The 57476-nt window shown below is 71.9% G+C and carries 50 protein-coding genes and 3 tRNA genes; 20 read left to right on the forward strand and 33 right to left on the reverse strand.

Annotated elements, in window-relative coordinates; genetic code table 11:
• Window positions 1–204 precede the first annotated feature (204 nt).
• Window positions 205–942 carry a lysophospholipid acyltransferase family protein gene (locus tag ACIBO1_RS21500; RefSeq protein WP_396749191.1) on the reverse strand — a complete coding sequence of 246 codons (738 nt, stop codon included), beginning with the start codon at window positions 940–942 and terminating at the stop codon, window positions 205–207.
• Window positions 943–1071: 129 nt separating this feature from the next.
• Between ACIBO1_RS21500 and cofC the strand changes: the two genes are divergently transcribed.
• Genes cofC through ACIBO1_RS21520 form a run of 4 tightly spaced genes read left to right on the forward strand, consistent with a single transcriptional unit; the run spans window position 1072 to window position 5208 of the window.
• Entirely contained in the window at window positions 1072–1701 is a 630-nt protein-coding gene (gene cofC, locus ACIBO1_RS21505; RefSeq protein ID WP_396749193.1) for a 2-phospho-L-lactate guanylyltransferase, read from the forward strand.
• A 28-nt stretch (window positions 1702–1729) separates the two neighbouring features.
• Complete coding sequence (locus ACIBO1_RS21510) at window positions 1730–1927, forward strand: cold-shock protein (protein WP_350693606.1); 198 nt, start codon at window positions 1730–1732, stop codon at window positions 1925–1927.
• Window positions 1928–1981: 54 nt separating this feature from the next.
• Window positions 1982–4276, forward strand: coding sequence for an RNA degradosome polyphosphate kinase (locus ACIBO1_RS21515; RefSeq protein WP_396749195.1), 2295 nt, complete (start codon window positions 1982–1984; stop codon window positions 4274–4276).
• A 53-nt stretch (window positions 4277–4329) separates the two neighbouring features.
• Complete coding sequence (locus ACIBO1_RS21520) at window positions 4330–5208, forward strand: NUDIX domain-containing protein (RefSeq protein ID WP_396749197.1); 879 nt, start codon at window positions 4330–4332, stop codon at window positions 5206–5208.
• Between the two features lie 7 nt (window positions 5209–5215).
• Here the strand turns inward: ACIBO1_RS21520 and ACIBO1_RS21525 are convergent, their stop codons facing one another.
• The 4 genes from ACIBO1_RS21525 to leuC all read right to left on the reverse strand — a co-directional run bounded on the left by ACIBO1_RS21525 (window position 5216) and on the right by leuC (window position 10198).
• Window positions 5216–7168, reverse strand: a complete 1953-nt coding sequence (locus ACIBO1_RS21525) for an endonuclease/exonuclease/phosphatase family protein (RefSeq protein WP_396749200.1) — start codon at window positions 7166–7168, stop codon at window positions 5216–5218.
• A 150-nt stretch (window positions 7169–7318) separates the two neighbouring features.
• Complete coding sequence (locus ACIBO1_RS21530; protein ID WP_396749424.1) at window positions 7319–7975, reverse strand: HU family DNA-binding protein; 657 nt, start codon at window positions 7973–7975, stop codon at window positions 7319–7321.
• A 173-nt stretch (window positions 7976–8148) separates the two neighbouring features.
• Window positions 8149–8736: a 3-isopropylmalate dehydratase small subunit gene (gene leuD / locus ACIBO1_RS21535; protein WP_396749203.1), complete on the reverse strand. Its 588-nt coding sequence runs from the start codon at window positions 8734–8736 to the stop codon at window positions 8149–8151.
• A gap of 16 nt (window positions 8737–8752) precedes the next feature.
• Window positions 8753–10198 carry a 3-isopropylmalate dehydratase large subunit gene (gene leuC / locus ACIBO1_RS21540; protein ID WP_396749205.1) on the reverse strand — a complete coding sequence of 482 codons (1446 nt, stop codon included), beginning with the start codon at window positions 10196–10198 and terminating at the stop codon, window positions 8753–8755.
• 49 nt (window positions 10199–10247) lie between these two features.
• Here leuC and ACIBO1_RS21545 point away from each other — a divergent pair, with 49 nt between their 5' ends.
• Window positions 10248–10934: an IclR family transcriptional regulator gene (locus ACIBO1_RS21545; RefSeq protein WP_091084913.1), complete on the forward strand. Its 687-nt coding sequence runs from the start codon at window positions 10248–10250 to the stop codon at window positions 10932–10934.
• A gap of 195 nt (window positions 10935–11129) precedes the next feature.
• On the opposite strand, the gene ACIBO1_RS21550 is transcribed toward ACIBO1_RS21545, so the two are convergent.
• The 4 genes from ACIBO1_RS21550 to ACIBO1_RS21565 form a co-directional block, all read right to left on the reverse strand.
• Window positions 11130–11205, reverse strand: a tRNA-Glu gene (locus ACIBO1_RS21550).
• 379 nt (window positions 11206–11584) lie between these two features.
• A tRNA-Glu gene (locus tag ACIBO1_RS21555) sits at window positions 11585–11657 on the reverse strand.
• Between the two features lie 135 nt (window positions 11658–11792).
• Window positions 11793–11864, reverse strand: a tRNA-Gln gene (locus tag ACIBO1_RS21560).
• A gap of 96 nt (window positions 11865–11960) precedes the next feature.
• Window positions 11961–12764, reverse strand: coding sequence for a fumarylacetoacetate hydrolase family protein (locus ACIBO1_RS21565; protein WP_350693595.1), 804 nt, complete (start codon window positions 12762–12764; stop codon window positions 11961–11963).
• Between the two features lie 238 nt (window positions 12765–13002).
• Between ACIBO1_RS21565 and ACIBO1_RS21570 the strand changes: the two genes are divergently transcribed.
• Entirely contained in the window at window positions 13003–14286 is a 1284-nt protein-coding gene (locus ACIBO1_RS21570; RefSeq protein ID WP_396749208.1) for a hypothetical protein, read from the forward strand.
• A gap of 33 nt (window positions 14287–14319) precedes the next feature.
• The gene (locus ACIBO1_RS21575; RefSeq protein ID WP_396749210.1) at window positions 14320–15186 is read left to right on the forward strand and encodes a 3-methyladenine DNA glycosylase; all 867 of its coding nucleotides are present in this window, start codon (window positions 14320–14322) and stop codon (window positions 15184–15186) included.
• Window positions 15187–15232: 46 nt separating this feature from the next.
• Here ACIBO1_RS21575 and ACIBO1_RS21580 read toward each other — a convergent pair whose 3' ends face one another.
• The 8 genes from ACIBO1_RS21580 to ACIBO1_RS21615 all read right to left on the reverse strand — a co-directional run bounded on the left by ACIBO1_RS21580 (window position 15233) and on the right by ACIBO1_RS21615 (window position 21970).
• Complete coding sequence (locus ACIBO1_RS21580; RefSeq protein WP_396749212.1) at window positions 15233–16369, reverse strand: cellulose binding domain-containing protein; 1137 nt, start codon at window positions 16367–16369, stop codon at window positions 15233–15235.
• Between the two features lie 122 nt (window positions 16370–16491).
• Window positions 16492–16917 (reverse strand): alternative ribosome rescue aminoacyl-tRNA hydrolase ArfB, encoded by a 426-nt coding sequence (gene arfB, locus ACIBO1_RS21585; protein ID WP_396749215.1) that lies wholly within the window; start codon window positions 16915–16917, stop codon window positions 16492–16494.
• Window positions 16918–16941: 24 nt separating this feature from the next.
• Complete coding sequence (locus ACIBO1_RS21590) at window positions 16942–17220, reverse strand: hypothetical protein (protein WP_350693586.1); 279 nt, start codon at window positions 17218–17220, stop codon at window positions 16942–16944.
• A gap of 110 nt (window positions 17221–17330) precedes the next feature.
• Entirely contained in the window at window positions 17331–18185 is an 855-nt protein-coding gene (locus ACIBO1_RS21595) for a S1C family serine protease (protein WP_396749217.1), read from the reverse strand.
• A gap of 53 nt (window positions 18186–18238) precedes the next feature.
• Window positions 18239–19198: a VWA domain-containing protein gene (locus ACIBO1_RS21600; RefSeq protein WP_396749220.1), complete on the reverse strand. Its 960-nt coding sequence runs from the start codon at window positions 19196–19198 to the stop codon at window positions 18239–18241.
• Window positions 19195–20211 (reverse strand): DUF58 domain-containing protein, encoded by a 1017-nt coding sequence (locus ACIBO1_RS21605; protein ID WP_396749222.1) that lies wholly within the window; start codon window positions 20209–20211, stop codon window positions 19195–19197. Before ACIBO1_RS21605 ends, ACIBO1_RS21600 begins: the two co-directional genes overlap by 4 nt.
• Window positions 20211–21263 carry an AAA family ATPase gene (locus ACIBO1_RS21610; RefSeq protein WP_396749225.1) on the reverse strand — a complete coding sequence of 351 codons (1053 nt, stop codon included), beginning with the start codon at window positions 21261–21263 and terminating at the stop codon, window positions 20211–20213. The genes ACIBO1_RS21605 and ACIBO1_RS21610 overlap by 1 nt, the downstream gene beginning before the upstream one ends.
• A 212-nt stretch (window positions 21264–21475) precedes the next feature.
• Entirely contained in the window at window positions 21476–21970 is a 495-nt protein-coding gene (locus tag ACIBO1_RS21615) for a hypothetical protein (protein WP_396749228.1), read from the reverse strand.
• Window positions 21971–22354: 384 nt separating this feature from the next.
• On the opposite strand from ACIBO1_RS21615, the gene ACIBO1_RS21620 reads away from it, so the two are divergent.
• Window positions 22355–23344 carry an endonuclease/exonuclease/phosphatase family protein gene (locus tag ACIBO1_RS21620; RefSeq protein ID WP_396749230.1) on the forward strand — a complete coding sequence of 330 codons (990 nt, stop codon included), beginning with the start codon at window positions 22355–22357 and terminating at the stop codon, window positions 23342–23344.
• 12 nt (window positions 23345–23356) lie between these two features.
• Here the strand turns inward: ACIBO1_RS21620 and cimA are convergent, their stop codons facing one another.
• Window positions 23357–24940, reverse strand: coding sequence for a citramalate synthase (gene cimA, locus ACIBO1_RS21625; protein WP_396749233.1), 1584 nt, complete (start codon window positions 24938–24940; stop codon window positions 23357–23359).
• Between the two features lie 310 nt (window positions 24941–25250).
• Between cimA and ACIBO1_RS21630 the strand changes: the two genes are divergently transcribed.
• Window positions 25251–25763 (forward strand): PRC-barrel domain-containing protein, encoded by a 513-nt coding sequence (locus tag ACIBO1_RS21630; RefSeq protein WP_396749236.1) that lies wholly within the window; start codon window positions 25251–25253, stop codon window positions 25761–25763.
• Between the two features lie 72 nt (window positions 25764–25835).
• Complete coding sequence (locus ACIBO1_RS21635) at window positions 25836–26573, forward strand: tyrosine-protein phosphatase (protein WP_396749238.1); 738 nt, start codon at window positions 25836–25838, stop codon at window positions 26571–26573.
• A gap of 128 nt (window positions 26574–26701) precedes the next feature.
• Here ACIBO1_RS21635 and ACIBO1_RS21640 read toward each other — a convergent pair whose 3' ends face one another.
• Both ACIBO1_RS21640 and ACIBO1_RS21645 read right to left on the reverse strand, forming a co-directional pair.
• Window positions 26702–27799 carry a branched-chain amino acid aminotransferase gene (locus tag ACIBO1_RS21640; RefSeq protein ID WP_396749240.1) on the reverse strand — a complete coding sequence of 366 codons (1098 nt, stop codon included), beginning with the start codon at window positions 27797–27799 and terminating at the stop codon, window positions 26702–26704.
• 241 nt (window positions 27800–28040) lie between these two features.
• Window positions 28041–29072 (reverse strand): 3-isopropylmalate dehydrogenase, encoded by a 1032-nt coding sequence (locus tag ACIBO1_RS21645; protein ID WP_396749242.1) that lies wholly within the window; start codon window positions 29070–29072, stop codon window positions 28041–28043.
• 216 nt (window positions 29073–29288) lie between these two features.
• Here ACIBO1_RS21645 and ACIBO1_RS21650 point away from each other — a divergent pair, with 216 nt between their 5' ends.
• Both ACIBO1_RS21650 and ACIBO1_RS21655 read left to right on the forward strand, forming a co-directional pair.
• Window positions 29289–30134: an FAD:protein FMN transferase gene (locus ACIBO1_RS21650; protein ID WP_396749426.1), complete on the forward strand. Its 846-nt coding sequence runs from the start codon at window positions 29289–29291 to the stop codon at window positions 30132–30134.
• A 347-nt stretch (window positions 30135–30481) separates the two neighbouring features.
• Window positions 30482–30841, forward strand: a complete 360-nt coding sequence (locus tag ACIBO1_RS21655) for a hypothetical protein (protein WP_350693568.1) — start codon at window positions 30482–30484, stop codon at window positions 30839–30841.
• 107 nt (window positions 30842–30948) lie between these two features.
• On the opposite strand, the gene serA is transcribed toward ACIBO1_RS21655, so the two are convergent.
• The 5 genes from serA to ACIBO1_RS21680 form a co-directional block, all read right to left on the reverse strand.
• Window positions 30949–32547: a phosphoglycerate dehydrogenase gene (gene serA, locus ACIBO1_RS21660; protein WP_350693566.1), complete on the reverse strand. Its 1599-nt coding sequence runs from the start codon at window positions 32545–32547 to the stop codon at window positions 30949–30951.
• Window positions 32548–32840: 293 nt separating this feature from the next.
• Window positions 32841–33854, reverse strand: a complete 1014-nt coding sequence (gene ilvC, locus ACIBO1_RS21665) for a ketol-acid reductoisomerase (RefSeq protein ID WP_396749245.1) — start codon at window positions 33852–33854, stop codon at window positions 32841–32843.
• Between the two features lie 120 nt (window positions 33855–33974).
• Entirely contained in the window at window positions 33975–34490 is a 516-nt protein-coding gene (ilvN, locus tag ACIBO1_RS21670) for an acetolactate synthase small subunit (RefSeq protein ID WP_350693563.1), read from the reverse strand.
• Window positions 34491–34569: 79 nt separating this feature from the next.
• Window positions 34570–36435, reverse strand: a complete 1866-nt coding sequence (locus ACIBO1_RS21675; RefSeq protein WP_396749247.1) for an acetolactate synthase large subunit — start codon at window positions 36433–36435, stop codon at window positions 34570–34572.
• A 233-nt stretch (window positions 36436–36668) separates the two neighbouring features.
• Complete coding sequence (locus ACIBO1_RS21680; protein ID WP_396749249.1) at window positions 36669–39029, reverse strand: putative bifunctional diguanylate cyclase/phosphodiesterase; 2361 nt, start codon at window positions 39027–39029, stop codon at window positions 36669–36671.
• Window positions 39030–39139: 110 nt separating this feature from the next.
• Here ACIBO1_RS21680 and ilvD point away from each other — a divergent pair, with 110 nt between their 5' ends.
• Window positions 39140–40987: a dihydroxy-acid dehydratase gene (gene ilvD, locus ACIBO1_RS21685; RefSeq protein ID WP_396749252.1), complete on the forward strand. Its 1848-nt coding sequence runs from the start codon at window positions 39140–39142 to the stop codon at window positions 40985–40987.
• 96 nt (window positions 40988–41083) lie between these two features.
• Here the strand turns inward: ilvD and ACIBO1_RS21690 are convergent, their stop codons facing one another.
• Complete coding sequence (locus tag ACIBO1_RS21690; protein WP_396749255.1) at window positions 41084–41503, reverse strand: VOC family protein; 420 nt, start codon at window positions 41501–41503, stop codon at window positions 41084–41086.
• Between the two features lie 35 nt (window positions 41504–41538).
• Window positions 41539–41943 (reverse strand): helix-turn-helix domain-containing protein, encoded by a 405-nt coding sequence (locus ACIBO1_RS21695; RefSeq protein WP_396749258.1) that lies wholly within the window; start codon window positions 41941–41943, stop codon window positions 41539–41541.
• Window positions 41944–42221: 278 nt separating this feature from the next.
• Here ACIBO1_RS21695 and ACIBO1_RS21700 point away from each other — a divergent pair, with 278 nt between their 5' ends.
• The 3 genes from ACIBO1_RS21700 (at window position 42222) to ACIBO1_RS21710 (ending at window position 43582) form a co-directional block, all read left to right on the forward strand.
• Window positions 42222–42806, forward strand: a complete 585-nt coding sequence (locus ACIBO1_RS21700) for a DUF5753 domain-containing protein (protein WP_396749428.1) — start codon at window positions 42222–42224, stop codon at window positions 42804–42806.
• Window positions 42799–42993: a DUF397 domain-containing protein gene (locus ACIBO1_RS21705; protein ID WP_131052029.1), complete on the forward strand. Its 195-nt coding sequence runs from the start codon at window positions 42799–42801 to the stop codon at window positions 42991–42993. Before ACIBO1_RS21700 ends, ACIBO1_RS21705 begins: the two co-directional genes overlap by 8 nt.
• Window positions 42994–43267: 274 nt before the next feature.
• Window positions 43268–43582, forward strand: coding sequence for a hypothetical protein (locus ACIBO1_RS21710; protein WP_396749262.1), 315 nt, complete (start codon window positions 43268–43270; stop codon window positions 43580–43582).
• Between the two features lie 27 nt (window positions 43583–43609).
• On the opposite strand, the gene ACIBO1_RS21715 is transcribed toward ACIBO1_RS21710, so the two are convergent.
• The 4 genes from ACIBO1_RS21715 to ACIBO1_RS21730 form a co-directional block, all read right to left on the reverse strand.
• Window positions 43610–46066: a glycoside hydrolase family 2 protein gene (locus ACIBO1_RS21715; RefSeq protein WP_396749265.1), complete on the reverse strand. Its 2457-nt coding sequence runs from the start codon at window positions 46064–46066 to the stop codon at window positions 43610–43612.
• Window positions 46063–46983 (reverse strand): carbohydrate ABC transporter permease, encoded by a 921-nt coding sequence (locus ACIBO1_RS21720; RefSeq protein WP_396749267.1) that lies wholly within the window; start codon window positions 46981–46983, stop codon window positions 46063–46065. The genes ACIBO1_RS21715 and ACIBO1_RS21720 overlap by 4 nt, the downstream gene beginning before the upstream one ends.
• Complete coding sequence (locus ACIBO1_RS21725; RefSeq protein ID WP_396749269.1) at window positions 46980–47966, reverse strand: carbohydrate ABC transporter permease; 987 nt, start codon at window positions 47964–47966, stop codon at window positions 46980–46982. Before ACIBO1_RS21725 ends, ACIBO1_RS21720 begins: the two co-directional genes overlap by 4 nt.
• A 76-nt stretch (window positions 47967–48042) precedes the next feature.
• The gene (locus tag ACIBO1_RS21730) at window positions 48043–49314 is read right to left on the reverse strand and encodes an extracellular solute-binding protein (protein WP_396749271.1); all 1272 of its coding nucleotides are present in this window, start codon (window positions 49312–49314) and stop codon (window positions 48043–48045) included.
• 292 nt (window positions 49315–49606) lie between these two features.
• Between ACIBO1_RS21730 and ACIBO1_RS21735 the strand changes: the two genes are divergently transcribed.
• Window positions 49607–50629, forward strand: coding sequence for a LacI family DNA-binding transcriptional regulator (locus ACIBO1_RS21735; protein WP_396749273.1), 1023 nt, complete (start codon window positions 49607–49609; stop codon window positions 50627–50629).
• 22 nt (window positions 50630–50651) lie between these two features.
• Here ACIBO1_RS21735 and ACIBO1_RS21740 read toward each other — a convergent pair whose 3' ends face one another.
• Entirely contained in the window at window positions 50652–52907 is a 2256-nt protein-coding gene (locus ACIBO1_RS21740; protein ID WP_396749276.1) for an EAL domain-containing protein, read from the reverse strand.
• Window positions 52908–53104: 197 nt separating this feature from the next.
• Between ACIBO1_RS21740 and ACIBO1_RS21745 the strand changes: the two genes are divergently transcribed.
• Window positions 53105–53482, forward strand: a complete 378-nt coding sequence (locus tag ACIBO1_RS21745; RefSeq protein ID WP_350693533.1) for a PH domain-containing protein — start codon at window positions 53105–53107, stop codon at window positions 53480–53482.
• Here ACIBO1_RS21745 and ACIBO1_RS21750 read toward each other — a convergent pair.
• Window positions 53476–54402 carry a 2-hydroxyacid dehydrogenase gene (locus tag ACIBO1_RS21750; protein WP_396749278.1) on the reverse strand — a complete coding sequence of 309 codons (927 nt, stop codon included), beginning with the start codon at window positions 54400–54402 and terminating at the stop codon, window positions 53476–53478. The genes ACIBO1_RS21745 and ACIBO1_RS21750 overlap by 7 nt on opposite strands.
• Before the next feature lie 94 nt (window positions 54403–54496).
• Here ACIBO1_RS21750 and ACIBO1_RS21755 point away from each other — a divergent pair, with 94 nt between their 5' ends.
• Entirely contained in the window at window positions 54497–55660 is a 1164-nt protein-coding gene (locus ACIBO1_RS21755) for a PQQ-dependent sugar dehydrogenase (protein ID WP_396749280.1), read from the forward strand.
• A 66-nt stretch (window positions 55661–55726) separates the two neighbouring features.
• Window positions 55727–57319, forward strand: a complete 1593-nt coding sequence (locus tag ACIBO1_RS21760) for a metallophosphoesterase (protein ID WP_396749282.1) — start codon at window positions 55727–55729, stop codon at window positions 57317–57319.
• The last annotated feature ends 157 nt before the right edge of the window (window positions 57320–57476 follow it).

Raw genomic sequence — 57476 nt, forward strand, 5'->3', positions numbered from 1 at the left:
CGACACTCCGCTTCGCTGCGTGCCGCCACGAGACACCACCACACCGCGCTGACGATTCACTCGCTCACGCTCGCTCATGACGACACTCCGCTTCGCTGCGTGCCGCCACGAGACACCACCACACCGCGCTGACGATTCACTCGCTCACGCTCGCTCATGACGACACTCCGCTTCGCCGTATGCCGCCACGAGGCTGACGCTCGCTCATGCGGTCGCCTCGGGGCGGTCGGCCTTGGCGTTGGCGCGTGAGGTGCGCTGCCACAGCGGCGGCGGTGTGCCGCCCCGGATCTCGGCGAGCAGGTCCCGCACCCGCAGCATGATCACGTCGGTCATCTCCTCCAGCACCGCCCGGCTCGGCGCGGCTCCGGCCCAGCGACTCAGGTCGACCGGCGGACCGGCCACCACGCTGACCGGGATGCGGGGGCGCGGGTTGAGCCGGGCCCGGCGCGGGTCGAAGATCTGCTCCGGGCCCCACATCGCCACCGGCACGACCGGGGCACCGGTGGTCAGCGCCAGCCGGGCCGCGCCGGTCTTGCCCTTCATCGGCCACAGGTCCGGCTCCCGGCTGGTGGTGCCCTCCGGATAGATGATCACCGCCGCGCCCTCTTTCAGCGCCTTGACCAGGGCTTCCAGCGACTTGGCCGCGTCGACTGAGCCGCGCTCCACCGGGATCTGGCGGCACCGTTGCAGGATCCAGCCGACCACCGGGACCTTGAACACGCTCGCCTTGCCGAGGAACTGCGGCCACCGGCCGGCGTCGTAGACGAAGTGCGCCGACACCAGCGGATCGGCGTGCGAGATGTGGTTCGCCACGATGATCACCGGACCGTCCTGCGGCAGGTGCTCCATGCCCCGCCAGGTACGCCGGGTCCAGACGGTCACCACCGGCTTGACCAGCACCACGGCGAACCTCCGCCAGAACCCCAGCCTGCGCCGACCCACCGTGCCTCCTCGTGCCCACCCCGACCCGCCCACCGGAGAGATCCGGTGACGCCCGCAGCCGAAATCATGCCTGTTCGCCCCTGGTACGGCCAGTGAGGGTACCGCCGACGGGCTGGCAGGATGACAGGTGTGAGTCAGCCCTGGAGCGTGGTGGTGCCGGTCAAACGCCTGGTCGCCGCCAAGTCGCGGCTGCGTGGCGGGCTGCCCGGCGTACCCCACGAGGAGCTGGCGCTGGCGCTCGTGGCCGACACCCTCGACGCGGTGCGGGCCTGTCCCGAGGTGGTCGAGGTGCTCGTGGTCACCGACGACGCCCGGGTCCGGGCCGAGGCCCTCGCGGCCGGGGCGCGGGTGCTGGCGGACGTCGCGGGCGCCGGACTCAACGGCGCGTTCCGGCACGGTGCGGCACAGGTGTCCGGGCCGGTGGCCGGGATCACCGCCGACCTTCCGGCGCTGCGTCCGGCCGAGCTGGCGGCGGCGCTGCGCGCGGCGCGGGACGCCCCGCCCGGCCTCCGCTGCTTCGTGGCCGACGCGCCGGGTACCGGCACCGTGCTGCTGACCGCGCCGGCCGGCGTGCCCCTCGGGCCGTGTTTCGGGCCCGGTTCGGCCGCGGCGCACGCGGCGAGCGGCGCCCGGCCGCTGGCCGGCGACTGGCCCAGCCTGCGCCGAGACGTGGACATTCCGGACGACCTGGCCGTCGCCGCCCGGCTCGGGCTCGGGCCGCGCACCGCACGACTGGCCGCCGGCTGCCTCACCGGCTGAGCCACCCCTGCGGTGTACGGTGCTGGACATGCAGGGCACGGTGGCGACCTTCGACGCGGCGACCCGCAGCGGGCTGCTGCTGCTCGACGACGGCACCGAGCTGTCCTTCCCGGCCCGCGCCTTCGACGCCTCCGGGCTGCGGCTGCTCCGGCTCGGCCAGCGGGTCCGCGTCGAGACCGACGCCGCCGGGGACGTGATCCGCGTGACCCTGCCGACGATGTCCTGACCTACCCAGCGGAAGTTCATTTTGCGTTAACCCGAGTCGGGTGATTATGAGCAGGTGAGCACCCCTCGCGAACGCAACGCCAGTCCCGCCGGCACCGACGACGACACCAGCCGCGACGCAGGTCGCTCCCGGGGATCAGACGGGCGCTTCCGCCGTACCCGGCCGACGACCGACCCGAACGGCACCGACCCGGCCGCCGCCTCCACCGGGCTGGAGGAGGTTATCGACCCGGTGTCCGGGCCGGGTGCCACGGCACCGTCCGGCGACGAGCCGCCGCCGGTCCGGCCGCTGCCGGAGGACCGGTTCCTCAACCGGGAGCTGTCCTGGCTCGACTTCAACGCCCGGGTCCTGGCGCTGGCCGAGGACCCGCACACCCCGCTGCTGGAGCGGGCGAAGTTCCTGGCCATCTTCGCCAGCAACCTCGACGAGTTCTACATGGTGCGGGTGGCCGGGCTCAAGCGCCGGCTCTCCGCCGGACTGCCGGTGCGCGGCGGCGACGGCATGCCGCTGCGTACCCAGTTGGCGCTCGTCGCCGAGAAGGCCGCCACCCTGGTCACCCGGCACGCCACCTGTTTCGTCGACGACGTGCTACCCAAGCTCGCCGACGAGGACATCCGGATCCTGCGCTGGTCCGACCTGGGTGACGCCGAGCGGGACCGGCTGCGCGCCTACTTCCGGGAGCAGATCTTCCCGGTGCTCACCCCGCTCGCGGTCGACCCGGCCCACCCGTTCCCGTACATCTCCGGTCGGTCGTTGAACCTGGCCGTGTCGGTGCGCGACCCGGACGGCGGGCCCGAGTTGTTCGCCCGGGTGAAGGTGCCGAACAACGTGCCCCGGTTCGTCCGCGTCGACCGGGACCAGCCCGGGGTGCGGATGGTGCCGGTCGAGGACGTCATCTCGGTACACCTCGGCCAACTCTTCTCCGGCATGCAGGTGGTGGAGTGCCACCTGTTCCGGGTCACCCGCAACGCCGAGGTGGAGGTGGACGAGGACCGCGACGAGGACCTGCTCCAGGCGCTGGAACGGGAGCTGGCCCGACGTCGCTTCGGCCCGCCGGTGCGGCTGGAGGTGGCCGCCTCCATCTCCGACCACATGCTGGAGCTGCTCGTCCGCGAACTGGACATGGACGCCCAGGACGTACTGCGGGTCCGGGGCCTGCTCGACCTCTCGGCGCTCTGGCAGTTGTACGGCGAGGCCGACCGGCCCGACCTCAAGGACCCGCCGTTCGTGCCGGCCACCCATCCCCGGCTCGCCGAGGGCGAGGTGCCGCGCAGCGTCTTCGCCACCCTGCGCGACGGGGACGTGCTGGTGCACCACCCGTACCACTCGTTCGCCACCAGCGTGCAGCGCTTCGTGGAGCAGGCCGCCGCCGATCCGCACGTGCTGGCCATCAAGCAGACGCTCTACCGCACCAGCGGCGACTCGCCGATCGTGGACGCGCTGGTCGACGCCGCCGAAGCGGGCAAGCAGGTGGTGGTGCTGGTGGAGTTGAAGGCGCGCTTCGACGAGGTGGCCAACATCGGGTGGGCGCGCACCCTGGAACGGGCCGGCTGTCACGTGGTCTACGGCCTGGTCGGGCTCAAGACACACTGCAAGACGGCGTTGGTGGTACGCCAGGAGGGCAACCAGATCCGGCGCTACTGCCACATCGGCACCGGCAACTACCACCCGAAGACGGCCCGGCTCTACGAGGACTTCGGCATGCTCACCGCCGACCCGGAGATCGGGGCCGACCTGACCGACCTGTTCAACGTGCTGACCGGTTACAGCCGGCAGACCGCGTACCGGCGGCTGCTGGTGGCGCCGCAGGGCATCCGCAGCGGCCTGATCGAACGCATCGAACGGGAGATCGCCCACGTCCGGCTGGGCATGCCGGGACTCGTGCAGTTCAAGGTGAACGCGCTGGTCGACGAGGAGATCACCGACGCGTTGTACCGGGCCTCCCAGGCCGGCGTCCACGTCGACCTCATCATCCGGGGCATGTGCACGTTGCGGCCCGGCGTACCGGGGCTGTCGGAGAACATCCGGGTCCGCTCGATCCTCGGCCGGTTCCTGGAACACTCCCGCGTCTTCCGGTTCGGCAACAACGGCGACGCCGAGTTCTGGATCGGCTCCGCCGACCTGATGCACCGCAACCTGGACCGGCGGGTCGAGGCGCTGGTCCAGGTCAGCGACCCGGTGGCCCGGGCCGAACTGGACCAGGTGTTCGGTGCCGCGATGAGCCCCGACATCGACGCGTTCGAGTTGGCCGCCGACGGGAGTTGGACCCGGCGTAACGGCACGACCGACGCGCCACCGGCCCACCTGCAGGGGATGCTGCTGCGTCGGGTCGGCAGCACCGCCGGGTGAGCGACGGCGGAATAGGCTGAGCGGATGATCGAGGAGGAACGGCGACGGACCGGATGACCGACGTGATCGAGATCCGGGCGGCCGGCGGCGTGGTGTGGCGGCCCGGACCGTACGACGACGTCCAGGTCTGTCTGGTGCACCGCCCCCGGTACGGCGACTGGACCCTGCCCAAGGGCAAGCTGGAGCCGGGCGAGCATCCGTTGGCGGCAGCCGTCCGGGAGGTCGCCGAGGAGGCCGACGCGCAGGCCGCGCCCGAGGTGCGCCTGCCCTCGGTGCGGTACCGCAGCGAGGGCAGTCTCAAGGAGGTCGACTACTGGTCGATGCGGGCGATGGGCACCGGCGGCTTCCAGCCGGGCACCGAGGTCGACGCGGTGCGCTGGCTCGACGTGGACGACGCGGTGGCGCTGGCCAGCTACCCGCACGACGCGGAGATCCTGGCCGCGTTCGCCGCCCTGCCCCGGGTCACCGCCACCATGGTGCTGGTCCGGCACGGGCACGCCGGCAAGCGGTTGACCTGGTCCGGCCCGGACACGGCCCGGCCGTTGGACGACCGGGGCTGGGCGCAGGCGCGGGCGTTGGCGCCGCTGATCGCGCTGACCCGGCCGAGCCGGCTGTTGTCGGCGTCACCGCGCCGCTGCGTACAGACCCTGGACCCGGCCGCCGAGACGCTGGACCTGCCGATCGAGATCAGCGGCGACCTGGACGAGCCCCTCGCCGGCCAGCAACCCGACGAACGCGTCCTCGCCGCGGCGGCGCGGATGGCCGCGCTGGCCGCCTCCGGCGAGCGTACGGCGGTGTGCAGCCAGGGCAAGGTGATCCCGGGCGCGCTGGAACGCCTCGCCGGGCAGGACGGCGACTACGACACCGACAAGGGCACGGGCTGGCTGCTCGCCTTCAGCGACGACCGTCTCGTTGCCGCCGACCGGCTCTGATCCGACGTCAGCCGGCACCGCCGGGCAGGGTGAGGGTGACCGCGACCGGCAGGTGGTCGCTGGCGGTGCCGGGTGTCGCGACGGCGTCGGAGGCGACCAGGTCGGGTGAGACGAAGACGTGGTCGATCTGGTCACGCGGGTCGTCGGCCGGGCTGGTCGGCACCGGGCGGGCAGCGGCGAACGCGTCGACCAGACCGGCGCCGGTGAGCGCGGTGAAGGCCGGGTCGCCCGGCTCGGTGTTGAAGTCACCGGCGACCACCAGCGGCAGGCCGTCGGCGTACCCGGTGGCGAACTCGGCGACGGCACGGGCCTGCACCACCGGATCCGCGCCGGGCGGTGGTTGCAGGTGCGTGCTCACCACGGCCAGGCGTACGCCCTCGCTGAAGTCCACGGTGACGCCGAGCGCCTGCGCGCCGGTGGGTGCGCCCACGGCGGGCAGCACCCGGGTCCGGGCCCGGTCCACCGGCCACCGGCTGAGCACCGCGTCGCCCCAGAGCGCGTCGGCGGCCGGCGCGAAGACGTAGGGCAGGCCCAGCCGGTCGGAGAGCAGGTGCAGGGTGTCGTGGCCGCCGTTGAGCAGCCAGCCCCGGTCCACCTCGCTGAGCGCCACCACGTCGGCGCCCCGGACCGCCCGTTCCAGGGCGGGCAGGTCGAACCGGCCGTCCATGCCGAAGCCCATCCGGATGTTGTAGGCCACCACCCGTACCTGCTCCGGCGGACCGGGCCGGTTGGTCGCCACCGGCCACGGCTCGTGCACCACCGCGGCGACGACGGCGGTCAGCGCGGCGAGCACGGCGATCGGCACCCTGGGCAGCCGGGCGAACGTGGTGGCCCCCTGGACGGCCGGAGCAGCCGCTGGAGCGCCGAACTCCTCGGTGGCCGGTGCGGTGGCCGGACCAGGCCGAAGACGGCCCTCCAGCGCGATCAGGCCGGTCAGCGCGGCCACCAGGGCCGGCAGCCACCCGTTGGGATAGCCGAGGTCGTAGGCGGCGTAGTAGAGCACCGAGACGACCGCGAAGACGAGCATGCCGCCCACCGCCGCGTACCCCCGACGGGTCGCGGACCGAGCCGACGGCACGGCGGCCCCGTCGGCCGACGCCAGGCAGCCGCCCAGACCGGCCGCGCTGAGCAGCACCGCGACGGTCAGCAGCGCCGGCGGGCCGTACCCGAACAGCAGGACACCGGCCAGCAGCAGCCCCGGCCACACCAGTCGGGTACCCGGCCGGGGCGGAGTCAGGGCGGCGAGCAGGAACACCGCCAGCGCCACGCCGAGCGGCGCGAACGCGAACAGCGGGGTCGAGGCGGTGCCCGCCGCGCCGAACCAGTAGGACGTCGCGGTGCTCACCACCGCCGGTGACAACGCCACCATGCCGCCCAGCAACAACGCCGGCCCGACGAGCAACCACGCCCGACCGTGCGGCACCGGCGTGGACGCACCGGGACGACGGGCGAGCAGGACCTCACCGGCGAGCAGCGCCACCACCATCACACCGCCGGCCACCCACGCCGCCCAACTCCCCCGCCAGACCAGGTCGTACGTGCCGACCAGCACGTGCCCGAGCGCCGCGGCGGCCAGTCCGAGCGCCAGTCCGGGTACTACGGTGCGCTCGCCCCGGGCCGCGGTCGCGGCGAGCCACACCAGACCGGCGAGCAGGCCGGCGCTGGCGAGCCAGAGCTGCGCGTCGCCGCCGGGGCCGGCGGTGAGGACGAGCCGGGCGACGCCCAGCAGCGCCACGGCCACCACGCCGACCACGCGGCCGCCGACCAGCCGGACGAGCGGCGGTGCGGCGAGCGCCAGCACGAACCAGCCGAGGGCGAACGCCCCGAGCAGCTCGGCCGGGGTCGACGCGGCCTGCCCGAAGATGGTGATGACCGACGGCAGGAACACCCGCAGCACGTCGGTCAGGACGACGAGACCGAGGGCCAGGGTGGCGGTACCGAGATGGCGGTGACGCGACACGGTTCCTCTTTCGCCGAGGGGTGGTCCGGCGATTCTGGGCGTCGTGCCCCGCCCCGTCAACGCCTCTCGGAGGCGGACCTTCGGCGGCGGACCCTACGGACATGGCGAGGGCGCCCGCCGTGCGGCGGACGCCCTCGTCGTACGACCGGCTCAGCGCCGGGTCGCGCTCTTCCTGGCCGGCGCCTTCTTCGCCGGTGCCTTCTTGGCCGTCGCGGTCTTCTTGGCCGCGGTGGCCTTGGACGCCGTGGCGGTCTTCTTCGCCGGGGCGGCCTTCTTCGTGGCGGTCGTCTTCTTGGCGGTCGTCTTCTTGGCCGCGGCGGTGGTCTTGGTCGCCTTGGCCACGGTCGTCTTCTTCGCCGCCGCCGTGGTCTTCGTGGCGGTCGTCTTCTTTGCCGCGGTGGCCTTCGCCGTGGTCGTCTTCTTGGCAGCGGTCGCCTTCGCACCCGTCGCCTTCGCACCGGTCGCCTTCGCACCGGTGGTCTTGGCGGTGGCCGCGGCGGTCTTCTTCGCCGCCGCCGTGGCCTTCGGCACCTTGCCGTTGGCCACCATCTCCTTGAACCCCGCGCCCGGACGGAAGGTCGGCACCGAGGTCTTCTTGACCTTCACCGCCTCCCCGGTACGCGGGTTGCGGGCTGTTCGCGCGCCCCGTACGCGCTTCTCGAACGCTCCGAATCCGGTGATCGCCACCTTCTCGCCCTTGGTGACCGCCGCCTGGACCTCAGCGAGGACCGCGTCGAGCGCGGCCGTCGCCGTTTTCCGGTCCCCCAGGCGAACGGCGAGCGCCTCGATGAGCTCGGCCTTGTTCACTACTTCCTCCTGATTGTGCAACTGACTCGACGCGAGCCATTCTGCGCGCACGGTATGCCCTGTGCTGCCCGGACACAAACATTCGGTGGAAAAAAGCCCTTGTGTCGTAACGGATTCGCCCCCACCGGTGGCACCGGTGGGGGCGGAATCGGCGACGGAGCCGGGTGAACGGGCTAGGCGACGCGGGGCAGGAAGGGCGGCCGAGTGCCCTCGAAGGCACTGATCTGCGCCTCGTGACGAAGGGTGAGTCCAATGTCGTCCAAGCCCTCCATCAGCCGCCAGCGGCTGAAGTCGTCGAGCGGGAACGACCACGTGGAACCGCCCGCTTGGACCTGCCGGGCGGTGAGGTCGACGGTGATCGCGGCCTTCGGGTCGGACTCGACCAGGGCCCAGATCTCCTCGACGGCTTTCAATTCCAGCTCGACCGGGAGCAGACCCTCCTTGAGGGCGTTGCCGCGGAAGATGTCACCAAAGCGCGGCGAGATCACCGCCTGGAAGCCGAAGTCGCGCAACGCCCACACGGCGTGCTCCCGCGACGACCCGGTACCGAACTCCGGACCGGCCACCAGAATCGAGGCACCCGAATATGATTCATCGTTGAGTACGAATCCCGGGTCCTCCCGCCACGCGCTGAACAACCCGTCGGCGAATCCGGTACGGGTCACCCGCTTGAGGTACACGGCCGGGATGATCTGATCCGTGTCCACGTCGGACCGACGCAGCGGCACCGCGGTGCCGGTGTGCACGGTGAACTTGTCCATCTGTCGCAGCCCTTCTCTACAGGTCGGCGGGGGCGGCCAGCCGACCGGCCACGGCGGTGGCGGCGGCGACCGGCGGGCTCACCAGGTGGGTACGCCCACCCCGGCCCTGCCGGCCCTCGAAGTTCCGGTTCGAGGTGGAGGCGGAACGCTGCCCCGGGGAGAGCGTGTCCGGGTTCATGCCCAGGCACATCGAACAGCCGGCGAACCGCCACTCGGCACCCGCGTCGGTGAAGACCTTGTCCAGCCCCTCGGACTCGGCGGCCTCGCGTACCGCGGCGGAGCCCGGCACGACCAGCATGCGTACGCCTTCGGCGACCTGGTGGCCGCGCAGCACGTCGGCGGCGGCCCGCAGGTCCTCCAGCCGACCGTTGGTGCAGGAGCCGACGAAGACCACGTCGACCGAGAGGTCCCGCAACGGCATACCGGGCCGCAGGTCCATGTACTCCAGGGCCCGACGGGCGGCAGCCCGCTCGGGCTCGGTGCCGAAGTCGTCCGGGTTCGGCACCGCCGCGCCCAGCGGCGCGCCCTGGCCCGGGTTGGTGCCCCAGGTGACGAACGGCGTGATCTCGGCGGCGTCCAGCGTCACCTCGGCGTCGAACGTCGCGCCCTCGTCGGTGGGCAGCGTCCGCCAGTACGCGACCGCGGCGTCCCAGTCCGCGCCGGCCGGCGCGTTCGGCCGCCCCTTCAGGTACGCGAAGGTGGTCTCGTCCGGCGCGATCATGCCGGCCTTGGCGCCCCACTCGATGGACATGTTGGCGATGGTCATGCGGCCCTCCATGGAGAGCGCCCGGATCGCCTCGCCCCGGTACTCCACGATGTGCCCGCGACCGCCGCCGGTGCCCACCTTCGTGATGAGCGCGAGGACCAGGTCCTTGGCGGTGACGCCGGGACCGAGCTGGCCGTTGACGGTGACCGCCATCGTCTTGGGCCGGGCCTGCGGCAGCGTCTGGGTGGCCAGGACGTGTTCGACCTCACTGGTGCCGATGCCGAACGCCAGCGCACCGAACGCGCCGTGGGTGGCGGTGTGCGAGTCGCCGCAGACGATCGTCATGCCGGGCTGGGTGAGCCCGAGCTGCGGCCCGATGACGTGCACGATGCCCTGGTTCTCGTCGCCCAGCGGGTGCAGCTTCACGCCGAACTCGGCGCAGTTGCGGCGCAGCGTCTCGATCTGCGTCCGGGAGGTGGGGTCGGCGATGGTGAGCAGGTCACCACGGCGCTGCCGGAACGAGGGATCGGCGTACCCGGTCGGGGTGTTGTGATCCTCGGTCGCGAGGGTGAGGTCGGTACGGCGCACCGGGCGGCCGGCGAGCCGCAGCCCGTCGAAGGCCTGCGGGCTGGTCACCTCGTGCAGCAGGTGCAGGTCGATGAAGAGCAGATCGGGCTCACCATCGGCGGACCGGACGACGTGCGCGTCCCAGACCTTCTCGGCCAGGGTCCTCGGCTCAGGAGTGACTCCCACCATCTGGACATCCTAAATTCTGGGAGGTAAATTTCGGCTTGTGGGACACAGTATGAGCGGTGTCGGCGTTCTCGACAAGGCGGTGGTCATCCTGGCCGCCTGTGTCGACGGCGCCAGCCTGGCCGAACTCGTTGAACGCACCAAGCTGCCCCGGGCCACCGCGCACCGGCTGGCACAGGCGCTGGAGATCCATCGGATGCTGGTCCGGGACACCCAGGGCCGCTGGCGTCCCGGTCCACGTCTGGGCGAACTGGCGAACGCCGCACCGGACGTGTTGCTGACCGCCGCCGAGCCGCTGCTGGCCGCCCTGCGCGACGCCACCGGCGAGAGCGCGCAGCTCTACCTGCGCCGGGCGGACGAACGGATCTGCGTGGCCGCCGCCGAACGCGCCAGCGGCCTGCGGGACACCGTCCCGGTGGGTTCGGTGCTGCCGATGGTGGCCGGTTCGGCGGCGCAGATCCTGCTCGCCTGGGAGCCGCCCGAGGCGGTGATGCCGCTGCTGCCCCGGTCCAAGTTCACCGGCCGCACCCTCGCCGAGGTACGCCGCCGAGGCTGGGCGCAGAGCGTCGCCGAACGCGAGGCCGGTGTGGCGAGCGTCTCCGCACCGATCCGGGACCGCACCGGCCGGGTCATCGCCGCGATCAGCATCTCCGGCCCCATCGAACGGCTCGGCCGCCGCCCCGGCGAACGTCACGCCATGGCCGTCGTCCGCGCCGGCCAACGCCTCTCCGGCCTCTAACCCACCCTCCCCTCCCTCCGCCCCCTGGCTTGTTCGCGATGATCAAGGAGTTTTGGTCACCGGCAGGGCCCGAGCCCGACGCAAACTCCTTGGTCAACTCGCCGGAGAGTGGGCTGGGGCGGGAGTGGGAGTGGGGGTAACCGGGGGGGGTGGGATGGGAGAAGCCCGCCTCGCGGGGCGAGACGGGCTTCGGTGTGGTAGCCCCGACCGGATTCGAACCGGCGCTACCGCCTTGAGAGGGCGGCGTCCTGGGCCGCTAGACGACGGGGCCAAGACTTTCCTGGTTCACCACCCCTGCGGGCGGTGCGGCAGTAGTCTAGCGGCGCCCTTCGCAGCGGCGGAATCTGGGGTGGGACGGTGCCGTCCGGCGAGGCCGGAGGCGGTTTCACCCGATCGGGTGAGGCGCGACGCCCGGCCGGCGACACCCGGCCTGCGGCAGCTCTGGCCGGAGATCGGGCGGCAAGAGGCGGGCGGCAGGCGGGCCGGAGGGTCGGGCGGCAGGCGGGCCGGGCGGCCGGGCGGAAGTGGGGGGCGGAGATCGGGCGGCAGGGGCCGGGCGGTCGAGCGCGCATCGGCTGCCGCAACTGGGCTCACGCACCATAGCGAAACGGCCCGACCCGCTGAGCGGGACGAGCCGTTACCTGAATCTGTAGCCCCGACCGGATTCGAACCGGCGCTACCGCCTTGAGAGGGCGGCGTCCTGGGCCGCTAGACGACGGGGCCAGAACACATTGCGACACCACCGCGCGGTGGTGTCGCCAAACTCTACCAGAACTCGTGACCGAGGCCCCTTGCAGAGCATCGGTGCTGAACTCCACCAGAATCCAGCGGCCTCGATTCTTGCGAATCTCGGCTGCGCTGGGGTACCAGGACTCGAACCTAGACTAACTGAACCAGAATCAGTTGGGCTGCCAATTACCCCATACCCCATTGGCCCCTTGCGGTGCCGGGGGCAAACTCTACCCTCCCGGCACCGACGGGCCAAATCGACTTCCCCAAACCGCCCTTGAGCTGCGTAAACGGCGGTCAGGTCGCGGACACGACAGGGTTGGCCAACTCGCCGATCCCCTCGATCCGGACGGCCACCGTATCCCCGTCCGTGAGCGGGCTAACCCCCGCCGGAGTGCCGGTCAGGACGATGTCGCCGGGAAGCAGCGTCATCACGTGCGAGACGTACGACACCAGGGCCGGCACGTCGAAGACCATGTCCCGGGTACGGCCGAGCTGACGGACCTCCATCTCCTCCGGGTCGCGTCCCACCTCGCAGCGGATCTCCAGGTCGGTGACGTCCAGGCCGGTGGTGATCCACGGACCGATCGGGCAGAACGAGTCGAACCCCTTGGCCCGGGTCCACTGGCTGTCGGAACGCTGGAGGTCCCGGGCGGTGACGTCGTTGGCGCAGGTGTAGCCGAAGATCGCCCGTTCGGCGGCGGCCCGGTCGGCGCGGCGGGCGCCCGGGGCACCGATGACCACGGCCAACTCCGCCTCGTGCTCCACCTGCTTGCTGAACTCGGGCAGGCGGATCGCGTCCCGGGGGCCGATGACGGAGGTGGAGGGCTTGAGGAAGAGCAGCGGCTCCTTCGGTACCTCGTTGCCGTGCTCAGCGGCGTGCTCGGCGTAGTTACGGCCGACACAGACCACCTTGCTGGGCAGGATCGGCGAGAGCAGGCGGACGTCGGACAGCGCCCACCGGACACCGCTGAACGTGATCTGGCCGAACGGGTGTCCGGTGATCTCGGCGACGGTCAGCCCCTGCGGGCCCGCCTCCGGCTCCCCCTCGACGACACCGAACGACATTCCCTTGGCATGAGCGAAACGAGCGATACGCACCAGGCCAATCTAGTCCGGTCGCAGACCGGACCGGCCAGCGCAATCTCGGCCGGTCGGCGACCGGACCGCCCAGGCCAGTCCCGTCGCGTCGCAGACCGGACCGCCCAGGCCAATGCGGTCCGGCCGGATCGACGGTGGCGCAGCGTACCCGCGACGGTCAGCGTCGGGGCCGGATTCGTCGCTTCGTACCCGCACGACGTGCGCGCGCACCTAGCGTCGGCTGCGGAGGTTCGTTCGCATGCCTGCATCGACACGACACCACAGGAAGCTCGCGGCGATCGTGCACTGCGTCGGTCTGCTCACGGCGCTGCCGGTCCTGCCGGCGGCCACCGCCCCGGACGCACCGGCGCCCGGTCGGCCGCACGCGGCAGCCGCCACGCCCGAGCCCACCATGCCGTCGGCCCCGCCGGCGGTGCCCACGCCGACCCGGGTCGCCTCACCGGCGGCCAGGCCGGAGGTCAGCGTGGCGGTGAGACCGCAGAACACCGCCGCGCCCGGCTACCGCATCGAGGTCCGCAACCGGGGCGACGCGCCGGTCTCCACCACGGTGCGCCAGGAACTGCCGCAGGGCGCCACGGCGACGACGATCAGCGGCGGCGGCCGGGAGGTACGCCCCGACGGGTCACCGGCGACCGAGGTGACCTGGCGTCTGAGCCTGCCGCCGCACAGCACCAGGACGTTGGACACCACGTTGACCGCCGCCTCCGCGCAGCAACCGCTGACCACGCCCGCCTGCGCCTACGGCACCGACGACCAGCAGCCGTACGACTGCGCGTCGGCCACCTGGACGTCCCCGGCGGCACCGGCGGCCGGTGCGGCGGAGTCGGGCTGGCGGCACCAGGCACCCGCGCTGCTGGCCGGTGCGATCGCGGTGCTGGTGCTCGGCGTGATCGGCTTCGTCACCTGGCGTCGACGCGAGCGACCGGTCGCCGCCGCGCTGGCCTCGGAGGGCCGGGGGACGGTGTACCCGCGTCCGGCCACGCCACGGCCCCCGGTCCGTCGCCGTACGCCGCCGGTCTGGCTGGTGGTGCCGGTGGCCGCGACGGTGCTCATCGTCACGATCGGTGTGGCGGCGTGGACCGCCACCCGGCGGGTCGCCGCGATCGACACCGACAGCCAGCCAACCAGCGGCGCCTGGAAGGGCACCGGGATCAGCGGTGGCATCGGCGTGCCGCTGACCGAGGACGCGTTCGAGTTCACCGTCTATCGGATGGCCTGTGAGCCGGGCCGGGGCGCCCGCCAGTGCCAGGCGACCGTGGGGGTGCGCAACGTCACCCCGGAGCACCACAGCTGGCACGGCAAGTTGCAGCGGGCGTACCTGGCGGACGGCAACTGGGTCACCACCGACGAGCAGGCCACCCGGCGGGCCAACCGGGGGCGGGACGTCTTCGCCGAGCCGATGGCGGCGGGCAGTCGTACGGTGCTGCCACTGGTCTTCACGGTCGACGGCGCGGAGCCGCCCCGGCACCTGGAGTTGCGCAGCGGGGTCTTCTCCGCCGGCGTGCGGGTGGACGTGCCCTGACCGACGGGCGGGCGGCGGTCGTACCCTGGGACGATGACCGCCGCCCTCGCCCCCGCCGTGCTCGACGCGGCCGACTGGCAGGCGCGCCGCCGCGCCCACGAGGAGCGGGTGGACGGCTGGCTCAGCGGGCACCTGGAGCGCCGCAGGCGGGGTGAGAAGCATCCGGTGGAGGACTTCCTCTTCACCTACTACTCGTGCCGGCCGGCGCAGTTGCGCCGCTGGCATCCGGGTGCGGGGGTGCTGTTGCGCGAGGCGGACGCGGTCGACTTCGGTCCGGACTACCGGCTGGTCGACGGTGGGGTCGTCCTCGACACCGGGGCGGTCCTGGCCCGTCGTGCCGAGTCGGTGCGCTGGATCGGATCCCTGCTGGCGGCGACCTCGGGACGCCCCGCCCACCTGGGCTGTTTCGGGATGCACGAGTGGGCGATGGTCTACCGGCAGAACCAGGACGAGGTCCGGCACCGCGCCTGGCCGCTGCGGCTGAGCCCGGAGCGCACCGCCGAGGTCGTCGAGGAGCGCGGCGTACGGTGCAGCCACTTCGACGCGTACCGGTTCTTCACCGAGCCGGCCCGCCCGCTCAACGTGCTCCGGCCGACCCGGGACACGCAGCACGACCACGAGCAGCCGGGCTGCCTGCACGCCAACATGGACCTGTACAAGTGGGCGTACAAACTCTCCCCGCTGGTGCCGTCGGAGCTGGTCGCCGATGCCTTCGCGCTGGCCCGGGAGATCCGCACGCTGGACATGCGGGCCTCGCCGTACGACCTGGCGGCGCTCGGCTACCCGCCGGTGCGGGTGGAGACCCCGGAGGGGCGGGCCGCGTACGCCGGGGCGCAGCGGGATTTCGCCGAGCGGGCCGCGGTGCTGCGCGATCGGCTGCTGGCGGCGATCCCCGTCTGACAACCGGGCGGGGCCACCTCCGATGGACGCGGCCCCGCACCGATGCTCAGGAGGCCGTGCAGCTCACCGTCGGGACGGTGGGGGTGCCGCCGGTGCTGGCCAGGAAGCCGAACGTGGTCTGGGCACCCGAGGCCAGCACGCCGTTCCAGCCCGCGTTACGGGCAGTGACCGTCGTTCCACTCTGGACCACCTCGGCACCCCACGCCTGAGTGATCCGTTGACCGTCGGCGGTGTCGAATCGTACCGACCAACCGGCGATCGCGGTCGACCCTCCATTACGGACAGTCACCTCTCCTTGGAATCCGCCCTGCCACTGTCCGGCCACCCGGTAGCTCGCCACGCAGCCGCCCGACGGCGGCGTGGGCGTGGGTGTCGCGGGAGGTGTGGGCGTCGCGGTGGGCGTGGGCGTGGGTACGCCGGTCAGGGCCGCCACCAGCGCCGGGTACCAGCGGTCGGCGATCTTCTGGTCGCCCGCGGCGTTCGGGTGCACCCCGTCGTACGTGTCGGTGGTGGTGCTGAAGCCGGTCCACTGGTCCACCACCACGATCGGCGACTGGGCGGTGGTCTTGCCCGCCGCCCACCCGTCGACGGCGTTGTTGAGGGCGACGACCCGCTGGCCGCACTCGGGGCAACTGCTCGGCGCCATCGGAATGATCTTCGCGACCAGGACGCGCATGGCGGGGTTGGCGGCCCGCATCTGGTCCACCAACCGGCCGTACGCGGCCAGGATCGTGGCCGGAGCGAGGTTGCTCCACACGTCGTTGGTGGCGAAGTGCATGAGGACGACGTCCGGGCGGGTGGCCGACAGCCAGCCCGGCAGCAGGTTCTGGTTGGCCACGTTGGTCACCAGGTATCCGCCGTGCCCCTCGTTGTCGCCGTCGTACGGCTGGCCGCAGCCCTGTGGGCCGAGGGTGCCGACGAAGTCGACGGCGGTGTGCCCGGCGGACTGGAGGCGGTTCCAGAGCACCGCCCGCCAGCAGCCCGGCGAGCCGGTGATGGAGTCACCGAGCGGCATCACGCGGACCGGGTCGGCAGCGGCGACGGCAGGTGCCGGTCGATCGTCGGCGGAAGGGGCGGCCGGTGCGGCGGCGGAGGGACTGGCCGCGACCGAGCCGGCGGCGAGGGCGAGGACGACCGCCGCGACGGCGGCGGTGGAGGCGGTCAGCAGGGACCTTCGGAGCATGGTGGAGGGACTCCCGTCACGTATGGTGGCTGCGGTGTGACCGGCCCTGGCGCTCCCGCCGACAGTCAACCAGACGCAACGACGTTCATCAATCGACGGCCGCACCCACCGCCCCGCGCGCGCTACTCGCCGTCCGCCCGGCGGTCGCGTTTGCGCTGCGAGCGGCGCTTCTTCTCGGCGAGCCGACGCTCCTTGGCGGCCCGCGACGGGCGGGTCGGCCGACGCGGCGGGGGTGGCGGCGCGACCGCCTCGCGCAGCAGGGCGGCGAGCCGCTCCCGGGCCGCCTCGCGGTTGGCGAGTTGCGCCCGGTGCTCACTGGCGGCGATGGTCAGCACGCCGTCGACCAGGCGGCCGGCGAGCCGCTCCAGCGCCCGCGCCCGCAGCGACTCCGGCAGGCTGGGCGACCCGGCCAGGTCGAAACTCAGCTCGACCCGGGAGTCGGTGGTGTTGACCCCCTGGCCGCCGGGCCCGGACGACCGGGAGAACCGCTCCCGCAGCTCGGCGGCGGGGACACTCCACCGGTCGGTCACCCGCAGTCCGTCGTCCACGCACCGAGGCTAACGTGCCGGCGGCTACTTCGGAGCACTGCTCGGATTCGACTCCGGCACGGTCGACTCGTCGCCACCGACCGCCGCGTACGCGACCGCCCCGACCAGCAACAGGGCGATCACCCCGACCTTCGTGGTGACCACCTTGATCAGCAGCCAGGCAGCGCGACGCGCGCCGGGCACGGTCTTCTTCGCCGCCTGATAGTCGTTCCAGCCGCGCCGGGCCCGCGCGTACGACGACCCGACACCACTTCCGATGATGAGGCCCACCAGCAGGAGGACCGCGATGAGAGGACGCTCCACCCACGCCAGTATCCATACTCAGCGTAATATTTCCATTCTCCGATCATTGACCGCCAGAAACCCGACAGACCGCGCATCCGCACGTAATCGGACAGTGACCGTACGTGATATCAGCCGCCCTTGCCGATGATCGTGTCGGCGGTCTGCTGCACCTGCTCGATCGGGATGGCGAACCCGATGCCGATCGAGCCGTTACCGTCGATGGTGGCGATCGCGGTGTTCACCCCGACCACCTCGCCCCGGGCGTTGACCAGCGGCCCCCCGGAGTTGCCCGGGTTGATCGAGGCGTCGGTCTGCACCGCCCGGTGCCGGTTGTCGCCGAGGCGGACCTGGCGGTCCAGCGCACTGACGATCCCCGCGGTGACCGTGCCCGGCAACCCCAGCGGCGAACCGACCGCCAGCACCGGCTCGCCCACCCGGGTCGATCCCGGCTTGGCCAACGGCAACGCCGTCAACCCGGCGGACGACGGCACCCGGAGCACGGCGAGATCGCTGCCCGGTTCCCGGCCCACCACCTCCGCCGCGAGCCGCCGGCCGTCCGGCAGCTCGACGGTCACCGCACCGCGTCCCTTGGCCAGGATGTGGTCGTTGGTGATGATGTGCTGCTCGGTGTCGACGGCGAACCCGGAACCCGTCGCCGAGGCGCCGCCCCCGTCGCCCACCAGCACCGACACCACGCCGGGCACGGTCTTCTCGGCCGCGGTGACCAGCTCGGCCGGCACCGGGGCGGCGGACGCCGCAGCCGGACCCGGCGCACCGTCACGACCGGCCACCCAGCCCCCGGCCAACGCCCCCGATCCGGTGGAGAGCGTCACCACCGCCAGCCCCGCCAGCAGCCGGCGACGCCAACTCCACGCCGCCCGGTCACCGCTCGTCCCGTCCGGTCCGCCCCGCCCGTCCGGGCCGAGGTCCGGCGAGACGAACCAGGGCCCGCGTGGCTCACCCAGTCCGGTCTGCACTGCCATTCGTACGCTCCTCACGTGTGGCGGGCCCGGGTCGGCCGGGGCGCCGGGGCGGATCAGGGCAGGCGGGAGAACCACCGCATCGAGCCGTACGCCGCACCCATCGCGAACACCAGTCCGAGCCCGATGAACCGGGACGAGACGTCCTGCCGTACCTTGCGCCAGCCCACCGAGCTGCCGATGTCGTCGTAGACGGCCCGCAGCTCGTCGCTCGTCGCGGCCTCGTGGAAGACGCCGCCGGTCTGCTCGGCGACGGCCTGCAACGTCTCGCCGTCCACCGGCACCTGGATCGGCCGACCGCCCCGGTCCACGAAGCCGCTCAGCGTGCCGAACGAGATCGTGTGCACCGGCACCTCGACCGCGACGGCGTCGGCGGCGGCCTCCATCGGGTCCATCCCCGAGGTGTTCGCCCCGTCGGAGAGCAGGATGATCCGGGCCGGTGGCGGTTGGGTCGCGGCGGCCTCGTCCAACGCCTTCACCGCCCCCAGCGAGGTGCTGATCGCCTCGCCGATCGCGGTGCCCTGCACGCCGGTCACCCCCTCGGCGAGACGCTCGATGCCGTCGTGCAGGGCCTCCCGGTCGGTGCTCGGCGGCACCAGCACCGCCGCGCTGCCGGCGAAGGCGACCAGCCCGACGTTGAACTCGTCCGGCAGACCGTCGACGAACCGCCGGGCGGCGCTCTTGGCGGCGGTGAGCCGGTCCGGGTCCACGTCGCCGGCGAGCATCGAGGTGGACACGTCCACCGCCACCATCACGGTGGCCCGTTCCCGGGGCACCCGCACCTCGGCGGTGGGTCTGGCGAAACCCACCACCAGCAGCGCCAGCATGGCCAGGAAGAGACCGGCGGGCAGGTGCCGCCGCCAGGTCGGTCGCCGGGGCGCGACCCGGTCGAGCAGCCGCAGGTTGGTGAAGCGGACCGCGTAGCGGCTGCGCCGCCGTTGCGCCACCAGGTAGGCCAGCGCCAGGGCCAGCACGCCGAGCAGGAGCCAGAGCCGCACCGGTGACTGCCAGATCATGCCGCACCTCCCCGGTGCGGTCCGGCTCCGGCGGCGGCCAGCCGCCGTTGCGCGTGGACGTGCCGCACGACGTCGGTCGCCCAGTCCCGGTCGGTGCGCAGGCTCAGGTGGGTCGCGCCGGACCGGCGTACCGCGTCCCGGACCTGGTCGCGTTGGGCGGCGGCGGCTGCCGCGTACCGCTCGCGCAGCCGCCGGTCGCCGGTCCACACCTCGCGCCGCTCGCCGGTCTCCGGGTCGGCCAGGGTGATCAGGCCGACGTCCGGCAGTTCCAGCTCACGAGGGTCGGTGATCTCCACCGCCAGCACCTGGTGCCGCACGGCCAGCCGACGCAGCGGGCGTTCCCAGGTGGCCGGCAGCCGGGGATCGTCGGGCAGACCGTCGAGGAAGTCGGAGACCACCACTACCAGGCCGCGCCGATGGGCCACCCGGTGCACCGCCGCCACCGCGTCGGAGAGGTCGGCCGCGCCGGGCGACGGCCCACCGGGCCCGTCGTGGCCGCCCACCCGGGGTTCGGCCAGCAGCCCGCGCAGCAGGCCGAGCAGATGGGTACGCCCACCGCGCGGCGGCAGCCGACGCAGCCCGGAGGCGGTGAGCACCTGGGCGCCGAGCCGGTTGCCCGGACCGGTGGTGAGGAAGCCGACCGTGGCGACCGCGGCCACCGCCAGTTCCCGCTTGTCCAGCTCGGCGGTGCCGTACTCCATGCTGGGGCTGGCGTCCACCAGCAGCCAGGTGGTCAGTTCCCGGTCGGCGTCCACCTGCCGGACGTGCGGCACGGTGGTCCGGGCGGTCACCGACCAGTCCATCCGGCGGACCTCGTCCTCGCCGGGCCGGTACTCCCGGCTGCCGGCGGGTTCGCTGCCCGGGCCGGGCAGCAGGCCCCGGTGCTCGCCGTGCAGCATGCCGTCGAGGCGGCGGGTGACGGTCAGCTCCAACCGACGCAGCCGCTGGTCCGGAGTGAGGTCGGCGAGCACCGGATCGGCCGGTACGGGCACCGGGGCGGATCGGCGGGCCATCAGGCGGCGGCCAGGTCAGGGGCGTACTCGGGCTGGCCGGTGGCCGCCACCCGGGGCAGCGGGACCACCTCCACCAGGCGGCGCACGACGGCCTCGGCGGTCACCCCGTCGGCGACCGCGTCGAAGGAGAGCACCAGCCGGTGCGACAGCACGTCGCCCGCGAGTTCCCGGACGTCCTCGGGCAGCACGTACTCCCGGCCGCGCAGCAGCGCCTGCGCCCGCGCGGCGGCGACCAGGCCGAGGGTGGCGCGCGGGCTGGCGCCGTACGCCAGCAGCGGGGCGATCTCCGGCAGCCCGAACCGGACCGGGTCCCGGGTGGCGAGGATGAGACGGACCACGTACTCGGCGATCGCGTGGTGCACGAAGACCTGCGCGGCCTGCCGCTGGAAGGCGCGCAGGCGGTCCGCGTCGAGCACCGGACGGGCCCGTGGTCGGTCGGCGCTCATCCGATAGAGGATGGCCAGTTCGTCGGCGCCGTCCGGGTAGCCGACGAGGATCTTCATCAGGAAGCGGTCACGCTGCGCCTCGGGGAGCTGGTAGACCCCCTCCGACTCGATCGGGTTCTGGGTGGCCAGCACGAGGAACGGCTCCGGCACCCGGTAGCTGCGCCCGCCGATCGAGACCTGACGTTCGGCCATCGCCTCCAGCAGCGCGGACTGCACCTTGGCCGGGGCCCGGTTGATCTCGTCCGCGAGCACCAGGTTGGCCATGATGGGCCCGAGTTCGACGTCGAAGCTCTCCTTCGACGCCCGATAGATGCGGGTACCGACGATGTCCGAGGGGACGAGGTCGGGAGTGAACTGGATGCGGGAGAAGGTGCCGCCGACGACCGTGGCGAGCGTCTGCGCGGCGAGCGTCTTGGCCACCCCCGGCACGCCCTCCAGGAGGCAGTGCCCGTCGGCGATCAGGGCGACGAGCAGGCGCTCGACGAGCCGATCCTGCCCGACGATCACGCGTTTGACCTCGAAGAGCGTCTGGTCCAGCTCGGCTGCGGTCGCGTCCGGATCGACCGGGCTGGGCAGGCTGGCCATGGTGTCCGAGATGTCCGTCACGGTGCTTGCTTCCCGAGGCGGACCTCGGGCAAACGTCGGAATTACCGGCCCTGCCCGGCCCAGACGGGTCGACCGCCACCGTTACGACGTGGACCGTCCCGGACGCCGCGAAGGTGCCGGTCGCGGTCGTTCGGTGCCGAACCGGGACGGCGGTCCCGCAGCACGACAACGGCCCCCGCCCGGCGGGGCGGAGGCCGTTGACAGTGCGCCGCTCAGCGGTGCACGAGAAGGAAGAACGGCAGGTCGGCGGCGACGCCGGCGGAGTTGCGCGTCTGGATGAACACCCCGTTCGGAGTGAGCAGCCGAGGTGCCACCGAGACCTCCCCGCCGGGCGGGACGCAGCACGAGTCCGGCCGGCCGATCGTCGCCACGTAGATACCCGTGGTGACGTTGCTGCCGAACTGCACCTCGTACTGGCCGACGCCGTACTTGATGACGACCCCGTCACCGCGGGCCTTGGTGCCGTTGGCGTTGACCGCCGTCGCGTACCCGGAGGTGCTGGCGGCGGCGACCTCGCCCTTGGCCAGCAGGGACCGGGCGCTGTTCATCGAGGCGGTGGTGACCGCCGGCTGCTGCGCGGTGGCGCGGGCGGTGGGCTGGTTGCCCGACACGGTGGGCTTCGCCGCGGCGATACCACCGCCGGCGAGGGCCAGGGCCAGGGCCGCGATCGACACCGCGGCCGCCTTCCGTCGGAAAAATCTGGTCATGACAGGTCTCCCTTGGTGACCGTGGGGATACACCCGACCCGCGACACGCGGGGCGGATAGTGCCTATTTCGAGGTCGGGCCGCAGTGACCGCCGAACGCTGGATGCGTCATTTTTATTCGCTTCCACAAACGGCTGCACTCGATGGCCCACAAACGCTCTGAGCTGGGAAAATCTCCCGACCGCAACCACCCGACCAGCAGGAACGTAACACCGGAAAATACCGTCGGTCAATAACCCTTCACGCTCCTGAAGCAATGTCGGAACATCGTCAGCAATTGTGAGAGACACATTCGCGAACGAGGCGTGAGAACCATTCGGTCAATCGCGTACGCGGTGGATCTCCGCCGATCGCCGGTCGTCGGGCGACGGCTACCCTGCCTGCTGTGGCGATCACCCTCGGCCGGCCGTCGACGCTGTCCGGACGTACCGTGCTCTGCTGGCTCGCCGTCGCCCCCGGGGCCGGGTGGGCGGTCGTCCGGCTGGCCGGGCTGGACCGGGGACCGTTGGTGCAGGCGCTGGCCTTCACGCCGTACGCGCTGCTCGGCAGCCTGATCCCGGTGGTGCTCGCGGTCGCCCTGCGACGCCGCTGGCCAGCGGTGGTCGCGGCGGTGACCACGGCGGCGCTGCTCGCGGCGGTCGTGCCCCGCGCGCTGCCCTCGCCGCAGCCGACCGTCGACGGGCCGGAACTGCGCGTGCTCACCGCCAACCTGCTGGCCGGTGCCGCCGACCCACGGACGGTGGTCGCGCTGGTCCGGCAGGCGCGGGTGGACGTGCTGGTGGTGCAGGAGTTCACCCCGACGGCCCAGGCCGACCTGGACCGGCTGGGCCTGGCCGACCTGCTCCCCCATCGGCAGCTCAACCCGATGGACGGCACGCCGGGCTCCGGGCTCTACGCCCGCCACCCGATCGGCGACGGCGGCGTCCGCCAACTCCGTGGCGGCTGGAGCTTCACCCAGGCGTACGCGACGGTGGCGGTGCCCGGGGCGCCGGCCGTCCGTGTCGAGTCGGTCCACCCGGCGGCCCCGTACGCGGTGGACCAGGTGCCCGGCTGGCGCGCGGACCTGGCGGCCCAACCAGCGGCCACCCCGGACGGGCCGCTGAGCATCCTGGCCGGTGACTTCAACGCCACCCTCGACCACGGCCCGCTGCGTGCCCTGCTACGCACCGGGTACGCCGACGCCGCCGCCTCGGTCGGCGCCGGGCTGACCGGCACCTGGGGGCCGTACGACGGTGACCCCATCCCGCCGGTCGTGATCGACCATGTACTGGTCGACCGCCGGATCGCGGTACGCGCCGTGACGGTGCACCCGCTACCCGGCAGCGACCACCGGATGGTCCTCGCCGACCTGCGCCTGCCCTCGACCGCCGGCTAGCCGGGTGCGGTGCTACACGCGGGCGCGGTCGAGGCCGTACGTCAGCGCGTCGACCAGGGCGTGCCAGCTCGCCTCGACCACGTTGGGGTGCACGCCGACGGTGGTCCAGCCACCGCCCCGACCGTCGGCGGTCTCGACCAGCACCCGGGTGACCGCGCCGGTGCCGTGGCTGCCCTCCAGGATGCGGACCTTGTAGTCGGCCAGCTCGAAGTTGCGCAGCTCCGGGTAGTGCCGGCCGAGGCCGACGCGCAGCGCCTCGTCGAGCGCGTTGACCGGGCCGTTGCCCTCGGCCGTGGCGATCACCCGCTCGCCGCGTACCCGGATCTTGACGGTCGCCTCGGAGACCACCGCGCCGTCCTCGCGGTGCTCGACCAGCACCCGGTACGACTCCAGCGCGAACGGCCGGGCCGGTGCCGCGTCCGGCAACTCGGAGCGGACCAGCAGCTCGAACGAGGCGTCGGCGGCCTCGAACGACCAGCCACCGGCCTCCAGTTCCTTGACCCGGTTGGTGACCCGGGACAGCGTCTCCGGATGGCCGGCCAGATCCAGCCCCAGCTCACGACTCTTGAGCTCGATGCTGGCCCGGCCGGCCATCTCGGTGACCAGGATCCGCATGTCGTTGCCCACCACCTCGGGTTCGACGTGGTTGTAGAGCAGCGGATCCACCTTGATCGCACTCGCGTGCAGCCCCGCCTTGTGGGCGAAGGCGGCGGCCCCGGCGTACGCCTGGTGGGTGTCGGGGGCGATGTTGGCGATCTCGGCGATGGCGTGGGAGACCCGCACCATCTGCTCCAGGCAGCCCTCCGGTAGGACCGGCAGCCCGAGCTTGAGCTGGAGGTTCGCCGCGACGGCGAAGATGTCGGCGTTGCCCGGCCGCTCGCCGTACCCGTTGGCGGTGCCCTGCACGTGGCGGACGCCCGCCTCGACGGCGGCGAGGGTGTTGGCGACCGCGCATCCGGTGTCGTTCTGCGCGTGCATGCCGAGCACCTCGGGCGCGACCCCGATCCGGTCGGTGAGGTCGGAGATGGCCGCGGTGACCCAGGAGGGCAGCATCCCGCCGTTGGTGTCGCAGAGCACGAACCGCTCCGCCCCGGCTGCCAGCGCCGTCTCCACCACCGACGCCGTGTACGCCGGGTCGTGGCGGTAGCCGTCGTAGAAGTGCTCGCCGTCGACGAAGACCCGACGCCCCTCGGCGACCAGGTGGGTCACCGTGTCGTGGATCATCGCCAGGTTCTCCTTGGCGGTGGTGCGCAGCGCACGCTCGACGTGCCGCAGGTCGGCCTTGGCCACCAGGGCGATCGCCGGGGTCTGCGCGTCGAGCAGGCCGCGCACCTGCGGGTCGTCGGCGGCGACCGCGCCGGCCCGGCGGGTGGCGCCGAAGGCGACCAGCACCGCGTGTTTCAGGTCGAGTTCGGTACGCGCCCGACGGAAGAACTCGGTGTCCTTGGGCACCGCACCCGGCCACCCGCCCTCGATGAAGCCGACGCCGAACTCGTCGAGCAGCCGGGCCACCGCGAGCTTGTCGACCACCGAGTAGCTGACCCCCTCGCGCTGGGCACCGTCGCGCAGGGTCGTGTCGTAGACCTGGAACGTCATGGGGGAGATCCCTTCGTACAGGCACCGGCCGACGCAACAAAAAGACCCCCCGCGGATGCGGGAGGTCTGCGCGCTCGGCGGAGGGAGAAGCCGGCGCGCTAGTTGCCAATAATGAGGGCGGTGCTGGTCACGGTGGGTACTCTGCCACTCTCGGACAGCCTGTGGGAGCAACAACCCACATGTCGGGACGGGACATCGAGGCGGATTCCCCGCAGTGGGTGTAGAAGACGTCGCGCCGGGTACGTTTCTTCGGGACAGCGAACCACTTCCTCCGAGACGACTGACCACAGTCGGGGCAGGAGAGATCCCCATGGACAGGATCAACCCGGACAGCACGCACGCCACGCCCGACCCGGCGCTGCACGGCACTCAGTCCGACCCGACGCTGCGCGCGGTGTCGAGCGAGGACGTCACCATCCAGGGCGACCAGGGGACGGTGCCCGGCGGCGCCCCCGCCGGCGCCTTCGACCCGTGGAGCTACCGGGACGAGGCCGGAGTGGCCGGCGCCAACCTGGTCGGCTACAAGGTCGAGGCCACCGACGGGTCGATTGGCAAGATCGACAGCAACAGCGCGGAGGTCAACGCGAGCTACCTGGTCGTCGACACCGGGCCGTGGATCTTCGGCAAGAAGGTCATGCTGCCCGCCGGCACCGTCAACCACGTCGACCACGAGGAGCAGAAGGTCTACGTCGACCGCGAGAAGGACCAGATCAAGGCCGCTCCGGAGTACGACGAGACCGCCACCGACCCGGCGTACCGGGACAAGCTCGGCGGCTACTACAACGACACGTACGCCGCCACCCCGCCCGGCTCCCTCCGCTGACGACTCCCCTGCTTGGGCGTACGGCCTGACGGCCGGTGGGCATCCGCCCGCCGGCCGTCTACCGTGACAGGGGTGGACGCCATCGAGGTCAACCGCAGGATCCCGTTCACCACGACGTTCAACTTCCGGGACGTCGGCGGCTACCGGGGGCACGACGGCCGGACCGTACGCACCGGCCGGCTCTACCGCTCCGACTCGCTGCACCGCATCGGCGACGGCGACCGGGACGCCTTCGCGGCGCTCGGTGTCCGCACGGTCATCGACCTGCGTCGGCCGCACGAGGTGGAGCGGGACGGCCGGGTCCCCGAGTTCGACGGGCTGACCTACCGCAACATCCATCCCGAGCACGCGGAGTGGGCCGGGCTGTACGACTCGCACACCGACCTGGCCCGCTACCTCGCCGACCGGTACGCCGACCTGGCCCGCACCGGCACGGCCGGGCTGGCCGAGGCGATCGGGCTGATCGCCGACGCGGCGAACAGCCCGGTGGTGGTGCACTGCGTGGCCGGCAAGGACCGCACCGGGATCGTCTGCGGGCTGACCCTCGCCGTGCTCGGCGTCGACGACGAGGAGATCGCGTCGGACTACGCGTTGAGCACCGAGGCCTCGCAACGGTTCAGCGAGTGGGTGGCCGCCACCCTGCCCGACGCCCCGGCGTTGCCGGCGCCGTTCCTGTCCTCGCCGGCCGAGACGATGCTGCTGTTCCTCACCGAGATCCGGGCGGGCCACGGCTCGGTCGAGGACTACCTGCGGCACGCCGGAGTCACCGACGAACAGCTCACCGCCCTGCGCACCCATCTGCTCGCCTGAGCGAGCGCACCCGACGCCGCTGCCGCGCGCACGGCGCTGCACCGTCCGGATGTTAGGAAGGGTCCCCTGCTATGCCGTAGGCGTTAGCAGGGGACCCTTCCTTGCATCTCAGAGCAGCTCAGAACGGCTCAGAGCACGCGGTGGACCCAGCCGGCCGGGTCGGTGCCCTTGCCCCGCTGGATGTCGACGAGCTGCTGACGCAGGCCCATGGTCACCGTGCCCGGCGCGCCGCCGCCGACGGCGAACTCCCCCTCGGGGAAGCGCACCACGCCGATCGGCGTGATCACCGCCGCCGTGCCGCAGGCGAAGACCTCACGCAGCCGGCCGCTGGCGGCGTCGGCCCGCCACTCGTCGAAGGTCACCGGACGCTCCTCGACCCGGTGTCCGGCCGCCTCGGCGAGCATGATCACCGACTCCCGGGTGATGCCGGGCAGGATGGTGCCGGTCAGCGGCGGGGTGGCCACCGAGCCGTCGTCGTAGACGAAGAAGACGTTCATGCCGCCCAACTCGTCGACGTACTTGCGCTCCACCGCGTCCAGGAAGACCACCTGGTCGCAGCCGTGCTCGATGGCCTGCGCCTGGGCGGCCAGCGACGCGGCGTAGTTACCGCCGCACTTGGCCGCGCCGGTGCCACCGGGCCCGGCCCGGGTGTAGTCGGGCGAGACCCAGACCGTCACCGGCTTGACGCCGCCGGAGAAGTACGCCCCCACCGGCGAGGCGATCACCGAGTAGAGGTACTCGTTGGCCGGCCGGACACCGAGGAAGACCTCGCTGGCGAACATGAACGGCCGCAGGTAGAGGCTGCCGTCCTCGCCCTCCGGGATCCACTCGCGGTCGATCTCGATCAGCCGGTGCAGCGAGTCGACGAAGGTCTCCTCGGGAAGCGTCGGCATCGCCATCCGGGTCGCCGAGATGTTGAACCGGGCCGCGTTGGCGTACGGGCGGAACATGGTCACCCCGCCGTCCGCAGCGCGGTACGCCTTCATCCCCTCGAAGATCTCCTGCGCGTAGTGCAGCACCGCGCTGGCGGGATCCATCGGGATCGGCGCGCGCGCCTCGACCCGGGCGTCGTACCAGCCCTTGCCCTCGGCGTAACGGACGGTGATCATGTGGTCGGTGAACACCCGACCGAATCCGGGGTTGGCCAGCAGCGCGGCCCGATCGGCGGCGGATACCGGCGCGGGATTCGGACGGATCTCGAAGTCGAGCTTGTCACCACCGCTCATTGCGCTGACCTCCCTGGGGGTACGACGACATGCGCCGACCGCATGCCGGAAACTTTTGTGCCAGAAACTTACCCCGAACGGTCGTTCAGCGGGTAGGTCGACCGGCGGGTAGCAAGCCGACAACCGGTACGGAGCCCACGGAACGTGCTGATCGACGCGGGGTCGTGCCGAGGTCCGGGAGTTCGCCCGGCGCGCACCTCGAACCCTCGTCACCGGGACCACCGGCGACGCAGCGGCAACCTCAGGCGGATACCTGCGCGGCGATGCGGTCGCCTACCTCGGCCGTACGCAGGGTTACGTCCGGGCCACGGGCGGCCAGTTCCGCGCTGACCGCGGCGGTGATCCGACTGGCGGCGTCGGCGTGCCCGAGCTGGTCGAGCAGCAGGGCACCGGAGAGCACGGCGGCGACCGGGTCGGCCACGCCACGTCCGGCGATGTCCGGCGCGGAGCCGTGCACCGGCTCGAACATCGACGGGTACGTCCCGTCCGGGTTGATGCTGCCACTGGCGGCCAGGCCGATCCCGCCGGTGACCGCGGCGGCGATGTCGGTGAGGATGTCACCGAAGAGGTTGTCGGTGACCACCACGTCGTACCGCTGCGGCTGGGTGACCAGGAACATCGCGGCGGCGTCGACGTGCTGGTATTCGGTGGTGACGTCCGGGTGCTCGGCGGCCACCGCCTCGAAGGTGCGGGCCCACAACGAGCCGGCGTGGGTGAGCACGTTGGTCTTGTGCACCAGCGTCACCTTGCGCCGCTCGCGCCGACGGGCGCGGGCGAAGGCGTCCCGGACCACCCGCTCCACCCCGTGCCGGGTGTTCAGGCTCTCCTCGGTGGCGATCTCCGCCGGGGTGCCCCGGTGCAACGCGCCGCCGGCACCGGCGTAGAGGCCCTCGGTGCCCTCGCGGACGACCACCAGGTCCACCTCACCGGACTTGACGGTGGCCAGCGGGCTGGCCACGCCGGGCCAGAGGCGCGACGGGCGGAGGTTGACGTACTGGTCGAAGGCGAACCGAAGCTTGAGCAGCAGTCCCCGCTCCAGCACGCCGGGCGGGACGGTCGGGTCGCCGACCGCGCCGAGCAGGATCGCGTCGTGCTCGGCCAACTCGGCCAGCACCGAGTCGGGCAGCACCTCGCCGGTGCGGTGGTAACGTGCCGCGCCGAGGTCGTACTCGGTCGCCTCGACGCCCGGCAGCACCGCGTCGATGACCTTGCGAGCCTCCGCGACCACCTCGGGTCCGATCCCGTCTCCGGCCACCACCGCGATCCGTGCCACCGTCAGCTCCTTCGCTCGTATCGGGTCGACCGTACGCTGCCGTCCCGCCTCCCGGTACGAGTGTTCCACTTTTCGGGAAATCACCGACGCACAGCACCTTCCCAGGAGGCATTCATGGGGCGGTCATGTCCGCTGCCTACGGTGATCCCCAACGGGCCACCCGGCCCGGACGGTCGGCGTAACGGCGCGGCGGACGTCGAGGAGGGGGCAGACACGATGTGGACCGACGAGCAGCCACGGACCCGCTGGATCGACCCGGCGGTCTTCCGCTACCGCCGGCCCGACCTGCGGCTGGGCACCCGCGATCCCAAGCCGGACCGCAGCGGCACGGTGGCCGGCGACCGGATCGCCGTCACGCACACCGTCCGCACCTCGACCGCGCAGTACCGCCTGCTGTTGAACGCCCCCGAGTGGCTCGGCCGCCGAGGCGTCGGCGAGGCGCTGCGGGACGCCGTCGCCGAGCTGCGCGCCATCGACCTGATCTACAGCCCGCACCGACCGGAGAGCCTGGTGTCCCGGCTGCGTCGGGACGAGATCAGCGCCGATTCGTACCCGCCGCTGGCGGAGCTGGTCGACCGGTGCGCCGCCATGCGGGCGGCCACGGACGGCTGGTTCGACGCCTGGGCGGTGCCCGGCGGGTTCGACCCGGGCGGCCTGCTCGGTGGGTGGGCGGTCGAGCGGGCCGCGGCCCGGCTGCGCGCCGCCGGCATCCACGACTACGCCGTGCTCGCCGGCGCCGACCTGGTGGTACGCGGAAACGCCGCACACGGTGGGCCATGGCGGATCGCGGTGCACCACCCGACCGACCGTCGCCGGGCACCGCTGGTGCTGGAGATGACGGCGGGCGCGATCGGCACCTCCGGGGTGACCGGACGGCAGGGCCATGTGGTGGATCCGCACACCGGTGAGCCCGCCGACGAACTGATCGCCGCCACGGTGGTCGGTCCCGACCTGACGGTGGCCGACGCGTACGCCACCGCCCTGTACGCCGCCGGGCCGGCCGGACTCGCCTGGTTCCGGTCCGATTCGGACTACCACGCGTTGTCCGCCACCCGGCGCTGACTCGGGAGGCGTGCACATCGGCACGAGGTGGGAGTGTCGAGTGTGGGTGACGGCAACGATCGGCCTCCACGGCCGCGGCAACGACCGTGGAGGCCGGTCGGCGACGAATGCGCATGGCTCACGCAATCGAGGGGTGCGGGCCGGTCGGCCGGACGTCGACCTCGCCACCCGAAGACGGGCCGCTGCCACGAACTCGGCCGGTAACCGCCCCCGTACGCTATCGAATTGACGTGATTCGCGGCAAGGGCTCCACAGGGGAGCTTCTGGAACGATTCCATCGGCGCGCTAACGCTCTCGCAACCGGGCCGTTTTCGACAAGGTGCACACCGGATGGCACGCTGTCCGCCGTGAGTTTCGATCTGAGCGTGTGGGCCCTGCCGGACGGGGCGACGCCCGAGGACGTACGAGCCGCGGTGCAGCAGTGCCGGAACGGCCGGCACGGCGAACGCCAACCGGACCCACGGGTGGTGGCCTTCTATCGGGCGATCACCGCCAGCTACCCCGATCGGCCGAACGGCTCCCGGACGCCCTGGGCGGTGATGCCGCTGCACGCGGCGGCCGACCACGTGGAGATGAACCTGGATCCGGGCTGCCCCGACCAGGTGCTGCTGGACATCGAGCGCTTCGCCGGCGAATACCGGCTGATGCTGTTCGACGCGCAGGACGGCTCGGTCTATCCGCCGCCGGCCGTCCGACTGCCCGGCTGACCGCTCCGCCCGGCCGCGCACCGACACCCCGGTCGGTTCCGCGCGACGGACGGCGACACGACGAAGGGGCCCGGCCGGCGGCCGGGCCCCTGTCGGTCGCGTGTGGACTACTCGTCGCGCAGGTCCGCCGCGCTGGCCGCGGTCGCGCCGATCGAGTCGGCGGCCGAGGTGAGCAGCTCGGCACCGAGCGCCTGGTCGACGGTGAGGGTCATCAGCGTCTCACCACCGGCCTCCCGGCGGGCCACCTGCATCGCGGCGATGTTGATGCCGGCCTCGCCGAGCAGGGTGCCGACGGTGCCGACCACGCCCGGGCGGTCGGCGTACCGGAGGAACAGCAGGATGCCCTCCGCACCGATCTCCACGTCGAAGCCGTCCACCTCGGTCAGCTTGATGATGTCCCGGGTGCCCGCGTGGGTCACCGTGCCGGAGACGCTGACCGTGCGGCCGTCGGGCAGCGCGCCGCGCACGGTGACCAGGACCGGGTACTCGACGGTGTCGGTCTGGGTGGTCAGCGACACCTCCACGCCGCGCTGGGCGGCCAGGTGCGGCGCGTTGACGTAGGTGACCTGCTCCTCCACCACGGAGCTGAACAGCCCCTTGGTGGCGGCGAGCTTGAGCACGGTGACGTCGTGGTCGACGATCTCGCCGCGTACCTCGACGGTGACGCTGGCGGCGATCCCACCGGCGACGGCGGTGAACGCCCGGCCGAGCTTCTCGGCCAGCGGCAGCAGCGGGCGTACGTCCTCGGCGACCACGCCACCGGCCTGCACGTTGACCGCGTCCGGCACGAACTCGCCCTGCAGGGCCAGCTTGACGCTCTTGGCCACGGCCAGACCGGCCTTGTCCTGCGCCTCGGCGGTGGAGGCGCCCAGGTGCGGGGTGGCCACCACATTGTCGAGGGCGAACAGCGGCGAGGAGGTGCACGGCTCCTTGGCGTACACGTCCACACCGGCGCCCGCGACGCGGCCCTCGGCCAGCGCGTCGGCCAGCGCCTGCTCGTCGACCAGGCCGCCCCGGGCGGCGTTGACGATCCGCACGCCCGGCTTGACGATGGACAGCTCCTTCTCACCGATCAGGCCCACGGTCTCCGGGGTCTTCGGCAGGTGGATGGAGATGAAGTCGCTCTCCCGCAGCAACTCCTCCAGCCCGACCAGGCGTACGCCGAGCTGCGCGGCGCGAGCCGGCTGGATGTACGGGTCGTACGCGATCAGCCGGGTGCCGAAGGCGGCGATGCGCTGCGCGAACAGCACGCCGATGCGGCCCAGGCCCACCACGCCGACGGTCTTGCCCTGCATCTCGACGCCGGTGTACTTGGACCGCTTCCACTCCCCCGCCTTGAGCGCGGCACTGGCGCTGGCGGTGTTCCGCGCGACGGCGAGCAGCAGCGCGACGGCCTGCTCGGCGGCGGAGACGATGTTGGAGGTGGGGGCGTTGACGACCATGACACCCCGCGCGGTGGCGGCGGGCACCTCGACGTTGTCCAGACCCACTCCGGCCCGGGCCACGACCTTGAGTCGCGGTGCGGCGGCGATCGCCTCGGCGTCGATCTGGGTGGCACTGCGGACGATGACGGCGTGGGCCTCGGAGAGCGCCGAGAGCAGAGCCGGGCGGTCGGTGCCGTCGACGTGCCGGACGTCGAAGTCGTGGGCGAGCACCTCGATGGCGGCGGGGGCGAGTTCTTCGGCGATCAGTACGACAGGAGTCATTGGTCCTCGTAGATGTCGTCAGAGCGGTCGGCCGGTGCGGGGACGCTGCGCTGCGCCCGGCGCGGGCGGGGCCATGGCCGTCAGGTGCCGCCTGGAGCACCTACCGCGATCGTAGGGGGCGGCCAGCCCGGCGCGCCCCGGACCACGGGGTGAGTGCCCTCACAAACCGGACGTCACGTGCGTGTTAACGATCGTTAGCCACCCCGGTGAACAGCACGGCACCCGGTCCCGACGTCGGGGAGAACGTCGGGACCGGGTGCCGTCGGTGAGAGTGCTCTCAGGTGGCCGAGATCTCAGGCCGTCTCGGTGATCGGCCGGTCGACCCAGCTCATCATGCCGCGCAGCTTGGCGCCGGTCTCCTCGATCGGGTGCGCCGCGCCCTCCGCCTGCCACTTGCTGAAGTTGGGGCGCCCGGCCTCGTCCTCGGCGACCCACTCGCGGGCGAACTCGCCGTTCTGGATCTCACTGAGGATCTTGCGCATCTCCTCCTTGACCCGGCCGTCGATGACCCGCGGGCCCCGGGACAGGTCGCCGTACTCGGCGGTGTCGGAGACGCTGTACCGCATCCGCGCGATGCCGCCCTCGTACATCAGGTCGACGATGAGCTTCAGCTCGTGCAGGCACTCGAAGTAGGCCACCTCGGGGGCGTACCCGGCCTCGGTGAGCACCTCGAAACCGGTCTGCACCAGCGCCGCGGCACCGCCGCAGAGCACCGCCTGCTCGCCGAAGAGGTCGGTCTCGGTCTCCTCCTTGAAGGAGGTCTTGATCGCGCCCGCCCGGGTGCCACCGATGCCCTTGGCGTAGGACAGGGCCAGCGCGAGCGCGCTGCCGCTGGCGTCCTGCTCGACCGCGACCAGGCAGGGCACGCCCTTGCCGTCGGCGTACTGCCGGCGGACCAGGTGACCGGGGCCCTTCGGGGCAACCATCGCCACGTCCACCTCAGCGGGCGGCGTGATCAGGCCGTACCGGATGTTGAAGCCGTGCCCGAAGAACAACGCCTTGCCGGCGCTGAGGTTCGGCGCGATCGACTCGGCGTAGACGTGCCGCTGCGCGGTGTCCGGCGCCAGCACCATGATCACGTCGGCCTCGGCGGCCGCCTCGGCCGGGGTGAGCACCCGCAGGCCCTGCTCCTCCGCCTTGGCCCGGCTCTTCGAACCCTCCGGCAGACCGATCACCACGTCGACACCCGAGTCGCGCAGCGACAACGCGTGGGCGTGGCCCTGGCTGCCGTACCCGATCACGGCGACCTTCTTCGACTGGATCAGGCCCAGGTCGGCGTCGTCGTCGTAGTACACCTCAACGCTCATGACTTCCCTTTCGTACGGCGGCCGCAGTGGCCCGTCGTGGCTTCGTGGTTGCCGCGGCCTCAAGGAGCCGGGCCGGCGGTTCGGTTCGGACGGCCCGCGCGACGGGCCGGCGGTCTCGGGTCAGGCGGCCCGCAGGGCGGGGCCGGCGGTGATGGCGCGCGAGCCGCGGCCGATCGCCACCAGGCCGGACTGCACCATCTCCTTGATCCCGAAGGGTTCGAGGTCGCGCAGCAGCGCGTCGAGCTTGTCGGGGGTGCCGGTGGCCTCGACGGTGAGCGTGTCCGAGGCCACGTCGACCACCCGTGCCCGGAACAGGTTGACCGTCTCCAGGACCTGGGCGCGGGCGTTGCGGTCGGCACGCACCTTCACCAGCAGCAGCTCGCGCGCCACCGAGGTCGACGGGTCCAGCTCGACGATCTTGAGCACGTTGACCAGCTTGTTGAGCTGCTTGGTGACCTGCTCCAGCGGCGACGACTCGGCGTTGACCACGATGGTGATCCGGGAGACGTCCGGGTTCTCGGTCTCACCGACGGCAAGGCTGTCGATGTTGAAACCCCGCCGGGAGAACAGCCCGGAGACCCGGGCCAGCACGCCCGGCTTGTTCTCCACCAACACGGAGAGCGTATGCATGGTCATGCCACGACCTCGCTGCGCTCGGTCGCGCCATGACGCGACAGTGGGCTGAGCCCGATGATTCGTTCGCTACGCTCACTCATTAAATATCGTCCTCGTCGAAGGTCGGGCGGACGCCACGGGCGAACATGATCTCGTCGTTGCTGGTGCCGGCAGGAACCATCGGCCACACCATGGCGTCCTTGCCGACCACGAAGTCGATCACCACGGGCGCGTCGTTGATGGCCATCGCGGCCTCGATGGTCTTGTCGACGTCCTCGGCGTTCTCGCAGCGCAGCCCGATGCAGCCCAGCGCCTCGGCGAGCTTGACGAAGTCCGGGATACGGTGCTTGTGCGTGCCGAGGTCGGTGTTGGAGTACCGCTCGCCGTAGAACAGCGTCTGCCACTGGCGGACCATGCCGAGGTTGCCGTTGTTGATCACGGCGATCTTGACCGGGATGCCCTCCAGGGCGCAGGTTGCCAACTCCTGGTTGGTCATCTGGAAGCAGCCGTCGCCGTCGATCGCCCAGACCACCGTGTCCGGCATGCCGACCTTGGCACCCATCGCCGCCGGCACCGCGTACCCCATGGTGCCGAGGCCGCCGGAGTTCAGCCAGGTCTGCGGCTTCTCGTACGAGATGAACTGGGAGGCCCACATCTGGTGCTGGCCCACCCCGGCGACGTAGATCGCGTCCGGTCCGACGATCTCGCCCAGCCGCTTGATCACGTACTGCGGGGAGAGGGTGCCGTCGCCGGGCTCCTCGTAGCCCAGCGGGTACCGCTCACGCAGGTCGTCGAGCTGCGCCCACCAGTCGGTGATGTCGGTGCCCCGGCCCGCCGCCCGCTCGGCGTTGACCGCCGCCAGCAGCTCGTCGATCACGTGCCGGGCGTCACCGACGATCGGCACGTCCGCGTGCCGGTTCTTACCGATCTCGGCCGGGTCGATGTCGGCGTGCACCACGGCGGCGTCCGGTGCGAACGAGTCCAGCTTGCCGGTGACCCGGTCGTCGAACCGGGCGCCCAGCGCCACGATCAGGTCGGCCTTCTGCAGGCCGTAGACGGCGGCGACGGTGCCGTGCATGCCGGGCATGCCCAGGTGCTGCCGGTGCGAGTCGGGGAAGGCGCCCAGCGCCATCAGCGTGGTGATCACCGGGATGCCGGTCAACTCGGCCAGCTTGCGCAGGCCCTCGGTGGCACCGGCCTTGAGCACACCGCCGCCGACGTAGAGCACCGGGCGACGGGCGTTGCTCATCAGCCGGGCCGCCTCCCGGATCTGCTTGCCGTGCGGGTGCAGGGTGGGCCGGTAGCCGGGCAGGTCCAGGGTGGGCGGCCAGGCGAAGGTGGTCGGCGCCTGGAGCACGTCCTTGGGGATGTCCACCAGCACCGGGCCGGGACGGCCGGTCGAGGCCAGGTGGAACGCCTCGGCCAGCACCCGCGGGATCTCGGTGGCGTTCTGCACCAGGAAGTTGTGCTTGGTCACCGGCAGCGTGATGCCCTGGATGTCCGCCTCCTGGAAGGCGTCCGTGCCGATCGAGGGCCGCGCCACCTGACCGGTGATCGCCACCAGCGGCACCGAGTCCATGTACGCGTCGGCGATCGGGGTGACGAGGTTCGTCGCGCCCGGCCCGGAGGTGGCGATGCACACTCCGACCCGGCCGGTGGCCTGCGCGTAACCGGTGGCCGCGTGCCCTGCGCCCTGCTCGTGCCGGACCAGGATGTGCCGGACGGTCGAGTCGTAGAGCGGGTCGTACGCCGGAAGGATCGCGCCACCCGGGATACCGAAGACGACGTCGACGCCGAGCGCCTCGAGGGAACGCACCAGCGAACCGGCGCCCGAGACCTGGGACTGGGCCTGGGTGGGGCGTACCGCCGGGGTGGGGGTGGCGGCGCGGGCGGCGTCGGTGGTCTCGGCGGCGCTACGGGCCCGCCGGGCGGAGTGGGCGAGGGTCTCTGGCGTGGGTCTCGTCATGGCGGTTTGCCTTCGGCTGGAGTGGGTGGGGCTGCTCACGGGTGGACGCGGCGATCCGGCGGCGTCCGATGGGTTCGACGGCAAGAAAAAAGCCCACGTGCCAGATGCACGGGGCCAGCGCACTCTCGGTCAGGGAGAGTGCGCTCAGGTAAGTACTCGCAGCGACCGGTTCGACGACATGGGCCAAGCCTGACGCATCTCACGCGATGAGTCAACTGATCCCACATATTGGTTCACGGATCTCGGCGCGTTCCGTCCGGCACGCCGCTCACACCGGGCCCGACGTGCTCGGACGCACCCTCGACCGCACGCGGAAGGGGCGGCTGGAAGGGGCGCGCGGGCGTCCCGTCCACCGGTACCGGGCGGGCCGGGCGGGCACCCGGCGACGTCGCCGCCTCCAGCATCGCCTCCAGGTGCTCGGCCGGTACGCCCCAACCGAACAGCGCGCCCTGACCGAACCGGCAGCCGGCGGCGACCACCGCGGCCAGTTCCGTGGGGTTGGTCACGCCCTCGGCGACGACCTCGAGCCCGAGCTGGTGCCCCAGTCGCATCACGATGTCGACCATCGGCGCGAAGGCCGGGCCGTCCTGCCCCACCGGCCGGACCGGCTCGTGCTCGGCGACCAGACTGTGGTCGATCTTGAGAATGTCGATCGGGAGCCGACGCAACTGCCCCAGCGACGAGTAGCCGGCCCCGAAGTCGTCCAGCGCGATCCGCACACCGGTCAGACGCAGCGCGGTCAGCCGCCGGATCAGCTCGTCCAGGTCGGTGGCGACCGCGTGTTCGGTGACCTCCAGCACCAACCGCTGCGGCGGGACGTGGTGCGCGCGCAGCGCCTCGGCGACCTGCACCACGTACTCGGCGGCGTGCAGCTCACGCGGCGAGACGTTGACCGACACCCAGACGTCGTGCCCCTCGGCCAGCCAGCGGGACAACTGGTAGCACGCCTGGTGCAGCACCCAGGCGCCGAGCTTGGCGATCATCCCGCACTCCTCGGCGAGCGGGATGAACTCGTCCGGCCGGACGTTGCCCAGCTCCGGATGACGCCAGCGCAGCAGCGCCTCGGCACCGACCGGACGCACCGACGGCAACGAGGCCACCGGCTGGAAGACCAACCGCAGCTCGTCGCGCTCGATCGCGCCGCGCAGCTCGTGCTCCAGCGTCGTGCGGCGACGCAACAACCGGTCGTACGCCCCGTCGTAGCGCTCGATGCGGTTCTTGCCGCGCTGCTTGGCGTAGCGCAGGGCGGCGTCCGCGTGCCGCAGCAGCAGTTCGACGTCGGGTTCCTCGGCCCAACCCGCCATACCGATGCTGACCGAGAGGAACACCGGCCCCTCGGACTGCTCGTAGGCACCGCCGAGCACCCTGAGCAGCCGCTCGGCCACCACTGCCGCCTCGGCCGGGCCACCGTGCATGAGCACCGCGAACTCGTCGCCGCCGAGCCGGGCGGCGAGGTCACCGGGGCGCAGGTTGCCGCGCAGCCGCCGGCCCACCTCGGCCAGCACCGCGTCACCCACGTCGTGCCCGCGCATGTCGTTGACGTTCTTGAAGCCGTCCAGGTCCAGGCCGAGCAGGACGCAGGGCACCCGGGCCTCGGCGGACCGGTGCAGCGACTGCAACAGCCCCCGCCGGTTGGCCAGCCCGGTGAGCGCGTCGGTGTGCGCGAGCTGGCGGAAGTGCGCCTCCCGCTCGGCGAGCCGCCGGGCGTAGGCCCGCACGTCGTGCAGGGTGAGGTACTGCCGGGCGACCAGGGCGAAGCCCTCGATGCTGCCGGCGACGATGGCCGGACCGTCGAACCGGCCGTCCTGGAAGAGGTGGTACATCGCCGAGGCGGCCATCGCGATCATCGGCACCACCGCGTACTCGCTGTCGCGGCGGATCACGTCGACGGCGACCTGGTCCGGCGGGTCGATCCGGCGGACCGCCAGCGCGGCGGCGAGCAGGCCCACGGCGAGCAGCGCCGCACCGATGAAGGTCACGCCCGGCCCGCCCTGGCAGAGCCCGGCCGCGATGGCCAACCCGCCACCGGTGGCCACGGTGATCCCGCCGCCCAGCACCGCGAGGTGCTGCCGGGGCGGTGGTGCGCGGAAGACCATGATCGCGGCCAGCCCGGTGCTCAGCGCCGCGCTGGCCGAGGCGACCAGGATCGCCGGGCAGGCCGTCGGAGTGACCGCGCCGAGCAGTCGGGTCGGCTCGGAGAGCAGCACCCACCCCACGAACCAGAGCGCGGCACCGACGATCACCCCGTCCAGGGCCAGCCGGGCGGCGGAACTCGCCGAGCCGGCGACCCCGGGCATCCGGAGCAGGCCGGCGCCGAAGAGCAGGCTGCTCGCCGCCGTGCCGATCGCGACCAGCGTGGCCCAACCGGTGCGCTGCGCCTGCTCGTGTGCCCAGTGCCCGCCGACGGTGAGCGCCTCCGTCACCCCGACCAGCAGGGTCAGCAGGGCGATCACGCCACCGGCGGCCAGCAGCGCGTACGCCGAGCGGTGCGAGGCGGACCGACGGCGTACCGACAGGGCGAACAGCACACCGGCCGTGAGGGCGACCAGTGCGCTCGACACCGCGACACCGATCAACGCCGGGGGTGTGTGCACCCCGCCAACTCTGCCGGATCGGCTTGCGCCGTGGGGATCGGGTGTGCATCTGTTGGGACACGGTCCGTGTGCCTGTCCGACACGGGGTTCACGGTGCAAGACTGGTACGCATGCCTGAGCTGCGGTCGAAGACCTCCACGCACGGTCGGATGATGGCCGGCGCCCGGGCCCTGTGGCGGGCCACCGGGATGACCGACGACGATTTCGGCAAGCCGATCGTCGCCATCGCGAACAGTTTCACCCAGTTCGTGCCGGGCCACGTACATCTCAAGGACCTCGGCGGGCTGGTCGCCGAGGCGGTGGCCGAGGCCGGCGGGGTGGGCCGGGAGTTCAACACGATCGCGGTCGACGACGGCATCGCCATGGGTCACGGCGGCATGCTCTACTCCCTGCCCAGCCGGGAGTTGATCGCCGACGCGGTGGAGTACATGGTCAACGCGCACTGCGCGGACGTCCTGGTCTGCATCTCGAACTGCGACAAGATCACCCCGGGCATGCTGCTGGCCGCGCTGCGGCTGAACATCCCGACGGTCTTCGTCTCCGGTGGCCCGATGGAGGCCGGCAAGACGGTGGCGATCGAGGGCGTCGTCCACTCCAAGATCGACCTGATCGACGCGATGGTCGCCTCCTCGAACGAGGCCGTCACCGACGACCAGCTCGACGCCATCGAACGCTCCGCCTGCCCGACCTGCGGCTCCTGCTCCGGCATGTTCACCGCCAACTCGATGAACTGCCTGACCGAGGCGATCGGGCTGGCCCTGCCGGGCAACGGCTCCACGCTGGCCACCCACGCCGCCCGCCGGTCGCTCTTCGTCGAGGCCGGCCGCACCGCCGTGGAGATCGCCAAGCGGTGGTACGACCACGACGACGCCTCGGTGCTGCCGAGGATGGTCGCCTCCCGGGCCGCGTTCGAGAACGCCGTCGCGCTGGACGTCGCGATGGGCGGCTCGACGAACACGATCCTGCACCTGCTGGCCGCCGCCCGCGAAGCCGAGATGGACTTCACCGTGGCCGACATCGACGCGATCTCCCGCCGGGTGCCCTGCCTGTCCAAGGTCGCCCCGAACTCGCCGCAGTACCACATGGAGGACGTGCACCGGGCCGGTGGCATCCCGGCCATCCTGGGCGAACTCGACCGCGCCGGCCTGCTGCACCGGGACGTGCACGCGGTGCACTCCCCCTCGCTCGACCAGTGGCTGGCCGACTGGGACGTGCGTGGCGGCTCGGCCACCCCGGAGGCGATCGAGCTGTTCCACGCCGCGCCCGGCGGCGTGCGGACCACCGAGCCGTTCTCCACCACCAACCGCTGGTCGAGCCTGGACACCGACGCCGCGAACGGCTGCATCCACGACCGGGAGCACGCATACTCCGTCGACGGCGGGCTGGCCATCCTGCACGGCAACCTCGCGCCGGACGGCTGCGTGGTCAAGACCGCCGGGGTGCCCGAGGAGTGCCTGACCTTCCGTGGGCCGGCGAAGGTCTACGAGTCGCAGGACGATGCGGTCACCGCCATCCTGGCCAAGGAGATCGTCGCCGGGGACGTGGTGGTGATCCGCTACGAGGGCCCCAAGGGTGGCCCCGGCATGCAGGAGATGCTCTACCCCACCTCGTTCCTCAAGGGCCGAGGGCTGGGCCGGGCCTGCGCGCTGCTCACCGACGGCCGGTTCTCCGGCGGCACCTCCGGCCTCTCCATCGGGCACGTCTCCCCCGAGGCGGCCTCCGGCGGGCTGATCGCGCTGGTCGAGCCGGGCGACGAGATCGTCATCGACATCCCGAACCGGTCGATCGACCTGAACGTGCCGGCCGACGTGTTGGAGGCCCGCCGGATCGCCCAGGAGAAGCGGGACCGGCCGTACACGCCGGTCGACCGGCAGCGTCCGGTCTCCGCCGCGCTGCGCGCGTACGCCTCGATGGCCACCTCGGCCAGCGACGGCGCCTACCGCCGCGTCCCCGAATGAGATGAAAGGAGGGGTCCCCTGCTAACGCCTCGCGTATAGCAGGGGACCCTTCCTAACATTCCAGGCACCGCACTCGACGTGCGCGGCCCGGTGCGCTCAGGACTGCGCGAACATCTGCCCGATGCGGATCTTGTTGCCGAACGGGTCACGGATACCGAAGTCGATCCCGTACGGCCGCTCCATCGGCTCGTCGGTGATGTCGACGCCCTTGCCGACGAGCTCCTCGTACTTCTTCTGCGCGTCGTCCGTGGTCATGAAGAGGAAGCCGCCGGCCGCCCCCTTGGTGAGCAGTTCGCGGACCTGCTCGGCGGTGGCCGGGTCGAGACTCGGCGGGCCGGGCTTCTCCAGCAGGATCTCGCGCTGCCGGTCACCGGGAATGTTCACCGTGAGCCACCGCATGAAGCCCAGATCCTGGTCGGTGTGCACCTCCAGGCCGAGCTTGCCCACGTAGAAGTCGAGCGCCTCGTCCTGGTCGAGGACGTAGACCTGGGAGCGGCTGATTGCGTTCATCGTCATGGCCGGAACGCTAATGCAACGCTCTGACCTGCTGCTTATCCAAAACTGCTCGGCCTCGTCCAGGCTTTGGTGAAGCAGCCCGGCACCGGAGCGGCGGGGGCCGTCCGCCGCTTGCGGTAGTCGGTGGGCGACTCGCCGACGATCTGTCGGAACGTACGGCTGAACGTGCCGAGACTGCCGAACCCGACCGCGTGGCACACCTCGGTCACGTCCTGCTCGGTGTGCAGGAGGAGGTACATGGCGCGCTCCACCCGACGCCGTTGCAGATACCGGTGCGGCGTCTCCCCGAAGGTCGCCCGGAAGGTGCGGATGAAGTGGGCCTCGGAGACGTACGCGATCTTCGCCAGCGTCGGGATGTCCAGGGGTTGCGCGTACGCGCGGTCCATCGCGTCCCGAGCGCGCAACATCGCCCGGTTCGTCTGCTCGACCGCCCTGCTCACCGGCCATCTCCCCACGACGCCGAACAGATCAAGCCCGGCCGGCATAAATCCGATGGGCACTCCACTGGCCGAAGCCTACGCTCCCCGGTCGTTCAACCGACGACGTCGACGAAGCGGACAGGTTCTGCCAGGACAGCCACGCGACACTCATCCTTCAATGGCGTGCAGGTCGGGGGATTCGGCCGCCCGTCCCGCCAGAGGGCCTGCGCGCCGGGTAGCTCGGAGCCGTCGACCGCTGGTGGCATGCCTACTGCGACGCCATCCCCGACTGGTTCGAGCTGTACGTCGGCCTCGAATCCGCCGCATCGAGACTGCGGTTCTACAAGAACAGCCTCGTGCCGGGCATCTTCCAGACCCGCGACTACGCCCGGGGCATCTATCGGACCGACCAGCCCGACATGACAGACGACGACCGCGAACGCGCCGTCGACCTGCGTCTGCGACGCCAGTCCCTGCTGACCCGCCGCCTGCCCAAGGCACCACAGGTGCAGGTCGTCCTCTGCGAGTCCGTCCTACTCCGACCGGTCGACACACCGACCGTCACCGCTGAACAGTTGAGGCACTTGCAGGAGTTGAGCAACCTGCCGAACGTCTCGATTCGGTTCCTGCCACTCGCCGCCGGTCCGCACCTTAGGGCGGTCGGCGGCGAATTCGTGCTGCTCGACTTTCCCTTGGGCAACCGCGCTACTCCCGAACCTCCGGTCGTCTACTGCGAGTCGTGGACCGGGGCGCTGTACCTGGACCGGCCGACCGAGTTCGCCGCCTACGAAAGAGCATGGTCGAGCTTGCTGAGCCTCGCCCTTGATGAGGAACAATCAAGGCGACTAATCGACAAGATCATCGAGGAGGTTCACCGTGGTTGACCTGACCGGTGCCCGCTGGCGCAAGAGCACCCGCAGCGGCGGCAACGGCGGCGAGTGCGTCGAGGTCGCCGACAACCTGCCCGGCGTCGTCGCCGTCCGCGACAGCAAAGACCCGCATGGCCCCGCCCTCACCTTCACCCCCACCGCCTGGGCCACCTTCCTGACCACCACCCGCACCACCGACTGAGCCCGCGAACCCGGCGAGACCTCTGAATCTTGGACACTTTCCGTTCAGCTCGAACGGAAAGTGTCCAAGGTCGACGGTCGTTCCCAACGGCTACGTCGAATGCTGGGCGCTTTGCGTAGTTCTCCCCTGGCTTGCCATCTGCCGGACAACGAACTGGACGCCATACTCGCGGAAGCCGTCACGCTGTCGTCCCGCCCCTGAGCACTCACGGGCGATCGGCGCCGCCCGACCGTCCTCGTTCCCCACCGCCTGTCACATTGCCTACTATAAATTCGTGGAGGAGAAGGATCGCGCTGCCGGCCAGGAGGACCACGCACTGGCCGACTTCGTCCCTGAAGAACTCGACGAGATCCCCGCCGACGCCTCTGGCGAGACGAAATTTCTCTACCTCGTCGCCATCGCCGTGCAGATCGGGCAGATCGCGGTCACCGTGTGGGGGCTCGACCGCCTCTCCGATCCGAGCGTCGGCACCTGGGGCAAGATCGGCGCGGGCGCGGCCATCATCGTGGCGATCGGGATCTGCCTGAACGCCTGGAGTTCCGCCTACCACTCCGCCGCCTGGGACGAGCACCGCCCCAAGCCCAGGTGATCGTACGAGCAGAGGGGCGGCAGCCGGTCAGTCGTTGACGCAGCGGAGCACCGGGCGACTGGTGAGGGCGGTCGGGTCCAGGGGTGCCGACGACCGCACGACGAAGGTCGTCGACTCGCCGGGCAGCAGGGTCACCAGGGCCTCGTCGACCTCGGCGGACGGGTCGAGCCGGTCGGGATGCAGCGTCAGGTCGCGCAGCACGGTGCGGGCGGTGACGCGTACCCGCTGGGTGTCCTCGACCTCTTCCACCACGGCGTCGAAGGATGCGGTCGGCCAGTGGATGTCGCGATCCTCGGCGAAGAACCAGAGTGCCCGGTCGGGGCCGGCGTCCGCGACGAGCAGCTCTGCGCGGGCCTCGTCGGGGCGGGTCAGCTCCGCCGACAACGGCACGGTCACCGTCGCGTACGCGGGAACCTCCAGCTCCAGCGTGGTCTTCGCGCGGGGCTCCCCGGCCAGGGTGAGCCGGGTGACCGTGGTCGACGCGTGCCACGGTCGGCCGCCGTCGTTGACCGCGACCAGGGCCAGCCCGCCGTCACGGGGCTGGACGGTGAGCAGGCGGTCGGCGTAGGCCCGGCGCAACGCGTACCAGAGGGGCTTGCGGCGACCGTCGCCGTCGACGGCGGCCCACGAGGTGACCGGCCAGCAGTCGTTGAGCTGCCAGACGATGGTGCCCATGCAGTAGCCCCGGTGGGAGCGGAAGTGCTCGACCCCGAGTTGGATGGCGCGGGCCTGGTTGAGCTGGGTCAGGTAGTGCCAGTCGTCGAAGTCGCGCGGCACGGGCAGGTGGGCGTCCAGTCCTCGGCGGAGCTTGAGGTCGCCGTCGGTGGCCTTCTGGTGGTGCGCCATGCCGGGTGAGTCGTGGGCCAGCGGCTCGTCGGACAGGGCCCGCCGCAGGGTGGCGTACGCGGGTGGGGCCTGGTAGCCGAACTCGGCGACGAAGCGGGGCAGGTGCTCGCGGTACTTCGTGTAGTCGTCGGTGTTCCAGACGTCCCAGATGTGCGTGGTGCCGTACGCGGGATCGTTGGGGTGGACGTCCTCCCGGCCGGAGTACGGGCTGCCGGGCCAGTACGGGCGGGTCGGGTCCAGTTCGGCGACGATCCGGGGCAACAGGTCCAGGTAGTAGCCATGCCCCCAGGTGCGTCCGGCGAGCGGCTGCTGCCAGTCCCAGTCGTGCCAGCCCCAGATGTTCTCGTTGTTGCCGGTCCACAGCACCAGCGAGGGGTGCCCAGCCAGTCGGGTCACCTGTTCGGCGGCCTCGGCGGCCACCTCGGTGCGCAGCGGCTCCTCCTCCGGGTACGCCGCGCAGGCGAAGAGGAAGTCCTGCTGCACCAGCAGGCCCCGCTCGTCGGCCAGGTCATAGAAGTCGTCCGACTCGTACCGGCCGCCGCCCCAGACCCGCAGCAGGTTGACGTTGGCCGCCTCGGCCTGGTCGAAGCGGTGTGCCAGACGGTCCCGGGTGACCCGGTGGGGGAAGGCGTCGTCGGGGATCCAGTTCACCCCGCGTACGAAGAGGGGCACGTCGTTGACGTGCAGCGTGAAGGGGGCGCCGTGCGCGTCGGGGGTGGTGTCCAGGCGTACCGAACGGAAACCGACGCGCCGGTGCCAGTCGTCGAGCGCCGCACCGTCCGGCCCGCGCAGCGTCACCGTCAGGTCGTAGCGGTGCTGCGCACCGTGCCCCTGAGGCCACCACAGCTCGGGTCGGTCGACGGTGAGGGTGAGCACGGTCGACCGCTCCCCCGCCGGGATCGTCACCTCGGTCGTCACACCGGCCACCTCGGCGTGCACGGTGACCGGCACGTCGGTGGCGCGGTCGACCTCGACGTGCAGCTCCACCCGGCCGGTACCGTCGGCGACGGTGACCAGCGGACGTACCCGCGCCAGCCGGGCGGTCGACCAGCCGTGCAGGCCGATCTCCTGCCAGATCCCGGCGGTGACCAGGGTCGGGCCCCAGTCCCAGCCGAAGTTGCAGGCCATCTTGCGGATGAACTGGAACGGCTCCGGATACGCGTTGGGCCGGTCACCGAGACGGTCGCGCTGCGCCTCGGCGTACCGGTAGGCGGAGTCGAAGTGGACCACGAGGTTGTTGTCCTCGGCGCGCAGCAGCGAGGTCAGGTCGAAGCGATACGCCCGGTGCATGTTCTCGGTGCGGCCGACCTCGACGCCGTTGAGCGTGATCGTGGCGACCGTGTCCAGCCCCGCGCAGACCAGGTCGAGCCGCTGGTGGTCGGCGTCGGGCCGGTCGAACGTGGTCTCGTACACCCAGTCGGTGCGGCCGATCCAGGCCAGCGCGGTCTCGTTGTCGTCCAGGTACGGGTCGGGGATCAGCTCCGCCGCGAGCAGGTCGGTGTGCACGCAGCCGGGGACGGTGGCCGCCACCACCCGACCGTCGACCTCCGGTGGCACCTGCGGACCGGGCACCGGCCGTATGGTCCAGCCGTCGTGCAACGGCAACCGGTCCGGCCGGCTCCCCCGTGCGTCGCTCAAGACTTCACCGCGCCTTCCATGATTCCTCGGACGATCCGGCGACCGCCGATGACGAGTACGACCAACAGTGGCACCGTGGCCACGAAGGCACCCGCCAGCACCCGTCGGTAGATCACGTAGTTGCCGCTGGCCAGGTCGGAGATGGCCACCATCGAGGTGGGATAGTCGGTGCCGTTCAACGTGATCAGCGGCCACTGGAAGTCGTTCCAGGTGGCCACGAACGTCAGCAGGCCGAGCACCGCCAGCGCCGGGCCGATCGCCGGCAGCACCACGCTCCAGTAGATCCGCATGGTGGTGGCACCGTCCACCCGGGCCGCCTCAACCAGTTCGTCCGGCACCGAGTTGACGATGAACTGTCGCATGTAGAACACGCCGAAGGCGGTCACCAGGCCGGGCACGATCACTGCCAGCAGCGTACCGTTCCAGCCCAGTTTGCCCATCACGATATAGAGCGCGACGACGCCGAGCTGGTTGGGCACGGTCAGGGTGAGGATCACGAAGAGCATCAGCGGCCGGCTGCCCCGGAACTGCAGCTTGGCGAAGGCGAACCCGGCGAGCGAGCAGAAGAACAGCACCGCCGCGGTCACCGTGGTGGCGACGATGACGCTGTTCACCAGCGAGGCGGCGAAGTAGACGTCCTGGAGGGTGAAGACCTCGTTGAGGTTCACCAGGAACTGGTCGCTCGGCACGACCGCCGGTGGCAGCTGGGCGGTCGCCTCGTCGGTGCTGGTGGCGATGACGAACATCCAGTACAGCGGGAACGCCGCGAACAGCGTGGTCACCGCCAGGAAGAGGTACGTCCCGATGCCCGCCGGGGTGTCCTGCGGGGCCCGGCCGTACGACCCGGTCCGCCTGCGTCCACCGGGCGGCGTGCCCGGCTTACGGGGCCGGGCCTCCGTGGTGCTCGGTGCGCTCATCTGCGGCCCCCCGAGATGCGATTGGTCAGCAGGGTGTTCAGGGCCGCGACCGCGAGGATGATGAGGAACAGCGCCCAGGACATCGCGGCGGCGTACCCGAGGTTGAGGTCCTTCCAGCCGACCTTGTAGATGAGCTGCGCGACGGTCTGCCACTCACCGCCGGCGCCACCTCGGGCGGTCTGCGCGTTCAGGTCGAACAGCATCGGCTCGGTGAACAGTTGCAGCCCGCCGATGGTGGAGAGCACCACAGTGAAGATGACCACCGGACGGATCATCGGCACCGTGATCCGCCAGAGCTGTCGCCACGGCCCGGCTCCGTCCAGGGCCGACGCCTCGTAGACGTCGCGCGGGATGGACTGCATCGCGGCCAGATAGAGCAGGGCGTTGTAGCCGATCCACTTCCAGTTGACCATCGTGGCGATGGCGATCCAGGAGTGGAGTTTGTCCGCCCGCCAGTCGATCGGCGTCTCGGTGCCGATGCCGAGCAGGCCGAGCGCCCAGTTGGCCATGCCGAAGTCGCGGGAGAAGAAGACGTTGAACACCAGCGTGGACGCGGTGATCGGGGTGATGTACGGCAGCAGCGCGCCCACCCGCCACCAGGTCTGCGCCCGCAGTCGTCGGTTGAGCATCGACGCGATGACCAGCGCGAGCAGCAGTTGCGGGACGGTGGAGAGCAGGAAGATGCCGAACGTGTTGTAGAGCGCGTTGCCGAAGTCGCCGTCGGTGAGGAGTCGGCGGAAGTTCTCCGTTCCGGCCCAGCCGGTCAGTTCCGGGTCGTCCAGCCGCCAGTGGCGCAGCGCCACCACCCCGTTGAAGATCATCGGGAACAGGCCGAAGACGAAGAAGAGCAGGAAGAACGGCGCGATCAGCAGGTAGGGCACGTACCGCATGTCGAAGCGGTGCAGCCGGTCCCGCCAGGTCAGGGACCGGGCGGTGCGGGGGCGGCGGGTGGCCGGGTCGGGGGCCGCGCGCGTGGTGGGCATGGGCACACTCCGGGTACGCGATGACGGGACGGAGACCGGGGCCGGGTGGCGCGGGTGCGCCGCGCCACCCGTACCGTCATCTGCCGGCCTTCTCGGCTTCCTTGATCGCTTCGGCCCAGGCCGCGCCGGACGCGAGCGTGCCGTTCTGCACCCGGTTGATCACGTTCTCCACCGCGACCCGGGTCGGCCCGTTCTTGCGGCCCAGGTACTGCGGGGTGAGCCCCTCGGCCATCTTCGGGAAGATCTGCCCGACCGGCGCGGAGTTGAAGAACTCGTTCTTGAACTCGGCGATCGCCGGATCGGCGTAGAGGGCGGGCTGCGAGGGCAGGTTGCCGACCGTCTTGAAGACCTCGATCTGCTGCTCCGGCTGGATCAGCCACTCCACGAACTTGTACGCCTCGTCGACGTTGCGCCCCTGCTTCGGCACGGTGAGGAAGGAGCCGCCCCAACTGCCGCCGCCCCCCGGCACGGTGGCGATGTCCCACTGTCCCTTGGTGCCGGGTGCGGTGTTCTGGATGTGCCCGAGCATCCACGCCGGGCAGGGCAGCACCGCGAACGCGCCGCTGGTGAAGCCCTTGTCCCAGTCGGCCTGGAAGCTGGTCAGGTTCGCGGAGATCCTGGCGTCGGCCGCCCTGACCGCGTAGTCGAAGGCGACCTTGGGGCCGCCGGCCATCTGCAACTGCTCGTCGGCGTCGAAGAAGCCGACCTGCTGCTGCCCCAGGATCGGGTTGAACAGGTTGGTGGCGTTGTCGATGAACTTCTTCCCCGTCTCGGCGGTGTATCCCTCACCGACCTCCAGGAACTTGTCCCAGGTGGGCCAGAGTGCGGAGACCTGGTCGCGCGCGGTGGGCAGACCGGCGGCGGAGAACAGGTCGGTGCGGTAGCACATGGCCAGGCCGCCGACGTCGGTGCCGAGGCCGATCTGGGTGGCACCGTCGGCGGAGAGCGACTGCTTCCACTTCCACGGCAGGTAGTTGGTCTCGTAGGTGCCGGCGCCCTTGTCGAGCAGGTTCACGAACTTGTCGGCCTGGCTGCGGAACTGGACGATGAACCCCTCGTCGATGGCGGCGATGTCGGGGGCGCCGGAGCCGGCGATGAGCTTCTTCTGCAGGTCCTCGTGCTGGGCGTTGTACTCGCCCGAGTTGAGGGCGATCTTGACGTTGGTGTTCTCCGCCTCGTACTTCGTCTTGAGGTCCTGCAGGCCGAAGTCGCCCCAGAAGTTGATCGTCAGGGTGACCTCACCGCCGGAGCCGCCGGTGGTGCTGCGTCCGCTGCACGCGACGACGAGCGAACCGACCGTCAGACCCACGGCTGCGACCCGCAGCCACCGGGGCGTGGACCGTCTCATGACCCCTCCTCCAAGCAGGCTGGGAATGCTCAATAAATCGAAGAACATTGACTGAACCGGATAAGTTAGGACCGTAAGGGCCCGCTCTCGCGGTGTCAACGGCGCGTTACGAACAGCGCCTAACGGTGACCTGCCGGTCGGCTGAACCGAACAAGTGACGGCGTCCGACCGACCGATCGAGACGGTGTCGGACCGGCACCGGGACAGCGGCGGGCGACCGGTAGCGTTGGTGCCCGACGCCCGCGCCACCGCGCGCGGCGGGCAGGCAGAGCGATCAGGAGGACGTACGCCGGTGAAGCGGCCCACCATCGCGGACGTCGCCCGGCGGGCGGGGGTCTCCAAGGGCGCGGTGTCGTACGCGCTCAACGGGCAGCCGGGTGTCTCCGAGGCGACCCGGCAACGCATCCTCGCCATCGCCGCCGAGATCGGGTTCAGTCCGAGCAGCGCCGCCCGGGCCCTGTCCGGCGCGACCGCCCGGGCGATCGGGCTGATCCTGGCCCGACCGGCGCAGACGCTCGGCATCGAACCGTTCTTCATGGAGCTGATCAGTGGCGTCGAGGCGGAACTCTCCGCCCGTTCGTACGCGCTGACCCTCCAGGTGGTGGCCGACCAGGACGCCGAGATCGCGGTCTACCGGCGCTGGTGGGGCGAACGGCGGGTGGACGGCGTACTCGTCTGCGACCTGCGCACCGACGACCGGCGGGTGCCGGTGCTGGAGGAGCTGCGCCTGCCCGCCGTGGTGATCGGCGGGCCCTCCGGCACCGGCCGGCTGACCAGCGTCTGGTCCGACGACGCGGCGGCCCTGGTGGAGACCGTGGAGTACCTGTACGCGCTGGGACACCGGCGGATCGCCCGGGTCGGCGGCCTGCCCGACCTGTTGCACACGGCGACCCGCACGAGGGCGTTCGGCGAGGTGTGCCAGCGGCTGGGGCTGGCCGAGGCGACCACCGTCTCCTCCGACTACACCGGCGAGGAGGGCGCGCGGGCCACCCGCCGTCTGCTCAGCTCCCGGGTCCGGCCGACCGCGGTGATCTACGACAACGACGTGATGGCCATCGCCGGACTCTCGGTGGCCCAGGAGATGGGACTCGCCGTCCCGACCGAGCTGTCCATCGTGGCCTGGGACGACTCCCCGCTGTGCCGGCTGGTGCACCCACCGCTGACCGCGCTCGGCCGGGACATCCCCGCGTACGGCGCCCACGCCGCCCGACACCTGCTCCAGGCGATCGAGGGCGCTGCGGCGGTGGTCGTCGAGGACGAGACCGCGCACCTGACCCCGCGCGGCAGCACCGGTCCACCCCCGCCTCGTTCATGAACCGGTTAAGCCGCATCCATCGTCATCGTGACGTGGACGGGAACTCCTCGAAGTACGCCTCCACCCGTTCCGCAGTCGCCGGCCGGGCGAGTTCGAAGCCCTGGCCGTAACGGCACCCGGCGCGCTGCGCCCCGTCGACCTGGTGGGCCGACTCCAGTCCCTCGGCGACCACCTCCAGCCCCAACCGGTCGGCGACGGTGACCACCACGTCCAGCAGCGGACCGGCCGGATCGCCGCTCGGCACCACCGCCTCCGGACCGACCTTGAGCAGGTCGATCGGGAGCCGCCGCAGTTGGGCCAGGGAGGCGTGCGCGGCCCGGAAGTCGTCCAGGGCGGTCCGGATGCCCATCGACCGCAGACCGGCCAGCCGGGCCACCACGGTGGACAGCTCGGCACCCACCCGGGGCTCGGCCACCTCCACCACGAGTTGGTCCGGCCCCACCCCGTACGCGTCCAGCACCGCCGCCGTGCGGGGCACGAAGTCCGGCGAGGTCAGCTCCCGGGTGGTGACGTTGACCGACATCCAGAGCCGCCGACCGCCGCCGGACCAGTGCGCCAACTGCCGGCAGGCCCGGTCCAGCACCCAGACGCCCAACTCGCCCACGATGTCGAGGTCCTCGGCCACCGGCAGCAACTCCGCCGGGAAGACCGTGCCGAGCACCGGGCTACGCCACCGCAACAGCGCCTCGGTGCCGACCGGCGAGCGGTCGGCCAGGTCCACCACCGGCTGGAACACCAGGTCCAGCTCGCCCCGGGCGACCGCGCCGGGCAGCTCCCGTTCCAGGTCCAGCCGCCGGACCAGTTGCTCCTCCAGATAGGCGTCGTACCACTCGACCCGCTCCCGGCCGAGTTGGGCGGCCCGCCGCCGGGCCAGATCCGCCTGCCGCAACACGTCCTCCGGGCGACCGGGGGTCAGTTCGGCCAGCCCGACGCTGGGTCGCGAGCGCAGCACCGCGCCGGCCACCTCGTACGGGCGGCGCAGCTCGGTGATCAGGCGGGTGCCCAGCGCGTAGGCCAGCATCGCCCCGGCGTCGGTGACCACCGCCAGCCCGCTGCCGGCCAGGTCGAACACCTCGTCGCCGGCGGTCACCACGGCGCGGGCCCGGCGCACCGCCTCGGCGGCCACGTCGTCGCGGAGCGCCACGCCGGGCAGCTCGGTCAGGTGCAGGTCCACCACCAGCAGCGCACCCTGGTCCGGGCAGGCCGCCAGCGCCCGCAGCAGACCTGGGCGGCCGTCCGGCCCACGACTCTCGGCGGTGACCGGCTCCGGTCCGGGCGGTGCCGGCTCCGACGACGCCACGGACTCCGCGGCGCTCCGGACCAGCTCCCGGGCCACCAACGGAGGCACCGCGGCGAGCGCGAGCAGCACCGCCGTGTTGTCCAGCAGGAGACCGGCCTGCAACTGGTGGACGACGGCGAGCACCACAGCCGACGCCGGGACCACCACCACCGGCCAGACCCGGGCCGCCCGCCCCTCCGGCTCGGGCGCCGACCGCGCCACCTGCCGCATTCCGGCGGCGACCAGCAGGACCCCGACCACCAGCGGGCCGACCGCCAGCAGCGCCACCCGGCCGGCGGTCACCAGCAGCACCGCCAGCAGCACCAACGCGAACAGGATGGCCGACGCACCGGCCCGGCACCGGCTCACGCCGCCGGCCCGATGGGCACCGGTCAGCACGAGCAGCGCGTCGACCGCCAGCACGCCCAACGCCACCGCCGCGACCAGCCGCACCGAGGGTGCCGTGTCCGCGTACGGCAGCAGCAGCCAGGCGACGAGCACCAGCCAGACGCCGGGCGCGGCGGCGTCCAGCACCCGCAGCAGCCGTACCCGCCACGGTGGTCGCGGCGGTCGCGGCAGGCTCGACAGGCCGCCGACGAGCAGTGCGGCGGTGCCGAGGAGCCCGACCGTCGCCGCGGTCGGCCGGAGTCCCATCGAGGCCAGTGGCAGGACGGCGGCGGTCAGACCGGCGGCCATCACGGCACCGTGCAGCAGGGCGGCGGCGCGGCGGGGCCGGGCCGCACGACGACGCGCCAGCCGACCGCCGTCGGTGCACCCGGAGGGCACGTCGGTGCCGGTGGCGAGCCGGGACAGGCGGACGCCCGCCAGCGTGGAACCGGCCGCGCCGGCGAGCGCCACCACCGCCAGGGCCGGGACCGCACCGACCGCGCCGGCCACGAGCAGCAGCACGACCAGCGCGAGTACGCAGGACTCCGGCAGGAACGGTGAGCGGACGCCGGCACGGAACACGGCGGCTCGGAACACAGACGCGACGGGCACGACGGTCGCCTTCGTGAGGGGGCACTGGGGCGGTGCGGCGGTGCGGGGGCGGCGACAGGTGAAGTCCTCCGCCCAACATCGATGAACGAGCCAGCTCGCCGGGAGTGACGGCCAGTCGACAGTGAGTCCGGTCACGTGCTCCGGCTTCGGGGACGGCCCGCTGCGGGCGGCGTCCGGCCTGGTGCAATCATCGGGACATGGCTCGCTCCGACACCACCCGATTCCGGCACAACCAGGCCATCCTGGTGGCGGCGATCGTCGCCACCATCGGCGCCCTGCCACTGGCCGGCGCCCGCGCCTATCTGCTGCCGGTGTTGCTGGTGCCGCTGGCGGTGGCGGTCTGGGCGTGGCGGGCCGGCACCGACGCCGACCTGGGCGGGCTGCGCCTGCGCGCGCTGGCCGGTCAGCGACGGATCCCCTGGGACCAGGTGGCCGAGCTGGGCGCCGACCCCCGGGGCCGGGCGGTCGCCCGGCTCGACGACGGTGAGCAGCTCCTGCTGCCCGCGGTGCGCCGCGAGGACCTGCCCCGCCTGGTGGCAGCGGCCGGCCGGGGCGAACCCGAGACGGCTCAGTAGCCGTCGACCACCACGTTCTCCGGCCGCTCACCGGCGGCGAACCGGCGGATCTGCTCGCCGACCAGCCGGTAGGCCCGGGGCAGCAGCCCGCGCACCGAGCCGGCCACGTGCGGGGTGATCAGCACGTTGGGCAACTCCCAGAGCGGGTGGTCGGCGGGCAGCGGCTCCGGGTCGGTGACGTCCAGCGCGGCGGAGATCCGGCCGGTGGACAGCTCGGCCAGCAGGGCGTCGGTGCTGGCCACCGGCCCTCGGGCGGCGTTCACCAGCAGCGCGCCGTCCGGCATCGCGGCCAGGAACTTCTCGTCGACCAGGCCCCGGGTCCGATCGGTCAGCGGCACCAGCAGCACCACCACGTCGGCGTGCGGCAGCAGCTCGGGCAGCTCGTCGACGCCGTGCACCCCCTGCTCGGCGCGGGCCGTCCGGGCGACCAGCGTGAACTCCACCTCGAACGGCGCGAGCCGGTCCCGCACGGCGGTGCCGATCGACCCGGCACCGACGATCAGGACCCGCTTGCCGGCCACCTCGTCGGTGGGCGCCACCTCGTCGTACGCCCACCGCCGCTCGGCCTGGGCGCGGATCATCTCCGGGAAGGCCCGCAGTCGGGACAGGATCGCGGTGACCACCCACTCGGCGGTGGACGGGTCGTGCACACCCCGGGCGTCGCAGAGCATCACCCCGTCCGGCACCCGGCCGACCCAGGCGTCCGCACCGGCGGAGAGCAACTGCACCACCGCCAGGTCCGGCAGCTCGTGCGCGAACGGAACGATCTTCCGGGTGGCGAGGAACGGCGGCACCCAGAACCGGACCCCGGCCACCGACGAGGGCGGTCTCGCCGGGTCCTCCATCGTCTCGACGGTGATCTGCGGCGGCAGCTCGCCGAGCAGGGCGTGACCGGACTCGTGCGGGATCCATACCTTCACGCCAGCCGACGATAGACCCGTCGTCCGTACCGCCACCGGGGCGGGGGTCCGCCGACCTCCACGCCGACCGACACGGCGGGCTAGGCTCGGGCGGGTGAGCGCTCCCCCGTACTCTCCGGCCCGTCGGGTCCGCGGGTTCCTCGCGGCCTCCTGCACGACGCTGCTGCTCGCGGCCACCGGGTGCAGTCTCGGCGAGCCCGAGCCGGACCCGGCCGGCGAGCCGCCGAACCTGCCGACCCCGTCGGCCAGCGCCGCCGGGGGCGGCCAGGAGGTGGTGGCCACCGTGCTGGCCCAGGGCCTGCGGGTGCCGTGGGGCATCGCCTTCCTGCCCAACGGCGGGGCACTGGTCACCGAACGCGACAGCGGCCGGATCGTCCAGGTCGGCCCGGAGTCGAGCCCGGACGGCCTACGGATCACCGAGCGGCAGACCGTCGACGACGTGGTCGCCGCCGGCGAGGGCGGCCTGCTGGGCATCGCCGTGTCGCCGGAGTTCGCGCAGGACAACACGGTCTTCGTCTACTACACCGCCGAACGGGACAACCGGATCGCCCGGATGCGGCTGGGCGAGAAACCCACCCCGATCCTCACCGGCATCCCCAAGGCGGGCATCCACAACGGCGGCGGCCTGGCGTTCGGCCCGGACGGGCAGCTCTATGCCAGCACCGGCGACGCCGGGGACACCGCGCAGTCGCAGGACGCCAAGAAGCTCGGCGGCAAGATCCTGCGGATCACCACCGAGGGCGAACCCGCGCCCGGCAACCCCTTCCCGAACTCCCCGGTCTGGTCCCTCGGCCACCGCAACGTGCAGGGCATCTCCTGGGCCGGCGACCGGATGTACGCGGTGGAGTTCGGCCAGAACACCTGGGACGAGATCAACCAGGTGACCAAGGGCAAGAACTACGGCTGGCCCGAGGTCGAGGGACGCAGCGGCGACAAGGAGTACGTGGACCCGATCGTGCAGTGGTCGACCGACGAGGCGTCCTGCTCCGGCCTGGCCGCCAGTGAGCGGCTGCTGGCCACCGCCTGCCTGCGCGGGCAGCGCCTCTGGCTGGTCGAGCTGACCGACACCGGCACCGTGCTCGGGCAGCCGCAGGCGCTGCTGACCGAGGAGTACGGGCGACTGCGGGCGATCGCCGCCGCGCCGGACGGCTCCTTCTGGGTGGGCACTTCCAACCACGACGGACGCGGGCAACCCGCACCAGAGGATGATCGCTTGTTGCGGCTTGTTTTCGCAGGTGGCGGCGCTGGGCGAAGCTGAGGCATTCTCGACACGCAGCACCTCGGGTTTGCCAAGATCCTCAGGCGGGCAGGTCAGAATCTCAGCATGGACGATCACGAGAACGAGAAGCCGCACCGCGATCGGGACGGGGCCGACCCGACCGGTCGCCCGCGTCGCTTCGTCTCGCTACGGCGCGCCGCCGCCGGTTCGCCCCGCGCCGGGCGGCGCAGTGGGCTGCGCCGGTTGGGCGCCGGCCTGGCGCTGCTGGTCGTCACACTGACCGGGGTGCTGCTCGGGGTGCTCGCCGGCGGGCACGTCAGCACCGACATCGGGCCCTTCCAGGCCCGGCTGTCCGTTTCACCGGCGGTCAACGGCAGCACCACCGTCGACATCCCGCCGCTGGGCGCGCTGCTGCTGGACAGCCACGACGGGCCGACCCGGCTGACCGTGGAGCTGGGCGCGCTGGACCAGGGCCGCACCGAGGCCCTGATCGACGACCCGGCGAGCATCAACCGGGCCACCCAGTCGGCCGTCGACGACGTCCAGGAGGGTGTGCTGCGGCTCGGGCTGCGGACCATCGGCGCGACCGTGCTGGCCACGCTGGTGCTGGCGCTGCTGGCGTTCCGGGACACCCGACGGGCGGCCTGGGCCGGCGCGCTGGCGCTGGCGATCAGCGCGGGCAGCCTGGGCACCGCCGCCGCCACCGTCCGACCGCAGGCGATCGAGGAGCCCACGTACGAGGGGCTGCTGGTCAACGCCCCGGCGATCGTCGGTGACGTACGCAAGATCGCCAACGACTACGGCCGGTACGCCGAACAACTCCAGCGGCTCATCGGCAACGTCACCCAGCTCTACACCACCGTGTCGGCCCTGCCGGTGTACGAGCCGGAGCCCGGCACCACCCGGGTGCTGCACATCTCCGACATGCACCTCAACCCGGCCGCCTGGCAGCTCATCCGCACGGTGACCGAGCAGTTCGGCATCGACGTGGTGATCGACACCGGCGACATCACCGACTGGGGCAGCGAGCCGGAGGCCTCCTACGTCGGCTCGATCAGCCTGCTGGAGAAGCCGTACGTCTACATCCGGGGCAACCACGACTCGCCGCGTACCGCTGCGGCGGTGGCCCGGCAGCCGAACGCGATCGTGCTGGACAACACCACCGCGACCGTCGCCGGGCTGACCATCGCCGGCATCGGCGACCCGCGCTTCACCCCGGACAAGAGCACCTCACCGGCGAGCGGTGGGCTCAACCAGCCCACCGCTGACGAGCTGATCGCCACCGGGGACAAGCTCGCCGCCACGATCCGCAGCTCCCCCCGGCCGGTGAACATCGCACTGGTGCACGACCCGGCCTCCGCCGGCCCGATCTCCGGCACCTGCCCGCTGGTGCTCGCCGGACACACCCACGACCGGCGGGTGAACACGCTGCCGGAGGTGCCGGGCGAGCAGCCGACCACGCTGATGGTGCAGGGCTCCACCGGCGGGGCCGGGCTGCGCGGCCTGGAGGGCGAGGAGCCGACCCCGCTGGCGATGACCGTCCTCTACTTCGACCAGGACAAGCAGCTCCAGGCGTACGACGACATCACCGTGGGCGGCACCGGCCAGGCGCAGGTGAACCTGGAGCGCACCGTGGTCCAGCCGCCGACGCCGCTGCTGACCCCGCCGATCACCCCCACCCCGACACCGACCCGCTGAGCCCCGCTCGATCCTGGATCGAGTGGCCTCCTCCGCCCCCGATGCCACTCGATCCGGGATCGAGCGTGATCTTGACGCCTGTCGCCGCAGCACGCATCTGGCGGTGTCGGGCAGGGGCGGGCCCGGCCTCGGCCCCGGCCTCGGACGAACGTCCGTG

The organism is Micromonospora sp. NPDC049903 (assembly GCF_044460945.1).
Taxonomy (GTDB): Bacteria; Actinomycetota; Actinomycetes; order Mycobacteriales; family Micromonosporaceae; genus Micromonospora.

What these genes read in the sequence shown, in the direction of transcription:
- ACIBO1_RS21575 (WP_396749210.1), top strand. Translation starts at nt 14,320, where the DNA reads ATGACCGCCGCCCTCGCCCCCGCCGTGCTCGACGCGGCCGACTGGCAG.
- ACIBO1_RS21520 (WP_396749197.1), top strand. Translation starts at nt 4,330, where the DNA reads ATGACCGACGTGATCGAGATCCGGGCGGCCGGCGGCGTGGTGTGGCGG.
- cimA (WP_396749233.1), bottom strand. Translation starts at nt 24,940, where the DNA reads ATGACGTTCCAGGTCTACGACACGACCCTGCGCGACGGTGCCCAGCGC.
- ilvC (WP_396749245.1), bottom strand. Translation starts at nt 33,854, where the DNA reads ATGAGCGTTGAGGTGTACTACGACGACGACGCCGACCTGGGCCTGATC.
- serA (WP_350693566.1), bottom strand. Translation starts at nt 32,547, where the DNA reads ATGACTCCTGTCGTACTGATCGCCGAAGAACTCGCCCCCGCCGCCATC.
- ACIBO1_RS21510 (WP_350693606.1), top strand. Translation starts at nt 1,730, where the DNA reads ATGCAGGGCACGGTGGCGACCTTCGACGCGGCGACCCGCAGCGGGCTG.
- ACIBO1_RS21580 (WP_396749212.1), bottom strand. Translation starts at nt 16,369, where the DNA reads ATGCTCCGAAGGTCCCTGCTGACCGCCTCCACCGCCGCCGTCGCGGCG.
- ACIBO1_RS21640 (WP_396749240.1), bottom strand. Translation starts at nt 27,799, where the DNA reads ATGAGCGGTGGTGACAAGCTCGACTTCGAGATCCGTCCGAATCCCGCG.
- ACIBO1_RS21760 (WP_396749282.1), top strand. Translation starts at nt 55,727, where the DNA reads ATGGACGATCACGAGAACGAGAAGCCGCACCGCGATCGGGACGGGGCC.
- ACIBO1_RS21605 (WP_396749222.1), bottom strand. Translation starts at nt 20,211, where the DNA reads ATGGCCCGCCGATCCGCCCCGGTGCCCGTACCGGCCGATCCGGTGCTC.
- leuC (WP_396749205.1), bottom strand. Translation starts at nt 10,198, where the DNA reads ATGGTGGGAGTCACTCCTGAGCCGAGGACCCTGGCCGAGAAGGTCTGG.
- ACIBO1_RS21690 (WP_396749255.1), bottom strand. Translation starts at nt 41,503, where the DNA reads ATGACGATGAACGCAATCAGCCGCTCCCAGGTCTACGTCCTCGACCAG.
- leuD (WP_396749203.1), bottom strand. Translation starts at nt 8,736, where the DNA reads ATGGACAAGTTCACCGTGCACACCGGCACCGCGGTGCCGCTGCGTCGG.
- ACIBO1_RS21720 (WP_396749267.1), bottom strand. Translation starts at nt 46,983, where the DNA reads ATGAGCGCACCGAGCACCACGGAGGCCCGGCCCCGTAAGCCGGGCACG.
- ilvN (WP_350693563.1), bottom strand. Translation starts at nt 34,490, where the DNA reads ATGACCATGCATACGCTCTCCGTGTTGGTGGAGAACAAGCCGGGCGTG.
- ACIBO1_RS21745 (WP_350693533.1), top strand. Translation starts at nt 53,105, where the DNA reads ATGGCTCGCTCCGACACCACCCGATTCCGGCACAACCAGGCCATCCTG.
- ACIBO1_RS21595 (WP_396749217.1), bottom strand. Translation starts at nt 18,185, where the DNA reads ATGGCAGTGCAGACCGGACTGGGTGAGCCACGCGGGCCCTGGTTCGTC.
- ACIBO1_RS21725 (WP_396749269.1), bottom strand. Translation starts at nt 47,966, where the DNA reads ATGCCCACCACGCGCGCGGCCCCCGACCCGGCCACCCGCCGCCCCCGC.
- ACIBO1_RS21615 (WP_396749228.1), bottom strand. Translation starts at nt 21,970, where the DNA reads ATGACCAGATTTTTCCGACGGAAGGCGGCCGCGGTGTCGATCGCGGCC.
- ACIBO1_RS21730 (WP_396749271.1), bottom strand. Translation starts at nt 49,314, where the DNA reads ATGAGACGGTCCACGCCCCGGTGGCTGCGGGTCGCAGCCGTGGGTCTG.
- ACIBO1_RS21600 (WP_396749220.1), bottom strand. Translation starts at nt 19,198, where the DNA reads ATGATCTGGCAGTCACCGGTGCGGCTCTGGCTCCTGCTCGGCGTGCTG.
- ACIBO1_RS21630 (WP_396749236.1), top strand. Translation starts at nt 25,251, where the DNA reads ATGGACAGGATCAACCCGGACAGCACGCACGCCACGCCCGACCCGGCG.
- ACIBO1_RS21650 (WP_396749426.1), top strand. Translation starts at nt 29,289, where the DNA reads ATGTGGACCGACGAGCAGCCACGGACCCGCTGGATCGACCCGGCGGTC.
- ACIBO1_RS21570 (WP_396749208.1), top strand. Translation starts at nt 13,003, where the DNA reads ATGCCTGCATCGACACGACACCACAGGAAGCTCGCGGCGATCGTGCAC.
- ACIBO1_RS21675 (WP_396749247.1), bottom strand. Translation starts at nt 36,435, where the DNA reads ATGACGAGACCCACGCCAGAGACCCTCGCCCACTCCGCCCGGCGGGCC.
- ilvD (WP_396749252.1), top strand. Translation starts at nt 39,140, where the DNA reads ATGCCTGAGCTGCGGTCGAAGACCTCCACGCACGGTCGGATGATGGCC.
- ACIBO1_RS21545 (WP_091084913.1), top strand. Translation starts at nt 10,248, where the DNA reads ATGAGCGGTGTCGGCGTTCTCGACAAGGCGGTGGTCATCCTGGCCGCC.